The 57,671-nt window shown below is 46.1% G+C and carries 31 protein-coding genes and 1 pseudogene (1 of these 32 only partly in view); 16 read left to right on the top strand and 16 right to left on the bottom strand.

What is annotated here, in order from left to right; translation table 11 throughout:
• Positions 1-843: the 5' end (the start) of a DNA polymerase III subunit alpha gene (dnaE, locus tag ATY38_RS13405; RefSeq protein ID WP_062560221.1), read on the bottom strand. The gene continues 2,661 nt to the left of window position 1, outside the view; only the first 843 of its 3,504 coding nucleotides appear in the window; it begins with the start codon at positions 841-843; its stop codon lies off the left edge, out of view.
• A gap of 62 nt (positions 844-905) precedes the next feature.
• On the opposite strand from dnaE, the gene trhP reads away from it, so the two are divergent.
• A complete protein-coding gene (gene trhP, locus ATY38_RS13400) occupies positions 906-2,273 on the top strand; it encodes a prephenate-dependent tRNA uridine(34) hydroxylase TrhP (RefSeq protein WP_062559733.1) in 1,368 nt (455 codons plus the stop codon).
• Here trhP and ATY38_RS13395 read toward each other — a convergent pair.
• The 3 genes from ATY38_RS13395 to ATY38_RS13385 form a co-directional block, all read right to left on the bottom strand.
• A complete protein-coding gene (locus tag ATY38_RS13395) occupies positions 2,229-3,278 on the bottom strand; it encodes a YheT family hydrolase (RefSeq protein WP_062559732.1) in 1,050 nt (349 codons plus the stop codon). The genes trhP and ATY38_RS13395 overlap by 45 nt on opposite strands.
• Positions 3,279-3,582: 304 nt before the next feature.
• The gene (locus ATY38_RS13390) at positions 3,583-4,797 is read right to left on the bottom strand and encodes an ExeA family protein (RefSeq protein WP_062559731.1); all 1,215 of its coding nucleotides are present in this window, start codon (positions 4,795-4,797) and stop codon (positions 3,583-3,585) included.
• Positions 4,797-5,513, bottom strand: a complete 717-nt coding sequence (locus ATY38_RS13385; RefSeq protein ID WP_062559730.1) for an OmpA family protein — start codon at positions 5,511-5,513, stop codon at positions 4,797-4,799. The genes ATY38_RS13390 and ATY38_RS13385 overlap by 1 nt, the downstream gene beginning before the upstream one ends.
• A gap of 449 nt (positions 5,514-5,962) precedes the next feature.
• Here ATY38_RS13385 and ATY38_RS13380 point away from each other — a divergent pair, with 449 nt between their 5' ends.
• A complete protein-coding gene (locus ATY38_RS13380; RefSeq protein WP_062559729.1) occupies positions 5,963-7,237 on the top strand; it encodes a hypothetical protein in 1,275 nt (424 codons plus the stop codon).
• 263 nt (positions 7,238-7,500) lie between these two features.
• Here ATY38_RS13380 and ATY38_RS17105 read toward each other — a convergent pair.
• The 3 genes and pseudogenes from ATY38_RS17105 to ATY38_RS13360 form a co-directional block, all read right to left on the bottom strand.
• Positions 7,501-8,541, bottom strand: a pseudogene (locus tag ATY38_RS17105) (MFS transporter).
• Between the two features lie 383 nt (positions 8,542-8,924).
• On the bottom strand, positions 8,925-9,719 hold the full coding sequence (locus ATY38_RS13365; RefSeq protein ID WP_062559726.1) for a carbonic anhydrase: 795 nt from the start codon (positions 9,717-9,719) through the stop codon (positions 8,925-8,927).
• A 31-nt stretch (positions 9,720-9,750) separates the two neighbouring features.
• On the bottom strand, positions 9,751-10,005 hold the full coding sequence (locus ATY38_RS13360; protein WP_062559725.1) for a hypothetical protein: 255 nt from the start codon (positions 10,003-10,005) through the stop codon (positions 9,751-9,753).
• Between the two features lie 693 nt (positions 10,006-10,698).
• Between ATY38_RS13360 and ATY38_RS13355 the strand changes: the two genes are divergently transcribed.
• The 4 genes from ATY38_RS13355 to ATY38_RS13340 all read left to right on the top strand — a co-directional run bounded on the left by ATY38_RS13355 (position 10,699) and on the right by ATY38_RS13340 (position 16,089).
• Positions 10,699-13,221 carry an acyl-CoA dehydrogenase gene (locus tag ATY38_RS13355; RefSeq protein ID WP_062559724.1) on the top strand — a complete coding sequence of 841 codons (2,523 nt, stop codon included), beginning with the start codon at positions 10,699-10,701 and terminating at the stop codon, positions 13,219-13,221.
• A gap of 90 nt (positions 13,222-13,311) precedes the next feature.
• Positions 13,312-15,141, top strand: coding sequence for an AMP-dependent synthetase/ligase (locus tag ATY38_RS13350; RefSeq protein ID WP_062559723.1), 1,830 nt, complete (start codon positions 13,312-13,314; stop codon positions 15,139-15,141).
• A 48-nt stretch (positions 15,142-15,189) separates the two neighbouring features.
• Positions 15,190-15,549, top strand: coding sequence for a YajD family HNH nuclease (locus ATY38_RS13345; protein WP_062559722.1), 360 nt, complete (start codon positions 15,190-15,192; stop codon positions 15,547-15,549).
• 114 nt (positions 15,550-15,663) lie between these two features.
• Positions 15,664-16,089 carry a helix-hairpin-helix domain-containing protein gene (locus tag ATY38_RS13340; protein WP_062559721.1) on the top strand — a complete coding sequence of 142 codons (426 nt, stop codon included), beginning with the start codon at positions 15,664-15,666 and terminating at the stop codon, positions 16,087-16,089.
• Here the strand turns inward: ATY38_RS13340 and sixA are convergent.
• On the bottom strand, positions 16,084-16,665 hold the full coding sequence (gene sixA / locus ATY38_RS13335) for a phosphohistidine phosphatase SixA (protein WP_235590304.1): 582 nt from the start codon (positions 16,663-16,665) through the stop codon (positions 16,084-16,086). The two genes, ATY38_RS13340 and sixA, sit on opposite strands and share 6 nt — an antisense overlap.
• A 1-nt stretch (position 16,666) precedes the next feature.
• On the opposite strand from sixA, the gene ppx reads away from it, so the two are divergent.
• Positions 16,667-18,151, top strand: a complete 1,485-nt coding sequence (gene ppx, locus ATY38_RS13330; RefSeq protein ID WP_062559720.1) for an exopolyphosphatase — start codon at positions 16,667-16,669, stop codon at positions 18,149-18,151.
• A 23-nt stretch (positions 18,152-18,174) separates the two neighbouring features.
• On the opposite strand, the gene ppk1 is transcribed toward ppx, so the two are convergent.
• The 7 genes from ppk1 to ATY38_RS13295 form a co-directional block, all read right to left on the bottom strand.
• Positions 18,175-20,256 (bottom strand): polyphosphate kinase 1, encoded by a 2,082-nt coding sequence (gene ppk1 / locus ATY38_RS13325; RefSeq protein ID WP_201011900.1) that lies wholly within the window; start codon positions 20,254-20,256, stop codon positions 18,175-18,177.
• A gap of 101 nt (positions 20,257-20,357) precedes the next feature.
• Positions 20,358-21,443 (bottom strand): PQQ-dependent sugar dehydrogenase, encoded by a 1,086-nt coding sequence (locus tag ATY38_RS13320; protein ID WP_082633074.1) that lies wholly within the window; start codon positions 21,441-21,443, stop codon positions 20,358-20,360.
• A 124-nt stretch (positions 21,444-21,567) separates the two neighbouring features.
• Positions 21,568-22,695, bottom strand: coding sequence for a glycosyltransferase family protein (locus tag ATY38_RS13315; RefSeq protein WP_062559718.1), 1,128 nt, complete (start codon positions 22,693-22,695; stop codon positions 21,568-21,570).
• Positions 22,696-22,731: 36 nt separating this feature from the next.
• Positions 22,732-23,544, bottom strand: a complete 813-nt coding sequence (locus ATY38_RS13310; RefSeq protein WP_062559717.1) for an aldolase/citrate lyase family protein — start codon at positions 23,542-23,544, stop codon at positions 22,732-22,734.
• Positions 23,545-23,594: 50 nt separating this feature from the next.
• A complete protein-coding gene (locus ATY38_RS13305; RefSeq protein WP_062559716.1) occupies positions 23,595-24,107 on the bottom strand; it encodes a cupin domain-containing protein in 513 nt (170 codons plus the stop codon).
• 199 nt (positions 24,108-24,306) lie between these two features.
• Positions 24,307-26,394, bottom strand: coding sequence for a TonB-dependent receptor family protein (locus tag ATY38_RS13300; RefSeq protein ID WP_062559715.1), 2,088 nt, complete (start codon positions 26,392-26,394; stop codon positions 24,307-24,309).
• 280 nt (positions 26,395-26,674) lie between these two features.
• Positions 26,675-27,148, bottom strand: a complete 474-nt coding sequence (locus ATY38_RS13295) for a PepSY domain-containing protein (RefSeq protein WP_062559714.1) — start codon at positions 27,146-27,148, stop codon at positions 26,675-26,677.
• 346 nt (positions 27,149-27,494) lie between these two features.
• Here ATY38_RS13295 and ATY38_RS13290 point away from each other — a divergent pair, with 346 nt between their 5' ends.
• Positions 27,495-28,292 (top strand): SGNH/GDSL hydrolase family protein, encoded by a 798-nt coding sequence (locus ATY38_RS13290; RefSeq protein ID WP_062559713.1) that lies wholly within the window; start codon positions 27,495-27,497, stop codon positions 28,290-28,292.
• Positions 28,293-28,298: 6 nt separating this feature from the next.
• On the opposite strand, the gene ATY38_RS13285 is transcribed toward ATY38_RS13290, so the two are convergent.
• Positions 28,299-29,204, bottom strand: coding sequence for a hypothetical protein (locus ATY38_RS13285; protein ID WP_062559712.1), 906 nt, complete (start codon positions 29,202-29,204; stop codon positions 28,299-28,301).
• Between the two features lie 917 nt (positions 29,205-30,121).
• On the opposite strand from ATY38_RS13285, the gene ATY38_RS13275 reads away from it, so the two are divergent.
• The 8 genes from ATY38_RS13275 (at position 30,122) to ATY38_RS13240 (ending at position 57,660) form a co-directional block, all read left to right on the top strand.
• Positions 30,122-30,637 (top strand): sigma-70 family RNA polymerase sigma factor, encoded by a 516-nt coding sequence (locus tag ATY38_RS13275; protein ID WP_110381401.1) that lies wholly within the window; start codon positions 30,122-30,124, stop codon positions 30,635-30,637.
• 183 nt (positions 30,638-30,820) lie between these two features.
• Positions 30,821-31,036, top strand: coding sequence for an MbtH family protein (locus ATY38_RS13270; RefSeq protein ID WP_074701813.1), 216 nt, complete (start codon positions 30,821-30,823; stop codon positions 31,034-31,036).
• Between the two features lie 12 nt (positions 31,037-31,048).
• Positions 31,049-31,786 carry a thioesterase II family protein gene (locus ATY38_RS13265; protein ID WP_062559710.1) on the top strand — a complete coding sequence of 246 codons (738 nt, stop codon included), beginning with the start codon at positions 31,049-31,051 and terminating at the stop codon, positions 31,784-31,786.
• A complete protein-coding gene (locus tag ATY38_RS13260; RefSeq protein WP_062559709.1) occupies positions 31,764-32,438 on the top strand; it encodes a 4'-phosphopantetheinyl transferase family protein in 675 nt (224 codons plus the stop codon). Before ATY38_RS13265 ends, ATY38_RS13260 begins: the two co-directional genes overlap by 23 nt.
• 135 nt (positions 32,439-32,573) lie before the next feature.
• A complete protein-coding gene (locus ATY38_RS13255) occupies positions 32,574-37,865 on the top strand; it encodes a non-ribosomal peptide synthetase (protein WP_062559708.1) in 5,292 nt (1,763 codons plus the stop codon).
• Positions 37,865-42,433 carry a type I polyketide synthase gene (locus tag ATY38_RS13250; RefSeq protein WP_062559707.1) on the top strand — a complete coding sequence of 1,523 codons (4,569 nt, stop codon included), beginning with the start codon at positions 37,865-37,867 and terminating at the stop codon, positions 42,431-42,433. Before ATY38_RS13255 ends, ATY38_RS13250 begins: the two co-directional genes overlap by 1 nt.
• A 2-nt stretch (positions 42,434-42,435) precedes the next feature.
• On the top strand, positions 42,436-45,759 hold the full coding sequence (locus ATY38_RS13245) for a non-ribosomal peptide synthetase (protein WP_062559706.1): 3,324 nt from the start codon (positions 42,436-42,438) through the stop codon (positions 45,757-45,759).
• Complete coding sequence (locus ATY38_RS13240) at positions 45,760-57,660, top strand: amino acid adenylation domain-containing protein (RefSeq protein WP_062559705.1); 11,901 nt, start codon at positions 45,760-45,762, stop codon at positions 57,658-57,660.
• The last annotated feature ends 11 nt before the right edge of the window (positions 57,661-57,671 follow it).

The raw sequence follows: 57,671 nt of genomic DNA, 5'->3' as shown, positions 1-57,671 counted from the left end.
CCGATTCACACCCAATTCCAATACCAGATTACAGCGCTTGGCAATTTCAATTGTATTCGTCAACGCCGCAGGAATATCGGCGAACAGCTGTGTCATTTCAGCTTGGGTTTTGAAATATTGTTGTTCCGTAAAACTTTTTTGGCGACGTTTGTCTTCCAGAATGTACCCTTCAGCAATACAAACACGCGCTTCATGCGCCTGATAATCTTCCGCATTGAGAAATTGCACCGCTTGCGTCGCTACGATGGGCAAACTGAATTTCCTGGCCAGCGCGAGCGAATGCTGAACCAGCATTGTTTCATTGGCATGGCCATCACGCTGGATCTCAAGATAAAAACGATCGGGAAACAGATTTGCCCATTTTTGTATCTGAATTTCAGCTTGTAATATATTATTTTGTAACAGCGATAATCCAATGTCACCTACACGAGCGCCTGATAAAGCAATGAGCCCTTCCGTGCCCCAATCATCGGGTTGCAGCCACGATTCTTTGATCTCCGCTCTATTTTGAAATTGGTTTTCGCGGTAGGCACGCGACAGCAGGCGAGACAATAACAAATAACCTGCATGTGTCTGACATAGCACTAGTAATCGAATCGGCTTGCTTCGATCAGATTCATTTGCGATCCAGATATCACATCCGAGGATTGGTTTAATCCCGTTTTTGTATGTAGTTTGGTAAAATTTTACCAAACCGAAAAGATTGGCAAGGTCAGTCAATGCCAGGCCCGGCATTTGGTCGGCTACGGCTTTTTTAACGACATCATGAATACGTATGGTGCTATCCAGAATGGAATATTCGCTGTGCATCCGTAAATGAATAAAAGCTGGTTTGGTGGGCATGATGTTACAATTAATCTGTGATAACTTTGTCATTAATACAGTTTTGAGCGCTATTTTACATTATGTTGAAATCACCCGAACTTTTACTTCCTGCTGGCTCGTTGGACAAGATGCGCATTGCTTATGCGTTTGGTGCCGATGCCGTGTATGCAGGACAACCGCGTTATTCATTGCGCGCGCGTAACAATGATTTTGCTTTGGAACAGATTAAAACAGGTATTGCGGAAGCGCATGCTTTAGGAAAGAAGTTTTTGGTGGCCAGCAATGCGATGCCGCATAACGCTAAAATTAAAACTTACCTGGATGATATGGCGCCTATTATTGCGATGAAACCGGATGCGCTGATTATGGCCGACCCGGGGTTGATCATGATGGTACGCGAAAAATGGCCGGATGTACCGATTCATCTGTCGGTACAAGCCAATACGGTCAATTATATGGGGGTTAAGTTTTGGCAGAAAATAGGACTAACACGAGTAATTTTGTCGCGTGAATTATCATTGGATGAAGTGGCGCAAATTCGTGATTATTGTCCCGATATGGAACTTGAGGTTTTTGTTCATGGTGCACTCTGTATTGCGTATTCCGGACGTTGCCTGCTGTCAGGTTATTTTAATCACCGTGATCCGAATCAAGGTACCTGCACGAATTCTTGCCGTTGGGACTATAAAGTGAAATCCGCTGAGGAAAATTCAAGTGGGGATATTCAGGAAGTCGGGAAAATTGATTTTGATTTTGGCCAAGCGATGCAGCAATCCGAGCAATCAAGCATGACCAGCGGATGCGGTTCGATTACGCGGCATCCTGCTGCCGATCAAGTTTATCTGATCGAGGAAAAGGAACGGCCTGGTCAATTAATGCCGATTATGGAAGATGAGCATGGTACGTATATCATGAATTCCAAGGACTTACGTGCAGTCGAGCATGTCGAGCGCTTGGTTAAAATTGGAGTTGATTCATTGAAGATAGAAGGGCGTACCAAGTCCTTATATTATGTAGCACGCACGGCTCAAGTTTATCGCAAGGCAATTGATGATGCTGTGGCCAGAAAACCGTTTGATTTAACTTTGTTAGGTGAGCTGGAAGGATTGGCTAACCGCGGCTATACCAGCGGTTTTTATCAGCGGCATAACACGCATGAAACGCAAAACTATTTGCGCGGACATTCTGAGTCCAATCGCAGTCAGTATGTTGGCGATATCACTGGATTTGATACAGCGAGCGGTATGGCCGAAATACTGGTGAAAAACCGCTTTCAGGTGGGTGATCGCCTTGAGATTATTCACCCCGCAGGTAATCAGGTAGTGGAGTTGTCGCACATGCTGGATTCAGCCGGGCGTCCGGTACAAATTGCGCCTGGCAGCGGCCATCGGGTCAGAATACCGCTAGCCGGAAATGTAGAGAACGCTTTTGTCACTCGTTTCTTCTGAAAAACGGTGCTGGCACTGATAATGAAAAAAACTAAGTATTTTTTTAGGCAGCCAATCCAATTTTCCTGGGAACGGGCCTTGCATGAATCCGGCGTGGCCGCCTTCTTCGGGAAATTCCAATGTGACCGCTGAAGATACTTCATTTTGACCCGGTAATACTGATGCTGGCATGAAAGGATCATTCCGAGCGTTAATTACTATCGTAGGTACTTTGATATGGGGCAACCATTGTTTGCTGCTGGAATGCAGCCAATAATCGTCAGTATCACGAAAACCATGTAGCGGCGCTGTTACCAGATTATCAAAGTCATAAATCGAAGCACATTTCTTGAGTGCCGTGGCGTCAAATAAATCGGGAAATTGTTCTAATTTATCAAGCGCCTTGTTTTTTAGGGTGGTGAGAAAATGGCGCGTATAAATTTGATTAAACCCTTTATCCAGAGCTGAGCCTGCAGCTGCCAGATCCAGCGGTACAGAAACGGTTGCAGCTCCTGTCACGAGCTCGCATGCACGTTCACCTTGCTCACCCAGCCATTTCAGTAGTGCATTGCCACCCAGCGAAACACCCATCACATAAACCGGTCGTACACTGTTTATTACTTGTTTTTGATTGGTAATGCGTCGCAGCATCCAATCAATCTCAGTAGAATCGCCGGCATGATAGGCACGGGATAACCGGTTCGGCACACCGGAACAACCACGAAAATGAATGACGGCACTGCGCCATCCGTGGCTCTTTAACCTATTGATCATGCTTAATATATAATGACTTGAAGATCCCCCTTCCAAACCATGGAAAAATATTACCAAAGGTGAATCCACAGACCCTTCGGTCCAGTCGACATCAACAAAATCCCCATCTTCGAGCTCCCAGCGTTCACGCCGATACGTAAACAGCGGCACTGGCTTGTTAAAATAAGGATAAAGCGTTTGTATATTTCCACCGGGCAGCCAAGGCGGTGCTTTATAGCGATTTGTGTACAAAGGAATGGTTGTTCTAAACATTTTTATTATTATTTGTTGTGTTGCGATATTCAGGACATTTTATTATTGTAATCGATAAAACTATTGGCATTGTCGTCATGGTGTTGATTATGCGCAGAAGTACTTATTAGTAGGTTGCTATGCAAGGATAGTTACCTCAAAATATGGGAGCGTTATCCGACGGGGTCATTAGAGAAGAGTACTACCGATAAGGATGATACCCATCCGAGCATATCCGTATGCCAACCTATAGTGCTTACTAAGCGTGTTATGTTCATTAGAAGCATAGCGTGGAGATGTATAAGCACAAGGAGAAGATGAAACATCAAAAGCTGAGCAAATGTGTGAGGCACTCCAACAATCCATCCGAATCCGAGCGATGGCAAAAATAAAAAATGCTGATTAAGAATGTAGTGAGTGACACTAGGAGTAAAGCAACGGAAATTTGTAAATTCTTTTGCTCATATTTTGCTTTTATCGCATTTGCAATTTCATCATAGGATTTGTCGGATATATCTATTTTGGCTCTTGGAATGACAGGGATTTCATACATTATTGGATTAATTTTCTGCTCTGCTTTCTTTATGTTTGGTGAAGGCGGTTGTTCGGTACTGCTGGTAGTCTTAGGTACGACTGCTTCTTGGACTGATTGGTCAGCTATGTCTTGCGATTCCTGCTTCTTTCTTTCTTCGTTGTTGAGCATAATGATGTAATGAAATACATCGGTGATCAATCCCATCCGCTGTGTAGCCTCATAAACATCTTTTGCATCGATTACAGATTTATTGCGTTCGTATGCAACATTGAATGATCTGTCGCACAATGAATTAATGGTGCGCGGTGTTCCACCGGCACTGAATGCGATAGAGATGGCTTCCCATCCAGTGGCGGAAATTAAATTCGGATTGCCTCCTGCGACCTGGATACGATGTGTAATATATTTTAGTACGCCATCGGTTGTCATTTTTCCTAACGACTCAAGTGCGGCAATTCGTTGCTTGAATGGAATCATTTCTGGTTTGTTGATTTTTTCCATCAGTTCATCCTGACCAAGAAGCAATAACTGAATAAGTTTGATGGATCCTTCTTCGAGATTATTTAATAGACGAATGCCATTAAGAACATCTTCCGACATCAAATGGGATTCATCGATGATAACCAGACATTTTTTTCCTTCTGTATTGATTGTCATCAAAGCATTCCGAATGTCCCTCATGACAAAGGTTTTCTCAGATGATGTGGGTTGAAGGCCAAGTTCTTGAGCAAGAAATAAATAAAGATCAGTGCTGTTTGCAGGCGGCTCAGCCATCCAAATCAATTGAATGCTTTCCGGGAAGTCGGCTTTTATCATTTGACTCAATGTGGTTTTGCCAGAGCCAATAGGTCCCGTTACAACGATTAATCCACGACCGCTTTGTAAAGAGCCGGATATTTGCTTACGAATGCGTGCATGATCTCCATGATCATAGAAAAACAATGGATCCGGCACATTTTCGAATGGAAGTAATTTAAGGTTAAAGTGCTGGGCATACATATGCATTAGTTTGCTCCCTCTGGAGGCATAAGTTTTACTTCGACTCTACGGTTTTTTGCTCTACCTTCATCGGTAGCATTTGAAACTATTGGCCGTTTGTCGCCATAGCCAATAATAGATATTCGCGTAGCGGGTACTCCATGCAAAATCAGTATATTTGCGATGGCCCGAGCCCGACGCCTGGATAAATCCATATTGTCACTGCTAATCTTTCCGGTCGGTATATTGTCGGTATGACCTTCAATGAGAATACGACTGTTTGGAGATGCTGATATTTCTTTAATTAAATTATCGATTATCGAATGAGAAACATCATGGATAATATCTTGCCCGGATCGGAATGTTTTACCGTCAAATATGGTTAGGATTCGAGGTTTATCGATTACGTCAGGGGTAAGCACGGTATCCATTATTTCTTCTTCTGCCGCTGCAGGTGAGGTTTCATCCTGAGAAATTGTTTTTTCTACCTTTTCAGCAAGAATAGTATGCTCATCATCCTGAATCTCAGGTGAGTGAATTAAATCATTTATACTGCGTTCTGAAGTAGATGGGGATATCAATGAAGATGTAGGTGCAGAAGTGGATTCAGATATAGAAGGTGCTTGCGGCCAGTTACCTTGATAAATTGTGTCTTGGACTGGGGTCTCCAGTGCTTTAAACATCACCACAGCCGACAGGCTAAAAAATACAACAGATAGTCCAATAATAAAAAAACGTACCATGATAATGCGCTCGATTTAGTATGTTGATTAAGCAATTGTAACGGGCTTGTGCACAAACATTTTAACGTATTGGAAGGTGTTCTGCTTATAGGAATAGAACAAATTTGGCTTGATTATCGGTGTACAAAAACAACCTATCCCAGTTCAGCTCTTCAAAATCCGTGCAACAAGATGCAGATTAACATTGTCTCGTACAAGTTCACATTCAAACAGGCTAATAAAGGCAATAAATTGTATCTTTTTATGAGATTATCACACTATCATGTCATCAAGGCATCTGTTCCCAAAGGTTTAAATTTTCTTGCTAGCATTAGTGTGTGAGATTTATCACGCAAGTATTCACGGTTGGTGTTGTATATTTTATTGGATTGATGGGACATCAACTTTTTGTTCGCTTCATGAAATAGAAATCCGAGAGTATTTTCTTACCAGATAGAGGGGTTAATAACATGATGAAAACTACAGCACCTTTTCCACATTTATTCCAAACAGGCAGAGGAATACCAAGACTATTACTAGGGCTGATGGTGTTTATGACGATTCTGATCGCAGGTTGCAGCATCGGCGATAAAATCGATAAATTAACAGATAAAGCAAGTGATGTCGCGGGAGATACCGTGGCCACGTTAGATAACGCGATTGATGCCCTGGATCGGAACTCTGCTTCCTGGCAGTCCGTATTGCAAGATGCTACGACAAAATTGACCAGTGAAGCCCAATCCACGGTACGCAATGAAGTTTCGGATTTGCTCAACCGTAGCGTAGCTGCTACGGGAAACGAGTTGCGTTGCAACGTGGATTTTATCGGCACACGTGTGCGTCAGGCTTTGGCGCGAATTCGTGCACGACTACTGCATCAATCGATACCTCCCGTTGAACCAGCGTTATGCCATGTGGTGCCTGCTGCTGTCGATATGGCATTGGATTCAAGCCGCCGCAACAAGTTGGAGTTTTTTGGTTATGATTTCGATACGACACCTATTAAGGTAACGTTACACAATAAATCGGGCGTACTGGATGTTTCTTCAGAACTTGATCGATTGACTCATTATCACATGACGCTCAATCTTGGAGCAAATGGGGTTCCTGTATCCAGCGCCAGTGATCGACTAACCCTGGAATGGCAGAATCGTCCTATCTCCAGTATCGCCGTGATTCAACCGGCTACGCCAGTATGTCGGGAAAAAACAGAAACATACGAGCGTAATACTTATTTATCCTTTACTCCGCCTCATACGCGCGGTGATAAAGAATTCAGCGGGCATGGTCCTGAAGTGTGGGCAAATGCGCGTTGGAATAATGAAGGTACGCACGTTAATTTTCGGCTTTGGATGAAGGCGCAGGAAACACGTAGCGATTGGACCACTGCAGAAGGTGAACGCACTGATGTCTACTATACACCACCGCCAGGCTGGCGCATTGATAGTATAGCTAATAGCCCGGAAAGCACGGCTCATTTTATTGATACCGATCATAACGATGATCGTCAAGGTGGCGGTCCGAACGGGCCGGTCAAAGAGTTTAAATTCCGGGGTGATCGCAGTGGTGATGATGCGGGTAGTTATACTGGCGTAGATGTAACTTTTAATCCGCTTGTGGTGAAATTAGTGGAAGTAGCTAACTGTGCTCCGGCATCAGCAATCAAATCATTGCAGATAAAGGATCTGATTGCACCCTCTACAATCAAGCGTCTGCAACCCATGATGATGAAATTGAAACCATAGCGATAAGCTCTCTATGGTCAAACTTTAATCTGTGTGGATTCAATTTCTCGTTCCTTGGGACGAAAGCTGATTGAGAACCACCTGATTGTAAAGCGTAGTTAATACCCCGCTGCTTGCGGCGGGGTGCTTTATCGGTTTTGTTGCATTTTCTGAAAGCAATAAACTAATCCCTTTACAGAATCAATGGTCGGATTTTTATCTTTTTGTTCGTTCCGTGGTGGATTTAGGTGCTACTTAGTGAGTGACTACAGGTCCACTGCCGTTTATGAGTAGTGTACGAAGTTCTGTCTGCTACGATTTGCATGAGTCCCGCGTTCGTGTTGACGGAGATGCTGGAGCCAGGAGTTGACGTAAAAGGATTCTATAAAGTGATTCGGTTTTTCGGTATGCTCAAACACCCCCAGGTAAAGATACCATCGCGGCGGCGACGCTTACTGAGTTCGCGAATCATGGTTAAGAATGCGCTTGTTTTATCGCTTTGAACCGCATATTGAATCGTTACCAGAACCGGCCCACGATCATGCGTCACGCTATCATGTACCATGGATGCCGGCCCATGCATCAAGCGAGTGAGGTCGACTTTCTCGATACCACCGATGTGCCAACGCCAAGTAAGCAATGCAGTTGTCACTGCACCGATTGCTGCTGTCATTAATGCCTCTAAAATGCTTGTAATTTCTGCGACCTTGCCCCATAACAAACTGCCGGTTGTCATGGAACCCATGAAAATCGCCATAAAAATAGCAAGTCCACGTGACCGCACCCAATTAGGTAGCGTCATTTGTGCCGCAGCCTGGAGTGATGATAAGACAGCAATCCATGCAATACCACTCACACCCATCGCCAAACACAAAAAATTAGCTGCTCGATGTTTGCTAATACAAACATGGTAAATGCGTACGCGATTGCCGCTAATGCGACTAACATATCGCGTGAAATTTTTTCACGCAGCTTGGGTAGCAAGAAAGCACCAATGACAGCCCCAACACCGATGGAAGCTACCAGAATGCCAAATGTCTGCGGTCCACCATTTTCCAGGTTCTTGGCTAACAGCGGTAATAGAGCCCGGGACGCACTCGCGAATAGAAAAAACCGAATCCGCGAATGATGGCCGCCAGGAGGTCTGGTGCATGGCGTGCAAAACGGAAGCCAAAGCGTAATGCACTAAAGAATCGCTCGCTTGGTAATTCACTGATCGCCTCGCGCTGCCAGAGAAACAAAGTGAAATTGACAAGAAAATACGTGAGCGCATTCAAAACAAATACGGCACCGGTTCCGGCAAAGGATACAATTATTCCGGCCAATGCCGGACCAATTGTACGCGCTACATTGATACCCAGGCTGTTAATGCAATAGCGGATTGTAGTTCGTTCCTGGGCACAAGCTCCGGTGTTATCGCTGCTCAAACTGGCATCACATCATCATTGCTGATGTGGTACTGACCAAGCTGCTCAACTTTTTGCTTGTAATCTAAAAGACGCAGACAAGCTCATACAAATTTTGTTACTTCCGTGAAGAAATCTGATTAAATTCGCAAACCCGGAGCTTGTTGACATCAAACTGCGGCAAGAGCAGGAGAAATCACAAATTGACACTGCCGAAGAATAATAGCATCGCATGAGAAATATTCGGACGGCTTATTTCTGCAGCGTTAATTACTGGGTAGCAGTGTCAATACTACAGGCAATTATTGCGTTGAAAGCAAGGATCGTCCATTCAAACCTTGAGGGGCTCTCGCATTATTGGTATAAAACCCTTTAAGCTGTTCAAGTTGTGCAGCCGAGATTGTAATAACTTTGGGCAGTAGATACCATTGCACCCCCTCGCTGCATGGCGGAGTAGTTAATGAACCTGCAATTGTATAGTAATCCAAGTTTGCAGCATCCAGATCAGGAAGCAGCTGTGCTGGATTGATCTGAATGCCGGAACTTGAATTCTGCCCGCCTTCTTCATGCGGGGTGTTGTTGAGTATGGTTTCAAATATCGCATTTTCTTCACCGACATCAATAGCGACAGCTAAGACTATAATTCTCCCATCTTCATTAATATGTACATAATGTAGCTCCGCTGGAAAATTTTTGCCGCCTACGACATGTTCACTGGGTTCATGAAAATGAAACTGAATCAATGGAAAAGACTCTTCTCCAATCATTAATGCGCCCGTGTAATTTTCTGATGTATTAACCTGTACACCATGACCGCTATTAAAAAAAACTGGTGTGTCAGTATCGTATAAGGCGGCGAGTTTATTGAGAGGCTTTGAATCGTTGATGTTCACAGTAGCGAGATCAATTGGAGACTGATGCTTGCCCACGCCGCAATCCGCATAAGGATAGTTCAATGGTACGTTTTGCGTTGTATCCTGAATTGCCCACCAGGTAGCCTGCTCATCATGACTCCAATGGGGTGGAGCGGAAACAGCCAGGGTTGCGTAGCATGTAAAAATTGCAGAAGCCAGGTTTCTGATTATTTTCGTATTCATGAATTCACTCCGATCGCATGTAGTAATTGAATTAGCAAGTATGTTTTCTACAATACTCAATCATTGATGGTTGATTGTTTTGATTGGTATCCTGAGATGATTGAGGAGAGCCTGTATGCTCTGTTGATGAATTAGATTGGGTGGTTTTTTTTTGTTGATTGGTTTCAGTCGATGATCTTTTTTGTTGATCCGGTTCAATCAACAATTTTGATTTACTGCTATCCGATTCGGCAAAACATGACACACTCAACCCTAAAGACAAAGCTAAAAAAATTTTTATAAACATGATTTTCCTCATCAATTAAGAAAGCATTTATTTACAATTCACACAGTGTGGCTTGCACGTTATCATAAGAATGTAAAGAAAATGTTAATAAAATGGCATGACAATGTTAATAATATGTCAACAAAAACAAATGACAGGAACAATGTTATTAGAATTTAAATTAGATATGCCCTTGTCACAAATAAAAATTTAAGATAAGTAAGAAAGATCTTTCGGGCTGATTTTTCCTCATTTGTTTTTTTATTCCCGATCTTTTCGGTGCTAATAGTAATAGAGGCTCCCGTAAATTCGGTATTTGCTGAAATAACAATTAATCGCGATAAGATAAATGACTCTTCAGATTGGATTGTGGTTAAGATTATTTCCAATTTAAGCAATTTCGGAGCGTTAAAATTTTGCCATGAACTCTGTTTTGCAGAATTAGAAATATTTTATATATCATATTGATAAATAATATGAAAAGACGGATTGAATCAAAAAGCAAACGCAGTATTAAAAATTACGAGTGTATAAATTACACAACAACCCAATGGTAAAACTCCGGTGTTAAAGTAGGGATTTGAACGATTATCATGTAAATTTGAGGCTGTAAGCGTTTTAAGAAGATGCTGGATTTTGTACGTCTGGTTCAGGAGTTGTACAACTGTCATGTCATAGCTTGATCAGGCTTAACTCATTAAGGGGAAAATCACCATGCTCGCGTTTCTCTTCTACGTCATTCTGTTCGTCATTGTCATCGCTGGTCTGATTCTGGCGGTTCCTTTGCTGCGTCGTTATTTGGTCACCAATCAAATACTGAAAATTTTTCGCAAAATGTTGCCACAAATCTCGCAAACGGAGCAGGAGGCGCTAGATGCCGGTACAGTTTGGTGGGAAGGAGATTTATTCAGCGGTAAGCCGGATTGGAAAAAATTACTGGCTTATCCGAAACCGCAGTTAACAGCAGAAGAGCAAGCATTTCTCGAGGGTCCGGTTGAGCAATTGTGTGCGATGCTGGATGAATGGAAGATTACCCATGAATTAAAGGATTTACCGCCTGAGGTATGGCAATTCATCAAGGAAAATGGTTTCTTTGGTTTAATTATTCCCAAGCAATATGGTGGTTACGGGTTTTCAGCATTGGCTCATTCCGAGGTCGTAATGAAGATCGGCTCGCGCAGCGGTACGGCGGCAGTAACGGTGATGGTGCCGAACTCACTGGGGCCGGCTGAATTGCTGCTGCATTACGGCACCGAAATGCAAAAGGAACATTATTTGCCGCGTCTAGCAAAAGGTTTGGAAGTGCCTTGTTTTGCGCTCACTTCACCGGAAGCGGGTTCCGATGCGGGAGCAATGCCGGATTTTGGTATTGTGTGCCGCGGTGAGTATCAAGGTAAAACGGATGTGTTAGGTATGCGGGTAACTTGGGAGAAGCGTTATATTACGCTGGGACCGGTTGCAACTATTCTGGGACTGGCCTTCAAGCTATATGATCCGGATCGGTTGCTGGGTAAAGAGGAAGACCTGGGCATTACATTGGCACTTATCCCCACAAATACACCGGGTGTAAATATCGGTCGGCGCCACTATCCGTTGAATGGCGCATTCCAGAATGGCCCGAATTCGGGAAAAGAGGTATTTGTTCCAATGGATTGGATCATCGGCGGCCAAGAAGGAGTCGGGCAAGGATGGCGCATGCTGATGAATTGCCTCTCTGTAGGGCGCGCCATTTCACTCCCGGCTACCAGTGTGGGGGCAGCTAAACTGGCAACTCGCACCAGCGGTGCATATAGCCGGGTGCGTATACAATTCAAAACACCGATCGGTTATTTTGAAGGTGTCGAGGAAGCATTGGGGCGTATTGGCGGCAATACCTATATGATGGATGCCGCCCGTGTCATGACTGCCGCTGCAGTTGATCTTGGGGAAAAACCTTCGGTGGCCTCAGCGATTGTAAAATATCATTTGACCGAGCGAGGACGGCAAGCAATTAATGATGCCATGGATATTCACGGTGGAAAAGGAATTTGTATCGGCCCAAGAAATTATCTGGGACGTACTTATCAGCAGATTCCTGTCAGCATCACCGTTGAAGGTGCTAACATATTGACACGTAACATGATTATTTTCGGACAAGGTGCGTTGCGTTGCCATCCTTATCTGTTGAGAGAAGTCAATGCGGCGCATGATAAAAATCCGGACAGCGCATCGATGGCATTTGATGAAGCATTAATCGGGCATGCAAAGTTTACATTGCGAAATACTGCAAACAGTTTGGTGTATGCATTGTTTGGTAACCATATCAAGGATAATGCGCCGGAAAGCGCCACACCGGAAACCGCTACATATTATCGTCAACTGGCACGTTTTTCCGCCAGCTTTGCGTGTATTGCCGATATTGGACTGATGCGCTTGGGTGGATCGCTTAAACGTAAGGAAAGATTATCCGCCAGGTTAGGTGACATTCTGAGCATGCTGTATTTATGCTCGGCAACACTGAAGCGTTTTGAGGACGATGGCCGCCCTGATTCTGATTTGCCATTGCTGCATTGGTGCATGCAAGATGCCATTTATCGCATGCAGCAGGCATTTGATGAGTTCCTGGCCAATATTCCGGGGCATTTTACCTTTGTTGGGTTACTCAGAATCCTGGTTTTCCCACTCGGCAAGCGCTGCAAGCCACCGGTTGATGCGTTGACACACGAGGTTGCCAGGCTAATGATGGTACCGGGTGCCGTGCGTGATCGCTTGACTGCTGGTATTCATGTGCCGACTGCGGAACATGAACCGATGGCTGATCTGGAACAGGCCTTACGGTGTGTTATCGAATGCGGGGCGATCGAAGCCAAGTTGCGCGAAGCTGTCAAGCTGCACAAAATTACCGATCATGGTGACGGGCAGATCGCTCAAGCACTACAGCTCAATGTAATCACCGCGGAAGAAGCAAGTTTATTGGAAAAACTCAAGGATTTACGCAGCAAGGTAATTAAAGTGGATGATTTTAGACCTGATCTTGAGAGCGAAACCAAAGACCTGCGCAATGCTGCAACCGGAAATTCCAATACGGCGATGAGTGCCAAAGGCGCTATCAACGCGAATTACACGATCAGTAATGATGTTACGGATGAGGCGGATGGCGCAAATATCGTCAGCGCAGGGAACAGTACTAAAACCACAAGCAGAAAAAAAAGCAATCCTGTGACGGAAGAATCCAAGACTATTGAAACGATTAAATAAGTTGGAATACCGCAGCAGCGGGAAAAAGCACTGATGCAATATCGTTAGTACGCGGACACTCAGATAAAATCCGTGCTTACGGGGGAAATTATGCAAATTGAACAAAATGGAATGAGCAACATCATTTCTGTGGAGCAAGCAAAAACACTGGATGGTCTCTTCAAGGAACGTGTGCAGCGTTCGCCCCAGGCAGTCGCCTATCGTTATTTTGACCCGGTTAGTGATCAGTGGCGCAGTCATACTTGGGAACAGATGAATCAACATATAGCTCGATGGCAGGTAGCTTTGACAAAGGAATCATTGGTACCCGGTGACCGGGTCGCGGTAATGATGAGAAATTGCCCGGAATGGGTCATGTTCGAGCAGGCGGCAATGGGGTTGGGGCTCGTGGTTATTCCGTTATATGTTGATGATCGAGTCGAGAATGCAACGTACGTCATCAATGATGCAACTGTTAAATTACTATTGCTGGAAAATTCGCAACAATGGCGGCAATTTCTTACCTTGCCCAATGAAATAGAGGGATTGCAGCGAGTGGTCATACTCCGGCCTTTTGAACCGGATAGTGTTGATGCCTGTGATAACGTACGTGTCGTTTCTGCAATGGAATGGTTATCAGTGCACGTCAGCGAGGTTCGGCATATTGACAGTGACCCCGATTCTCTGGCTACGATCATCTATACCTCCGGCACATCGGGGCGTCCCAAAGGCGTGATGCTCAGCCATCACAATATCCTGAGCAATGCCTTCAGCTGCTTGCAAGTTATCCCGGTACTACCCGAGGATGTGCTGCTCTCTTTTTTGCCTTTGTCTCATACCTTTGAGCGAACGGCAGGCTATTATGTGCCTATGATGACGGGCGCCACAATTGCTTACGCGCGTTCGATTCCGCAATTGCAGGATGATCTTGTGATAATCCGGCCGACCATAATGATATCTGTGCCGCGAATTTATGAACGAGTGTATGCGGGCATACAGGCGAAACTGGCCGAAGGCCCGGGTTTTGCACGCTGGCTATTCAATTTTGCGGTTGCTGTGGGTTATAGCCGGTTTGAGTGTCAACAGGGAAGAGGGTATCGGCGACTGTCACATGTGTTGTGGCCACTATTGAAAAAATGGGTGGCTGATAAAGTGATGGGCAAACTGGGTGGTCGATTGCGCATGGTGATGAGCGGTGGTGCCGCATTATCGCCGCAGGTTTCGCGCGTGTTTATCGGGCTTGGTTTGCCGATTCTGCAAGGATATGGGATGACCGAGAGCAGTCCTGTGGTTTGCGCCAATCGGCTCGAGGATAATGTGCCGGCCAGTGTCGGCCTGCCTATTCCCGGCGTGGAAGTCAAGCTGGGAGAGAGTAACGCATTGCTGATCCGTGGTCCAAACGTGATGCTGGGTTACTGGAATAATCCGGAGGCAACCCAGGCAGTCATCTCATCGGATGGCTGGTTGAATTCCGGCGATATCGCATCGATTGATGACCAAGGTCATGTCACCATCACGGGGCGATTAAAAGAAATTATTGTTTTATCCACTGGTGAAAAAGTGCCGCCGACTGATATGGAAGCGGCGATTTTGCGCGATCCGCTATTTGAACAGGTCATGTTGATCGGGGAATCCCGTTCTTATTTGAGCGTGTTAGTCGTGTTAAATCCTGCCCGGCGGCAAGAATTCATGGCGCATTACGGTTTGGGCGATGATTTGACGAACGAGCAGCAACGGCAACAAGCTGAGGAAATTTTGTTGGAAAAAATCACCCGCCAAACGAGTGAATTTCCGGGCTATGCCAAGATACGCCGTGTCGCGGTCGCGCAGGAACCGTGGAGCGTTGAAAATGGTTTGCTGACACCGACCTTAAAGTTGAAGCGGGAAAAAGTGCTGGAGAAATATAATTCAGAAATTGAAAGATTGTATGCAGGCCACTGAAATCGATTATTTTTTATCCAAACTTATTAACTGTAGAAAGCAGATTAAATGGCAAAAGATCCCAGCAAATTAGACAAAGTAATTCTGGAAGCGCGTCGGAATGCGGAGAAACGTGCGCAAGGCTACCGTGAGCAGGCGCTCAAACTGTTTCCCTGGGTTTGCGGCCGTTGCGCGCGTACCTTTGATCACAAAAACCTGCAGTTACTGGAAGTGCATCATAAGAATAGTAATCATGATGACAATCCGCCGGACGGCAGTAACTGGGAACTGCTTTGCACCTACTGCCATGAACATGAACATTCCAAATTGAAAGATTCGATCGGCCGTGATGATGGCAGACAGGCAGAAGAAGTCGCTACACATAATCCTTTTGCCAATCTTAAGGATCTGCTGAAGAAAAAAACATAATGTAGAAATAAATACCGCGATTGTTTTTTATTAAAATCAGATCTGATCCAGAGCGCATTGTGTTTAACCAACAGACAGTTATAATGAGAATTTCGAGCCAACAGGAGCCTAGTCATGCTTAAGCTTACGGATGTAACTGGAATTGGTCCCATCACAGTCAAAATTTTATCTGAACATAAAATCAGAACAGTCGAAGCATTGGCCGCAATTAGTTTGACAGAGTTGCAAAAAATACCGGGGTTCAGCGGCGCGATAAGAGCACGAGCAGTAAAAAAATCGGCTGCTGATTGCTTACAAGCCAAACCGGTTAAACCGTTAGCGGCGGCTGGCGGAGGTACACAGGCAAAGGCTAAAAAAACTCCAGGCAAGATAACGGTGGCAAATCAGATTGTGAGTCAACCTGAACCAAGCCAGACTGATGATGAGAGCAAAAAGAAGAAAAGTAGTGACGATAAGCGGAAGGTAAAAGACAAGAAAAAAAAGGATAAAGATAAAAAGAAAGAGGGCAAGAAAAAAGGGAAGAATAAAAAGAAATCATAATTCCCTGGGCCTGATTAAGTATCGCAACTGCGCCTCATGAGCGTTAACTGAAATTACACTGCTTCCGTAATCCAATACAGCCAGAGCAGCGGTTGTCAGCAATTTAGCGCAATTGTTGGCGGGGGGTGGGTTTTGGGATAAATAACAGAGTAATTGATCAAGACCCGGGTTATGTCCAATGATGAGTAATGAATGCACTCCTTTGCTGTATCGCTCGATCAGAGCGATCAGATTGTCACAGGATGCACCGTAGATTCCTGGTTCAAAATTTACAATATTTTCAGGTATATTTAACGCGCTTACGACCAGATGGCAAGTTTGTTTTGCTCGTAATGCAGGAGAACAAATGATACGGTCTATGGGGTATTGCTCGTGTTTTAAAAATTGTTTTAACCATTTGCCCATTTGCCTGGCCGCTTTCATTCCGCGGCTGGTCAAAGGGCGATCGAAATCCGATCTATTGTCTTCAGACCAGTCTGATTTGGCATGTCGCATGATAATCAATTGATATTTAGGCATGGCTTTATTATGAGACCGATTAATTGGATTGCTATTTTTCGTTGCGGTATATTTCATTATGGATGAATCCTACGCTGCTGTTGATTTAGGTTCAAACAGTTTTCACATGATTGTGGCAAGCCAGGTGGATGGCCGTTTGCTGATTATCGATCGCATGAAGGAGATGGTTCGGCTGGCTTCGGGATTGAATGATAAGCAGGAACTGTCGAAAGAATCCATGCAACAGGCCCTGGAATGTTTGCAGCGATTTGGCCAACGCATCCAAGAAATTCCACTTTTGAATGTTCGCGCCGTGGGTACGAATACACTTCGTCTGGCTCGGAATGGCAACGTTTTTTTGTCGCAGGCACACAGTGCACTGGGTCACCCGGTAGAGATCATAGCGGGACGTGAAGAAGCAAGACTGATCTATTTGGGCGTTGCGCACAGTTTATACGATGAGGTTAACAAGCGTCTGGTGATTGATATCGGTGGTGGGAGTACGGAATTAGTCATTGGTCGGGGGTTTGATACCTATGTGACTGAAAGCCTGCATATGGGATGTGTCAATATGGGTCAGCGTTTTTTTGATGATGGCAAGATAAAAGCCAAAAAAATGCGCAAAGCCGTATTGTTTGCAATGCAGGAATTGGAATCCATCGAAATGGCTTATAAAAAAACAGGCTGGGACACTGCGTTGGGCTCTTCCGGTACTATCATGGCAGTACGGGATGTAGTACAAGCGCAAGGTTGGTGCGATTCAGGCATTACCGCATCTGCATTGACCAAATTATTGGAAACCTTAGTTGCGATTGGTGATAGTGCAGCGATTGATTTTGCAGGCATCCCGGAACGCAGAAAACCGGTTTTTGCCAGCGGTGTAGCGATTTTGTACGGTGTTTTTGAGGCGCTTAATTTGGAACAGATCAATGTATCCGAAGGTGCCTTGCGTGAGGGTTTGTTGTATGACCTGATCGGCAGGATGCATAATGAGGATATCAGAGATAAAACCATTGAAATCGTTATGCAGAGATACAGTATCGATACCGAGCAAGCAAATCGGGTCAAAGATACTGCAGAAAAACTTTTCCATCAGGTGAAAACTGATTGGGAATTAGACGAAAGAACAGATCTGAAATTGCTGGTGTGGGGAGCGCTGATCCACGAAATCGGCTTATCCGTTGCGCATAGCCAGTATCACCAGCATGGCGCCTATTTAACCACCCATTCTGATTTGGCAGGATTCTCCCGGCAGGAGCAAATCAAGCTGGCGATGCTGGTGCGGAGTCATCGGCGTAAATTTCCACTAGAAGAATTTGAATCATTAGCCCTTTCAGTAAAAACGTCAGTGATGAGGCTGTGTATTCTATTAAGGCTGGCTGTAGTGCTGCATCGTAGCCGCTCCAATAGTGGATTGCCGGAAATTCACATGGATCTGAACAAAAACCACATTACTTTGGATTTTCCGTCAGATTGGTTGGATCAACACCCTTTAACATTCGCTGACCTGAATACTGAGCAAGGATTTCTACAGGCAGCTGATATTAAATTGATATTCAACTGAAGGGTGTTCCTGGATATTGTGCATCAGAGATCACAATAATGCTCCAGAAGAAGTTGTTGCGCGGAGCGTGGTTTCGAAGTACCCGGTTTTGTGCGTTTATACGAGCCATCGCTTTGCAGTAGCCAGGCTTGTGTGTTGTCAGAGAGATAACTTAATAATCCATGTTCGATGACTGTATCGCTGGTGCGCTTTTCTTCAATCGGGAAACAAACTTCCACTCGGTGATGCAAATTGCGTGTCATCCAGTCAGCGCTGGAACAAAATACCAGCTCTTCGTCATCACCACCATTTTGGAAATAATAAACGCGTGTATGTTCCAGGAAGCGACCTACTATGGAACGCACACAGATATTCTCCGAAACATCTTTGATACCGGGACGCAGGCAGCATATGCCGCGAATGATGAGATCGATTTTGACACCGGCTTGAGAGGCTTTATATAACGCTACAATAATTTCCGGGTCAACCAAGGCGTTCATTTTAGCAATAATCCAGGCTTTTTTCCCCTCACTCGCAGCACTGATTTCCTTGTCGATATAGCTCAAAATTCCCTTATGCAGCGTGAAAGGTGACTGTAAAAGTTTTTTTAATTTACCCGCCCGTCCCAAACCGGTCAATTGATGGAATAACTTGTTAACATCTTCACCGATGGCCTTGTCACAGGTCAACAATCCGTAGTCGGTATACAAGCGCGCAGTTCGCGCATGATAGTTACCGGTCCCTAAATGCACATAACGTCGTAAAGTACGGCCTTCTCTTCTGACAACCAGAATCATCTTACTGTGGGTCTTATAATTGACCACGCCATATACCACATGCGCGCCAACCTGTTGTAATTCACTGGCTAACCCAATATTGGCTTCTTCATCGAATCTGGCTCGCAATTCAATAACTACCGTAACTTCTTTTCCTGCGCGCGCAGCGACCTTGAGCGCTTCAACAATTGCCGAATCGATTCCGGTGCGATAAAGTGTTTGCTTGATCGAAAGCACGCCGGGATCAACGGCTGCTTGTCGCAGAAAATCGATAACAGGCGTAAACGATTGAAATGGGTGATACAACAAAATATCACCGTTATGCAAGACATCGAAGATATTGGTATTTTTGACTAGGCGCTTGGGAATGTTAGGTGTGAAACCGGAAAATTTTAATTCCGGGCGATCCACCAAGTCACAGATTGCCAATAAGCGATTCAAGTTGACCGGCCCGGTTACTCGATATAGGTCATTTTGCTGTAATTCAAATTTTTGTAACAAAAAAGAGCTGAGAGGATCCGGGCAATTATCCGCAACTTCCAATCGTACTGCATCGCTAAATCTTCGTGAAGGCAACTCGCCTTCGAGAGCGCGCAACAAATCGTCAATTTCATCATCGTCGATCAGTAAATCGCTATTACGCGTAACTTTGAATTGATAACAACCGATGACATTCATGCCAGGAAAAAGGTCAGTCACATGTGCATGGATAATCGAAGAAAGCATCACAAAATCATGATTTTCTTCGCTATATTTGGCTGGGATTGCCACAACCCTCGGTAATGAACGTGGTGCTTGAACAATGGCCATGCCTGAGTCACGTCCGAAAGCATCTTTTCCTTCCAATGAAATGATGAAATATAGATTCTTGTTAAGAACCCTGGGAAAAGGATGAGCCGGATCCAGGCCGATCGGGCTTAGTACGGGCAATACTTCTTCTTTAAAATAACGATGTATCCAGCGGCTGGTTTGCAGTTTCCATTGTGCACGGCGCAGTAGTCTGATTTTATCCTTAGCCAGTGCAGGTATGATCATGCTATTCCATACACTATATTGCTCCAGCACGAGTTGGTGCGCGGTTTCACTGACACGCGACAGCACTTCTGTCGGAGACAGGTTATCCGGGCCCGTTTGCACCGAGCCATATTTAATCTGCTGCTTTAATCCAGCTACACGTATTTCAAAGAATTCGTCCAGATTGGTACTGGCAATGCATAGAAACCTTAATCTCTCCAATAATGGAAGGGTTTCATCTTTGGCTTGTTCGATCACACGGCGGTTGAATTCCAGCAGGCTCAGTTCGCGATTGATATAAAGCGCAGGGTCTTTGAGATCAACAGTATCTATCAATATGAATTGCTCGGGTTAATTATTGTAACTGGTCAATCGACCCCATTTAAGGAGAAAGATTAAACACTTAATTTTAGCTTAGTTTGTGCAGAACTGAATCGTTACTTCGGTGTTAGTTTTAGAAGCTTGCCGTTTTCTTCATCAGTCAGTAAATACAATGCGCCATCCGGCCCTTGCTCTACGTCGCGAAAACGCAAGGTATTGATTAATAATTTTTCTTTATTGGTGATTTTTTTATTGTCTGTCGTCAGCCGGACCAGATGCCGTCCTGCCAGTGTGCCGATAAACAAGTTGTCGCGCCATCCCGGAAACTGCTTTCCAGTATAGAACACCATGCCGGAAGGTGCGATTGATGGTGTCCAATAGTGAATCGGTTCTTCAAAGCCTTGCTCAGCATGTTCATTTTTGATTGGGATATCATTGTAATGGTTGCCATAGCTGGCTTTAGGCCAACCGTAATTTTTACCTGGTTGCGGGATATTGATTTCATCGCCGCCTTTCGGGCCATGCTCATGAATCCAAAGCTCGCCGCTTTTGGGGTGTATGGCGGCACCCTGAACACTGCGATGGCCATATGACCAAATTTCCGGTTTGGCTTTCGGGTTGTTAACAAATGGATTGTCAGAAGGGACTGTTCCGTCAGGGCGGATACGGATTATTTTGCCAATATGATTGCTCAACTGCTGCGCTTCTTCCGAATAATCTCCACGATCACCCAGTGTGATAAAAAGATTCCCATCCGATGCGAATATCAAGCGTGAACCAAAGTGTACACCGCCCTCAGTCTTGGGCCACTGACGGAAAATTACTTGCAAGTTTTCCAGGTTACCGTCTTTTAGTTCGGCTCTGGCTACTGCGGTACTGGCTCTCGATCCTTCCGGCTCTGAATACGATAAATAAATCAAACGGTTTTTAGAAAACTCCGGATCCAGTGCAATATCCAGCAAACCGCCTTGTTGTTGAACCAACACAGCAGGGATGCCTTTGATTGGTTCAGAAACACGGCCATCCGGAGTAATAATGCGCAATTGGCCAATTTTTTCTGTTACCAACAGATTGCCATTCGGCATAAATGCCATACCCCAGGGAAACTGCAAACCTTCGGCTACTAACAAGACATCAAACTCGGTTTGGATACGTTGAGCTTGTGTAACAGGTAGGAAGAGGAAACTGAAAATCAAAAGCATAACGCTTATATTAATTTTTAGTGTCATTTTATTTTTAGGTGATTTGGTTGCACAATGGTCTTCCAATGTACCATTCCCGCCAATTCATCTCAACTAATCTGTTTTTCTGGTTGAAATGTGAAGATCAAAATTGAAATTTCTGTAGTGCCTGGAGTATGTATTCTGCAGTAGGGCGCGGAGCCAGTTGATTATCGAACATGGCTGCATTCAAAGCACCTAATCTTCGCGCTTGTTCCGGATTCGTTGCGAGATGGACTGCATGCGCAACGATATCATCCGGATTTGAGTAAGAAAACTGTTCTTTTAAGTGTGGGTTAGCGATTAACAGGTCTGGGTTGTTTCCCAGAGGTTCACCGATAACAGCGACTCCTAGCGCCATAGCTAAGCCGAATTTGGAAGATAAGCAACCTGCAATGCCTTGTGTATAAATAACGACTTTTGCGCGCGCCAGAGTTTCCAGGTAATTCTCTTGATTTAATCGCGGATAAAAAACCTTGGCATATTCTTCCGGTAATGCTTTCTCGCTTGAGAAGCCTGTGGCCATGTTAAGGGAGGTTATGCTGGAAAGTTTCTTGATAACCTGGTAACGATGGTTCATAACCGCTGCATGACGGGCATTCTGACGGAAACTGGTTACAAAAAAAATGTCAATATCTTTTGCGGTCGTTCGGTGAGCTAGAATTTGTTCCAGTGACTGAAAATTTTTCAGGTCGCGCAAGCGAAACTTGGCATCCGTTAAATAATCCTTATAGGGTACATTATAATTAACACCGGGTCTAAATCCAAACAGTCTGGGAGTCAGTAGCAATCTGCGGCTAAGTGACAGGAACGACCCCGGTTTTATTGGAAAAAACTGTGAGACACTGAGAATTTTTTTACGAAAATCCTTAAGTATGGGTGTGTACTCGATTTGATCGGGGTTATGGTTAACCTTAAAGTAAACATCTACGCCCTGTAATAAGGGCAGATGATATCCGCCAGTATGATTCGCAACGTTGACTGAATTGACATCATGCGTATCAATGCAGAAGTACCATTCGTGATTTCCTTGCTGAAATTTGAAGAGTGCCATCGCAAACAGTAAATGTTCCCAATCAGTATCCTGTATGGCGGGTTTCAAGCGTTCCGGAAGTGAGTGTGCAACTCTGATTTGCAGTTTGCCGTTTCTTGATAATTCATCGAAGCCCTGCAGATAATAGCTTGCATAATAGGCGCGTGATGTGTCGTAGAAAGTAAGTTGCGCTTGGGTCATTTCAAATGGATAACTAGAAAACGAATGTAGACGGATTTAAACAGCCCACTCAGTAACTTTGGTGCGCAATAGTGTCAAAGCGGCAGTTTGCTGATCCGCTCCGGCTTGATGCCACTGATCCAGCTTGGCGCGCGCAGTATTGACTTCATGAGTAAGATTCAGTGCGCGGAAGTCAGGAGTATAAAATACACGTGCAACCAGTGCACGTGTTGCGCCAAGCCGCGGATATTGAGCATAGATTAAATCGCTGGGTATTGGCAAACGGCTATCGTTAAGTCGCCCAATACCTGCAAAACCATAAGGTACGCCAGCTTCCGATGCAATATCAGTCAGTCTATCCAGAAAGCCGGAGGTCAGTACCTCAAAATGATTGGATAGCTTCATATCCAAATACATATCGTTTAAGCCGAAATGGATCTCACCAATACCCGGAAGTTTGACAACTTCACGCAGACGAATGGCAGCTGCCGCCGTTTCAACCAGTAACGAAACAAATGCGCGACCATCTACGAGTTCAATGAAAGTGGCCGCTTCTTTAAGCGTACGAAACATCGGCAACATCAGCACGGTGACTCCCTGGTCAATCAAATAATTGATTTCATCGCGTGAGCCGGCATGAATCGGATTGATGCGTGTAAATAACGCCGATTCCGTCAATTGATCACGGATAGCCTCCAGTTCATGCATCTGATGATCAGAAATCCATGCTTTCTTGGCATCCTGACGATGCTCTTTACCCATTCTTTCCAGATCAAGGCCAATACGATTAATACCAGCCGCATTGCCAGCCCGTGCCAAATCCGGATCATTGGTAAATAATGTGAGAACAAAGTCGCTGCCATAGCTCATAGGATGTAGTCCTGGGGAAAAATTGAAAGGTCTCACGGTTGCTTTATAGATTACTTGAATTGATAAGGAATTTTATTGGTATCAGAGGGTAATCGCCATTCGTCCGGACCAGAATAAATATAGGGGTTATTAAAGTAGTTAATAAAGCTACTTTCGGAATAATCCAAATTTTGCAAACCGTGCCAGATACCAGGAGGGATAGTGATCAATGTGGGTCTCAAGCGACTCAAGTGAAAGACGTTGAGTTGTCCCTTTGTCGCTGAATCAGCACGATCATCATACAGAACCAATTTTATTGCTCCGTTGATCACGAAGATCGTATCTATCTGAAATTCATGCATATGCCACGCGCTGATGGCGCCGGGGCGTAGTATGGCATGAATCATATGCCGTATCTGTTCCGGACCAATATCCCATTCCGGGCGGTAAAGCTCAGTGGTGATGCCGTTGGACGTGATGATATTGGGTACTTCATGTTTTTTTACTCCTGCCAGTAGAGTATTTGTCGATTCACCCTCTGAAGTTACCGTCTGTTGATCTTTGATTGCGTCTTTTATTAGCATAGTTCAATCTCCTGCAGCTTTGTCAATAGCGGAATTGGTTTGCGATAATGGACGAGGCGGTATGCAGCGATATAATTATTATTTTTACATACTTAAATTATACTTGATTCTTAAGTATAAGGTGCTAAGTGTTAATGGAAGTATATCAAAGTGACGATGGTTACATCCCGGGAAAAGAGCCGGTAAAACATAACATTTACTAGAATACGACAATGCGCATCCGTATTCCGCCAAACAGGTTGAGCGGCGGCCCGGGTTCGTAATAACGACCCAGCGCTGCATTAACGCGTGTATTGGCATTATATTGTGCATCGAACAGGTTGTTGATACCGAGGAACACCGAACCTTCGATCCAATTCCGTCTCAATTCCCAGCCGAAGAGTAACTGTCCCAGACTATAGGCCGGATTGGTCGCGGTATTAATGTCATTGACATAAAACTCACCGACCCTATGCACATGCAGCTGTCCGAAGAAACCAAAAGGGTGTGAATAGCGTAGCAATCCTTCCCACCGGTGCGTAGGAATGCCGGGAAAAACATTGCCTTTCAGGCTCATGTCATTGACTATGTATTTTTCGAATGCAAAATCGGAGAATGTGTAACTGATTTCTCCTCGTAAGCCTTTCCATTCCGGTGTGGCGAGACGTGCCTCCACACCAATTCGCCGTGATTGCCCGGCATTCCGGAAGAATGCGCGGCCGGGCGAGGAAGTCAACTCAAATGGTGTGACTTCGTCCCAAGTACGGATAAAAAATACCGCTGTGTCGTACTGAAATCCCGCCGTGTTGCCGCGAAAACCAAGTTCGTTGCTGAGCGATGTTTGCGCATTCAGATTCGGATTGAATCCACCTCTTCCCGCAGGATTGTTAAGTAATTCGGTCGTGGTCGGCGCTTCAAAGACGGATGCGATATGCGCATAGAGTTGCTGTTGATCGGTGAGATGGTATACAAGACCCGCGGAACCGCTGCCTTGCGATACTGTGCGCGAGCCGGATTCATTTCCATCGCTTTTAAATCGATCTTTGACTTGATAATGCAACCAATCCCAGCGGCCGCCAAGTACCAGATCAAGCTTATCGGCAATGTTCCATTCATTGCGTACAAATGGCCCGACGCTTTGTACGCGCTCTATTTGGCTTAAATTTAATGTATCGCGCACACCAAAGTTGTTATTAAAGCGCTGCCGGTCATCATTTTGTATGCCGTAATCGACACCGATCAGAAAACGGTTAGGGCGGTTGAATAATTCATGATCGTTGACAAACTGCATCATCAACCCGCCCACCAGGCGATCAAATTGTACCTGTCCTCCATCGAAAAAAGGTTGACGACTTTGAAAATCCCGATGAAGCATGTGTGCTGTCACGGTAAATTCTTTTCCGGCCGACAGTCTGTGACGAAAACGCGCACCCATATCTTCTTGCCGGATTTCTTCTCCAGCATTGTATTGCACGTTCCGCGAGGAAGCTTGTCTGGGATTGTCGCGTACTTCGCTGCTGGTTAATGCGCCTGGATCCTTGGATAACGGTGAGTAAAATTCGCGAAATACCAGCATCAAATCCGAATTGCTACTGGTTTGGAAATTCAGTTTGGCCTGTGAAAAAATATTTTGCATTGCGCTATGATCGCGCCAACCATCTTGCTGCAAGTGAGAACCGAACAGGCTGTAGCCGAAATTTTCGCTGCGGCCTCCCATGAACAGTTCAGACTTTAGATAACCATATTGACCCAGCACCTGACGCGGCATAATGACGAATTTTTCCGGCGGTGCTTCGCGCGTGGTGATGTCGATCAATCCTCCGGATGCATTGCCATATAATGCTGCTGAAGGACCACGTACAATATCCATGCGCTCAATCAGCGATGGATCGATCGAATCCAGTTGTGTTTGCCCATCCGGCAAGGTTTGCGAAATGCCATCCACGCGCATCTGAATGCCGCGCACTCCAAACGGTGACCGTGCACCAAAGCCGCGAATAGCGATGCGCAAATCCTGCGTAGAATTAAATTGATTCTGAAAAAAAACCCCGGGTGTGGCGCGCGCAAATTCATCCAATGTCGCACCTGGCTGAAAATCCTGCTGTGGGTCACGTTTGATTTGCGTAATACTGTTGGGAATTAACGCAGGTGAACGCTCACTGCGGGTGGCTGTAATACTGATGGGATTCAGGATAACAGATTGGGTGATTTTCGCTTTTTGCGCCCAGCTGGCATTCGTTAGCAGTAATAAAACAAGTAGCGCGGCTTGAAAATCAAGTAAGTATCGCGCTCGCGAAAAATAGCCCATTGAAAAATATTAAGTGACAAATGCAGTGATAAAAAGCATACACGCAAGTGTATCACTCTACAGCTCAACATCACATTGCGGATAATAGCCTATTTAACGCGAGTGACAGTGCCATTAGCGACCCCCAAAGTGTACGCCATTGCTCGCTGATAACTGTATAACATGCTTCATACGAATGCCCGATCATCTTTTCGAGATAAGTGACGGGATATTTGATTAGATTTTTGTCGTGCTGCAAACATAATGAGTTATCGATTACTCATCCATGATTCGTCTGGATTCAATCTTGCTCGGTTTTTAGAATCTTTCCGTAGGTATCCAATTGAAGTTCAAATTTCTTTCCTTCAGACTTGATTTCTACTTCGTAACCGATGAGTGCTCCTTCCGGGTTCATTACTTTCTCAGCTTCTTCAAGAGTGGCTTTTGGGTATGCTTTGGCAATGGCCAGGGCTACAGGCACGGGCAGTGTTTCGACATCGATCGATTCTTCCTTCTGCAGAATCTCTCCATCGGCGTCATACAGAATTTCGTATTCTCGGCCATTTTCTTTGTATTCAATTTCATAAACGACTTTACCTTCGATCATTCCCTGCTCGAATTCTACTTCTTTGGCATTGGGATAAGTCTTTTCAAAGGCTTCGAGTACAGTTTTGGGTACTTGATCTTTGCTCACTTCTTTTTCGCTAGCATGCGCTGGACTCAGCGCAATCCATAGCATAGCCAGTATCATCGTAATCAGGAATTGTGTTTTCATTAGATCTCCTTTGGTTGAAACCAGATAGATACAGAATAAAATCTGTCGTTTTTTATTACATTTCTTCGATTTGATCGAAAAAAACTTAATGAAAAAATTCCATTATCTTCTCTCTACTCTTTAGCAAAATGATTGTCAATACTTCAAAGTATAAGAGGTGTAAATATTTTTGGTGACAATAAGTTTGGTAAAATTTGCGATCTGAATCACATTTCAGTAATTTCTGCGATTGATCCTCGGTGATTTGAGCATTATCATGCAGAATCAGAAAAGCAATAGAGATTTACAAACCTCAAATTAAAACACAATATTATTCAAATTTTGATAAATTTACCGATCTGCCATAGTGGATAGTTATCGCGAAACACCCAAAAACCGCTTGGTTTTGCTCGGGGCAAGCAATCTTACCTTATCGTTACGCTTAACTATTCATTTAATGCAACAGCGATTGGGTGGCCCCAGTGAGATTCTAGTGGCGCTTGGACATGGACGTGCGTATGGGACATTTACACAGATGCTGTGGCGAGGATTGCCGGGTATGACGAATTGTGATTTATGGCGGCAGCTGGATTCGATTGAAATACATCCAACATATGCTTTATTGACCGATATCGGCAATGATATTTTGTATGGATTGCCACCGCAACAGATTTTGCGGGCATTGGAATGGTGTATTAATCAGTTACAGAACCACTCGGCGCAGATTGTGGTGACTAATCTACCGATAACTTCGATTAAAAGTCTATCTGAGCGGCGGTATATTTTTTTTCGCAATATTTTTTATCCATCCTGCCAGTTATCTCGAGATGAAACTATTAATCGTGCTGAAGTAGTGCATCACGGCTTAGTGGACATGGCGGCGCAATGGCATTTCAAGCTGTATGAACAAGAACCGGATTGGTTTGGCCTGGATGGAATCCATGTGAATTATTGGCAGCGAAAAGCATATTATCAGGATATTTTGCGTCAATTTTCTGATCTTGGTCTTGGCAGGCAACAAGATGCGCTGGAGAACAAGCAGGAATTTCTGCTAACTTGGCAACGGCGACCTGAATTTGCTTATAAAACAGTATTGGGACGTATTTCTCACTGCCAGCAGCCCAGCGGGCAACTGGCAGACGGATCGCTTGTCTGCAAATGTTAAGTTCCATTAGTTATGGTTGGAATACATAATCACTGTAAAGCGAACAGCATGAACGTCATCTTCGGTACGATAAGTATCCAGATCAAAAGGGTAGGCGTTATTTGCGTCGAGTTTTTGGGCTAAGGTATCGCTATCCAAATTGTCATACCAATGCCAATCAGCGACATCAATGCGTTCTGCGACCGCTGTAAAGTAGCGTATACCACCTTCGGAAAAACCGCGCACACGTATTGGAGTAAGGTTGTTGTCGCGCAAGTGAACTTCAAGCTCTGCAGCGCTTACGCGAGCACGAACAATGGACGGTCCCGGACGCTCTTCAACAATTGCCGCGTATTTAGGGGTACCATCAACAATATAAACCGTAAAATCAGAAATGCGGTGCTGGGGGCTGATTAACTGATTGAGTCCTGCTTCGTTAAGGTCGGTGTATACGGTTGTTTTAGGCCCCGGGTCTTTATGCAGAGCCAATGAAAAACGTAACTGGTCTTTTATTTTATTGCCGGTAATCGATATCGGTCGCGCTCCAGTACGGGCAATGTTGTCATCAAGATCTGTTACCGCAATATCTTGTAAATAGATGCTTTTGATCTCTGATTCTTCCGCATAAGAAATCGATGCAAAGCGCCGTCTTTTGTCATTACCGTAGACCGAGAGGCGCACCAGATGCATACCGGGCATCATGACATCGTGAATATGGGCTGGATCAATATCGTGTGACCAGAACCAACTTGCTGGGGGTTTTCTGGAAAATTTCATGAATTTGCTTCTTTCTGACCCATCTGTCTCTATTTTTTTTATCACTTCGAGCGCTTCTTTTCTTGGTTTGATCTCCGCTGAGCATCCGGTAGTAATTATCCCGATTAAAACAGAAATCATCCATTTCAGGAAAATTTTTTGTGATATTTTTTTCATGATGTTTTTCCTTTTAGATAAGGATTCGTAGGCAATAACCAAAAAACAATTTTCACGCCGTCTTTGTAATACTCTTTAAGTTCTGCAAATTTGAGTCTATCTTGCTTTAATCCGGAATCAGCAAAGCGTTCAATTCTCTCAGATAAATATTTGTAAAAAATAAGCTCAGGGTGTAATTGCGGAATTCATCAAGATTTATTTTCCCGTGCAAAATGTTGGCACTATTCCCAAAATAGTCTTGAAGCTGGGAGCGTCGTTCCTCGGCCCTGTTTTTATCGAGTGGATTATTTTTGTTTGATGATACTTTCATATCTGAATTGGTGATAGATCATCCATAGAATTTGAAAATATGCTCTGCAGAGTACCGGTTCTTATATGGCTATGGCATAGCTCATTCGGATTCATTTCATAATGAAATAGATTTTCTATTTACATCGCAAATGATAATCATTATTATTATCATAATCAATTAGGCACCAGGTTGTGACATAAAACACAGTTACTCCAAAAGAAACAAGGCGCCTTACAAGCAGCCAAGATCTATCACTTGGCAACCAACTATCACCCGCTGATTAAGAAAAGGCTTTGTGTACGTGAGAAAAGGGTTAATAAAGGAAGAAAAATATTTCCTGCAATGGGTTTCTAGTCGATTTTGGCATTCATTCTATTTGTCAAGCACATTGTTGACGAGAAAATCCTTGCCAGCGATCAATGGTTATTGCCGCTATGTCCGGTGAATATCAATTTAGTGGTATTCGAACTTCGCCACAGGAACAGCAACAAGACCATATCAAAATCATTTTTCCGAAGGATCTTATAGCCCTAGTGATTGGAGTGAGCTTTGGATCAGCGTGAGATATTGTTGCGATATGGCAAGAAAATATTTTAAAAATAATTATCAATAAAATCTAAATATCATGATGATGCCTGTAGAAAACTGGACTCAGGAATTGAGTACATTGTTCATTATTAATCGCATGCAATTGCGTCGTGCCGCATACAAAATTTTGGGGGACTGGGATCTTTCGGATGATATCGTGCAAGATGCTTATATTAAAGTGACCGAAGTATCGGCAATTCAGAATGTCAAGCAGCCATTAGCCTATCTGTTTCAAATTGTACGTAACTTAGCGATTGATCGCTATCGACGCGGTATATTTGAAACAGAGTTGTTTAAGTCTGAGGAAGAAGGATTGTTCGTTCAGGCTTTGACCGGAATGCCGGAAACTAATGCAATCAACCGTCAGCACCTAACGTTGATGGCACAGGCTTTAGCCAAACTTCCTGAGCGTACAAAGCGGGTTTTTATGCTTTATCGTTTAGATGGATATACCCATCGAATGATTGCGGATGAACTGAATATCTCAACTTCATTGGCGAATATCCTTATTCATGAGGCAACAGAACATTGCAAGGGTGTTCTTTTAAAATAAGCTATAAATAGCATATTAATTAATAATTAATAATATCAATTATTTATACAATAATATAGATTCTTCGCAATTTTTTTTACTGTTTTTTTGCATTCTATACAAGTCAATTCGTCTAATCTAAATAAGAAGCATTCTTATTCAAAAAATTTAAAACTATTGATTTGGAAATTTGAGGTATCGATTATGACGAGTTGCTTTGATCGTGAAGATGGCGTGTTTCGTGTGTTGGTTAATCATGAAGAACAATATTCCATTTGGCCGGAATGGAAGGCTGTTCCAGGTGGTTGGAAAGATACTGGCGTATTAGGCGACAAAAAAACTTGTCTGGATCATATCGATAAAGTCTGGACGGATATGCGTCCATTGAGTCTAAGATTATTCATGGACAATCAAAATTAGTACGTTGCACCAATGCAAGATCCATTAACACTATTTTGTTTGCCATGCGCGGGCGCCAGTGCATCGATGTATCTTCGCTGGCGGCGCTTATTGCCTTCCTGGGTAAAATTGGTACCGATTGAATTACCAGGTCGTGGTAACCGGCTAGATGAGTTGCCCAAAGAAAGCTACAGTGATCTGGCACACAGCCTGTGCGATGAACTGGCACTTTCTTTACCTGAACAATATGTTCTTTTTGGTCACAGCATGGGCGCCTTGCTGGCTTATGGCATCGCTCAGGGTTTGTGTTCGGGAGGATCATTTCCACCCAAAGCGCTACTGGTATCGGGCTGTGCGGCACCGATTCGTCAAGATAGCCAGCGCTACAACAACATGCAGAGCGATGCCGCATTAATAGCGGATTTAGGCAAGCAGGGCGGTACGCCAGAAGAAGTGTTCGGAAATCAGGAGCTGCTGACAATGACGCTGGATTTGCTGAGAATGGATTACCGCGTTTGCGGCAGCTTTCAATATTCTCAATTACCGCCTTTACCTATCCCTATTCACAGCTTTGCCGGTCGTTCCGATGAAATTAGCGTTGCAAAGTTAAATGATTGGCGATTGGAAAGTACCCGGATATGTACGTTGGATTGGTTCGACGGCGGGCATTTCTTTCTTCGCCAATCTGAAGATTGGTTCCTGTTTGTATTAAAAAAACGCTTGATGGAAAGTCGAGCAGAGGTGCAATGTGAAACGACTGCATCTGCCTGAAGTAGTACCTGCGGCGACTGAGATTTGGTTGCTCGAATTTGATTTTGATTCGAAGCAACTTATCGATGATTGGTCTTTGTTGAGCGTGGATGAGCAAATTCATTCGCAATGTTTTCGGCAGCATGAAGACCGGGTGCGTGGCATTGTGACACGTGCGACACTGCGTCGTCTACTGGCAAAATACTTGATGTTGCCCCCTTATAAAATACCGATTGAGAAAAACGAGTTTGGCAAACCTCGTCTGCCGGCTTATTACGGCATAGAGTTTAATGTTTCGCATACAGGTGATTTTGCATTGATAGCATTATCAGCGAAGGGTGAGATCGGGGTTGATATCGAATATTGTCATAGAGATGTCAATAATCTTTGGGTGCATGTACTTTCTTCGGAAGAGCGTGCTCAAGGAATCTGGTCGAATAGAAATTTCATTGATCTCTGGGTAATCAAAGAATCCGTATTGAAAGCATTAGGATTCGGGATTTCCGAGCACCTGCCGGCTATTACCGTGCTGCCCAATAATGACGGAAGTTATCGTGTCATACATGATCGACGCGACTGGACGGAAATTAAGGCGTGGTCCATTGAAGCGCCCGCACATTATGCAGCGGCCTTTGCGCTGACAAACCAACATAACTACCTGACAGATAATTGATTTCTATTGTCTTATTTCGAGACGCCATAGAGTTCAAGTGAGAGTTGGATCACGAGAAAGGATCGGCGAGGAAGTATGGTGCTGAGTTATAAAAGTTTTTTGGTGTAAATACATGCAAATTGATTGGGTATAAAAATGAATACAAGATTGATTCCATCCCGCAGTTACCCCGACAATTTCGTTACGCATCTGCAAACACTGGCGCGTGAACGATCGGTTGATACTGCGTTGATTGTTATTAGTGCGGAAAACGAGATACTCGTGGACAAGAAATTTGATTATGCATCACTTGATTTGCAGGTCAGAGCATTGGCCGCGGTAATGCAAAATCATTTTTCACCTGGTGAACGAGCACTACTGCTACTGAACAACGATGAGCACTATGTGATTAGCTTTTTAGCATGCTTGTATACAGGAATCATTGCTGTACCTATTTTTCCCCCGGAGTCTCTGCGGGAAAGGCATTTGGCAAGATTGATCGCGATTGCCGATGATGCACAGGCTAGTTGTATTCTTACCGGTAGTAAGATTCTTCCGCTGATCACCAGTGTGACAACAGCACAGTTTTCCGAAGCAACCATACTTACCGTTGATACGATAGATCAGGCTAACGCACCGCTCTGGGAAGCTTATACCCCGAAGGGGGATGAGATTGCTTTCCTCCAATATACATCCGGATCGACTTCAACACCCAAAGGTGTCATGGTGAGTCATCACAATCTGATGATGAATGCAAAAGCATTTGAAGAAGGGATGTCGATCAATGAAAATGATATATTTGTCAGCTGGTTACCGCTTTACCATGATATGGGATTGATCGGTGGATTATTGCAGCCGATACATCGCGGTATTCCGGCAATATTAATGACCCCCAATTTCTTTATCGAAAAACCCGTGCGCTGGTTAGAGGTTATTTCGCGTTATCGTGCTACGGTCAGTGGCGCTCCCAATTTTGCTTTCCAGCTCTGTGTCGATCGTGTCAGAAGCTCGCAATTGCTGGATATCGATTTATCGACTTGGCGTGTTGCATTCTCAGGGGCGGAACCTGTACGTAGAGAGACCATGCAAGCGTTTATTGAATGTTTCGGCCCGGCTGGTTTTTCAGCGGGTACGATTTATCCCTGCTATGGTTTAGCTGAAGCTACGCTATTTGTAACCGGAGGAGTGCGCGGAGAAGGTATGCAGACGCACGAATTTTCTTCTGAAGCGCTTGCACTGGGACGCGCAGAGTTGGCAACGGAAGGAATGCCTATTGTAGCGTGTGGTTTTCCGGCATCCAATCATTCGATAAAAATCGTCGATCCGGAGAAGCTAATTCCTTTGACGGATGGTAATGTCGGCGAAATATGGGCGGATGGTCCAAGTCTGGCATGTGGTTATTGGAAACGTCCTCAGGAAACTGCGCAAGCCTTTGTGCATACTGAAGGAGCGCGCTGGTTGCGTACAGGTGATCTGGGTTTTATTCACGCTCGCCAGTTATACATTATGGGGCGATGTAAAGATCTCATCATTATTCGCGGGCAAAATATCTATCCACAGGATGTTGAGCTGATTGTCGAGGAAGAAGTGGAAGCCGTTCGGAAAGGACGAGTTGCTGCATTTTCCGTGCAAGCTGTTGAAGGAGAAGGAATCGGCGTCGCCGTTGAGGTATCCCGCAACATGCAGAAACTGATTTCGGCCGAGGCGCTGATTGAGGTGCTGAGTGAAGCAGTCAGTGCAAGCTGTAACGAATCCTTGTCGGTGGCGGTATTGTTAAACCCGGGTGCTTTGCCCAAGACTTCAAGCGGAAAATTACAGCGCACTGCCTGTCGCCAGGGATGGCTTGAGCGTACGCTGGATGCATATGCAATTTATGAATATGGTTATTTTATTCTTGATGGGAAGGAACAATTACCTCAGGCATTGACTGATGAAACAGAAATTGCGGTGGCAGCGGTTTGGGAATCGGTATTAAACCGCACCGTATTGACGCGCAAAGATCATTTTTTTGCAATTGGCGGCAATTCACTGACCGCCATTCAGGTTGCTGCACATATTTCAGAACACTGGTCTATTCAATTTACTCCGCGCAACTTGTTTCACAATCCGCGATTACATGAGTGTGCAGCGGAAATCAAAGATTTTTTATCTTCAAGCTCATCGCAGTCCGCATCGGAGAATCGCATCTTACCTGTGCGGAACAAAGTTAATGCACTGCCTTTATCTTTCGGGCAACAACGATTATGGTTTCTTTGGCAACTCGATTCATTCAGCAATGCCTATAACATTCAACATGCATTACGGTTGTCAGGTGCGCTGGATAAGCGCGCATTTTATGCAAGCATTGATGATTTGATTGAGCGGCATGAATCATTACATACGATTTTTCGTGTTGCAGAAGATGGTGCGGTGGAACAATTCATTCATCCGGAAATACCCAACGTGATTACTGAAATTGATTTACGCGATATCACGATAACAAAACGCGAAGCAGAGGTTGCGAAGGAAGTGCAGAAAATCATCTCGATTCCCTTCGATTTGACGCAGGGTCCATTACTGCGCATCGCCTTAATCCAGTTGACCGAGAACGAGAGCATTTTTGTAATCGTCATGCATCACATCGTTTCGGATGGAGTGTCCGTGCAAATCTTACTGAATGAGCTCGCTTCATTTTATCAGGCGCGTGTACAAGGGAAGTCAGCCGGTCTCGATAATTTACCAATCCAATATGTGGATTACGCAGTTTGGCAACAGGAATGGCTGGAGGCGGGTGAGAAAGATAGGCAGCTTGCTTACTGGCGTGATTACTTAGGTGACGAACATCCGATTCTATTGCTTCCCACCAATCGCGTCAGACAACCGGTCACAAGCTATCAAGCCGGACGTTATAGTTTCGATATGCCTCTTAATGTGCTGAATAAGTTAAGGCAATCGGCGTTACATCGTGGAGCAACCCTTTTTATAACGTTACTGACAGTTTTCCAAGCTTTATTGTTTCGATATACGGGACAACAAGACATCCGTGTGGGTGTTCCGGTAGCCGGCCGTAATCGGATTGAAACATTCCGCTTAATCGGATTTTTCGTTAACACTCAGGTGTTACGGAGTCAACTGGATGGCCGAATGTCACTTGATGAACTCCTGAATCAAACCCGGGAGGCTGCGATTAATGCGCAAAGCTACCAGGATCTTCCTTTTGAGCAATTGGTCGAGGCACTGCATCCTCAGCGTGATTTGCGCCATAGCCCTTTATTTCAGGTGACTTTCAATCACTTATTGAAGGATTATCGTTTTTTTCAGGAATTTTCGGGGCTTGCACTTACCGATTATTCACTTCCCGAACAGTCTGCACAACTCGAGTTGCGGCTTGAGACAATCGAATTACCGGATGGCAGCGTAAATGCCAGTTTTATTTATGCCTACGAGCTTTTCAATTCGTCATGGATTGAGCGATTGGGACAGCATTATCTGCGCATTCTGGAGGCATTGGCAGATTGTCCGACTATGATGATCAGCGATATCGATTTGTTAAGTGAAGAAGATAAGCAACAACTTGAAACTTGGGGAACCCATCGGTCTGATGTATCAGTTTTTCAGCCTGTTCATCAACTAATCGAACATCAGGCAGAGAGTAATCCTAACAGAGTGGCTGTAATCTCGAGTCACATCGAGTTGAGTTATGCGGAACTCAATTGCAGATCAAACCAACTGGCGCATCGACTGATCAGCCTCGGTGTCAGGCCGGAAATGGGGGTCGGTATCGCAATTGAACGTAATTCTATTGAATTGATTATAGGCCTTTTGGCCATCTTGAAGGCAGGTGGGGGCTATGTTCCGCTAGATCCGGAATACCCAACAGAGCGATTGGATTATATGCTTGCAGATAGCGATATTCAGTTTCTACTGACACAAGCGCATATTAAATCAAGGATTCCTCATAAAGAAGGCATAGAAATACTGGCGCTTGAAGCGCTTGATCTGAGCGCTGGGTTGAAAATCAATCCTGAGGTTGCTCTGCACGACCAAAGCTTAGCCTATGTTATTTACACTTCAGGTTCAACCGGTCGGCCCAAAGGGGTTTCGGTCGCGCATGGTCCTTTAGCCATACATTTGAGCGCTATTAAAGAAATTTACGATGTGCGGCCAGGCGATCGTGAATTGATGTTCTTCTCCATGAATTTTGATGCAGCTGCCGAGCAATGGATCACTCCGTTGACACAAGGTGCCGCCTTAGTACTTTCCTCAACCAGTGATTTGGCAGGCGATGGTTTCGTGGATCTGATAGAGAAACATCACATTACCACGCTGCATCTTCCTCCTGCTTATCTGAGAATGCTGTTGCCGTTGATGAATGGAAAAGCGCACTCGGTTCGTACTTGCATAGCGGGTGGGGAGGCATGGTATGTCAACGACGTAATGGCGGTTCGGGATGCGTTTAGGAATGCCCGGCTAGTCAATGCGTATGGTCCTACTGAAACCGTGATTACCCCGGCGGCATGGATTAGTCATGCAGATAAAGATGACCGAATTTGTGTAGAAAGTGAGTATGTTCCAATCGGAGTGCCGGTGGGTGCACGCAACCTATATGTTATGGATGCGCAACTCAATCTTGTGCCGCCAGGTGCGATAGGCGAATTGTATGTGGGTGGAGAAGGATTGGCCCGTGGTTATCTGGGTCGGCCGGCTTTAACCAGCGAGCGCTTTATACCGGATCCGTTTGACTCGCTGGGTGGTCGTCTCTATCGAACAGGTGATTGGGTACGCTGGCGTGAGGAAGGGAAACTGGAATATCTGGGTCGCGTCGACCAGCAAATCAAGATTCGGGGTTTCCGTGTAGAGTTGGGCGAAATTGAAGCGCAAATACTTGCCCAAACCGGCGTGCGCGAAGTGGCGGTGTTAGCGCAAGAGGGTCATGGCGGCTTACGTTTAGTTGCTTATTTGGCGCCGCATAACGGCGTGCAGCTGAGTTCAGCGTTGCTAAAAACTTCGCTAGCAGCGACTCTTCCCGAATATATGATTCCCAGTTTGTTTGTTTTTCTAGAAGTTTTGCCGCTCAATCCCAACGGAAAAATAGACCGGAAGGCACTGCCTTTACCGGAGCAATATGACAAAACCGATTACGAACCGCCTGTTAATGCACTGGAAACGGTTATAGCCGAGATCTGGTCGGATGTCCTGGGAATTCCTCAAGTGGGATTGCAAAACAATTTTTTTGATCTCGGAGGCCATTCGTTATTGTTGATCAAGGTCAAGCAAAAACTGGAAGAACGCTTAAATATTCACATAGCGATCATAGATCTTTTCAAATATACCACTGTAGCAAGCTTGGCAAAATTTGTTAATCAGGGAGATACCAGGAATGCATCTCTACAGCGTCACCGGGAGCGAGCGCAGCGGCAACGTAGCACTTTTATTCAACGAAAACAAAAAGCAGAGAGGATACATTGATGCATAGTGCTGAAGAATCGCAGGAAAACACAGAGCTTGATATTGCAATCATTGGTATGGCGTGTCGTTTTCCCGGCGCGGGCGATATCGAGTCTTTTTGGCATAATCTGCGCGAGGGGATTGAATCCATCAATTTCTTTACCGATGAGGAATTGCTTTCACGCGGCGTATCTTCCGAGGTTATTAATGACCCTCTGTACATAAAGGCAGGCGCTCAACTCAAGGATGTCGATCTCTTTGATGCTTCTTTTTTTGGCTATACCCCACGTGAAGCCGCAGAAACAGACCCACAGCATCGGATTTTTCTTGAAGTGGCATGGCAAGCCTTGGAAGACGCAGGCTACGATGCATCAAGGTACGCCAATCCGATTGGCGTATATGCGGGATGCGGCGTAAACACTTATCTGTTAATGAATCTAATGGCTGGCGGCAGTATGTCAGATATGCAGGATATTTCTGCATTACAAGGCCTTATGAATGGCAATAATAAGGATTCCATGACCACCACGGTTGCCTATAAGCTCAACTTGCGGGGACCGGGTATTACCGTTCAAACAGCGTGCTCCACTTCTCTCGCAGCAACGCATGTGGCTTGTCGAGGCTTACTCAATCATGAAGCCGATATGGCCCTTGCGGGTGGGGTATGGGTAAATTTATTGCACGGCGAAGGGGGCTATCATTACCAACCGGGCGCCATCCTTTCACCGGACGGTCATTGCCGCGCTTTTGATGCTAAGGCTGCGGGAACAGTGATAGGAAGCGGCGTGGGTGTGGTGGTACTGAAGCGATTGACGGATGCTTTGGCTGATGGCGATACCATCCATGCGGTGATTAAAGGCTCCGCGATCAATAACGATGGTTCCGCTAAAGCCGGCTATACCGCTCCCAGTATTGAAGGGCAGGCGGAAGTCATACTGGCCGCTCAGGCCAATGCAGGTATTTCTGCGGACACCATCAGCTATGTTGAAGCGCATGGCACCGGCACAACGATCGGTGATCCGATCGAGATTGCAGCATTGACGCAGGCTTTCCGGGAGAGCACCGACAAGCGGGGTTTCTGCGGTATCGGTTCAGTCAAGACGAATGTAGGTCATCTGGATGCAGCTGCAGGCGTTGCGGGTTTGATTAAAACAGCGCTTGCTCTGAAATATCGGACCCTACTCCCCAGTTTGAATTTCGAGCAGCCCAATTCACAAATAGACTTTTCTTCGAGTCCGTTTTATGTCAATACCGAGAATAAGGTCTGGCCGGATGGTTCAACTCCCCGTCGCGCAGGCGTCAGTTCGTTTGGTATCGGCGGAACCAATGTACACATGGTGGTTGAAGAAGCGCCAGCGAGCAATCCATCGGGAGCTTCGCGCGACTGGCAAACGCTGATGGTTTCGGCTAGAAGCCCAAGCGCACTGGAGACAGCGATGACTCGCTTGCAAAGTCACCTGACTATTCATCCGGAACAAGCGTTAGCTGACGTTGCCTATACGTTTCAAGTCGGGAGAAAGCATTTTTCTTATCGGGCGATTGCATTATGCCGGAGTCGTGAAGAGGCACTAAACCTGATGCAGAACCGGAATGAAGATTGCTTCATGACACAACAAGTAGCATTTGAGAACCGCCCGGTCACATTTCTTTTTCCCGGACAGGGAGCACAATATGTCGATATGGCTCGCGATCTCTATCGAAATGAGTTGGTTTTTCGCCAGGAACTTGATCGTTGCATTGATCTGCTTAAACCATATCTTGATTTTGATCTATTCACAATACTGTTTCCTGATAGCAATGAAGAAGATCGCGTTTTGGCTTCAGTGCGGCTTGAGCAAACTGAAGTTACGCAACCTGCATTGTTTGTAATTGAATACGCTTTGGCCAAACTATGGATGTCATGGGGCATTCAACCCACATCGATGATAGGTCATAGTGTGGGTGAATATGTCGCAGCTTGCCTGGCCAATGTGTTTTCCTTGGAAGATGCGGTGCAATTAGTGGCGATGCGTGGACGCTTGTTGCAGCAAGTGGACAAGGGCGCAATGCTGGCTGTCATGCTGCCCGAAGACAAACTCATGACAATGATCACTGAAGATTGCGATCTGGCAGCAGTCAATGGACCGGAGCTTTGTGTTCTATCTGGTTCTATTGCGGCTATTGATGCGATTGAAAAAAATCTGATCCAGCAAGAGATCGTGTGCCGGCGATTACATGTTTCGCATGCTTTTCATTCCAGAATGGTGGAGCCCATAATTCCGGCTTTTGTTGATCTGATGGCCAAAGTTGAGTTGCGTCGCCCCACGATTCCATTTTTCTCAAACCTAAGCGGAAATTGGATTACTGCTCAAGAAGCTACGGATCCCGATTACTGGGGGCGGCATTTGCGTGGAACGGTGCGTTTTAATAATGGCCTGCAACAGTTGCTGAGTAATCAGGAGCAAGTTTTTCTCGAAGTGGGCCCAGGAGAAACATTGATTACATTAGCTCAGCGCCATCCTTCAGCAAAGCCTGAGCAATTGATGGTTTCCTCGTTACCCCATCCGAACAAAAATCATGATGCCCAGAAACACTTGTATCTCAGTCTTGGCAAGCTTTGGTTAAACGGACTATCCATCGATTGGGAGAGTTACTATGCCCATGAACGTCGCCGCCGTGTTTCACTGCCGACCTATCCATTTGAACGGCAATCCTATTGGATTAAACCGGAAAAACAGGGAGAGCAAGTCTCGCATACTGTAAAAGCGCATATACGCTCAATCAATGATTGGTTTTATGTGCCTTCATGGCGGCGTGCTGAGAAACTTGAGTTTGGAAATCCTTTCCCTGGGACTGCGGGGTATTGTTTGATTTTCAAGAATGAGAATATGCTTGGCGCTGCTTTAGTGGAGCAACTATTGATTTATGGCGTTAAGCTTATCACGGTTTCTGCTGGCTCTGAATTCCATCGCGAAAATGAACATGGCTACATCATACGCCCTGATGATAAAAATGATTTTGATCGGCTGCTGCAGGATATTCGTGATGAGAGAAAGTCAATTCAGCACATTTTCTATTGCTGGAGCTTAAGCTCGAACGCTGAAGTTTTGACTCAGGCAGAAAGCTTGGCAAGATATTTTTACAGTCTGCTTTATCTTGTCAAAGCATTAGAAAATAACCAATCCAATGTTCTTTCGGGTGAGCGAACGGAAATTACTATCGTAACCAATCAGTTTTCGGATGTCACGGGTAATGAAACATTATGCCCGGAGAAAGCATTGTTAACAGGACCCTGTAAGGTCATTCCGCAAGAGCATTCTTATCTGGATTGCCGTCTGATTGATGTTGAATTACCGGTGCCGGGCAGTGTTGCCGAATCACGGCTGGTTGAGCAGATTCTCGCCGAATCACAAGCGAATAATGATAATTCAATGATCGCTTATCGAGGTCCGCACCGCTGGGTTCAATTTTTTGAATCCGCTCAATATTCCACATCTGCACTCAACCGATTTAAACCTGGCGGAGTTTATTTTATTACGGGCGGATTAGGAGGCATCGGTTTGACACTGGCGGAATATTTAGCGCGGAAATTCCAGGCTAAATTGGTGTTACTGGGACGTTCTCCGGTTCCACCTCGCGAGAGCTGGTCAGAAGTTTTGTCTGCAACCCATAAAGACAGTGCTGTGTATCACAAAATAGAAAGCATCAGGAAACTTGAGGAACTGGGTGCCAAAGTGCTGGTGGTCAATGCGGATGTTGCAAATTTAACGGAATTGAAAGCAGCTGTAGCGCAGGCAAGGCATGACTTTGGCGTCATCAATGGCGTTATTCATACTGCAGGTGAAGTGAGCAATGGGTTAATGTCTTTAAAAACGGAAGAGACGATTGCGCGGGTACTGGGACCAAAGGTGCAAGGGATGCAGGCGTTGCAAGCGATATTCAAGGACGATTCGCTGGATTTCATGCTGTTATGCTCTTCACTGGCAACGATGGCGGGCGGCCTTAATAAAGTTGATTATTGTGCGGCCAACGCTTATTTGGATGCGGTTGCTCATTCTGCCTACCGTGAACATGCATATCCTGTCATTTCGATTAATTGGGACAGTTGGCGCGAAGTCGGCATGGCTGCAAATATGGAGATGCCTGATGGTATAGGAATTGCGCCGAAAGAAGGCGCAGAGATATTTGAGCGTATTGTGAATGGTCCGAATATTCCTCAAGTTATCGTTTCGACGCTCGATTTGCAGGCTCGATTGAGCCAAACCCAGCAGGATCTTCTTGCTCAGCCTTTTGCCTTTACACCCCCTACGCATAAAGTCGGAAGATTCTCAAGACCTATGCTACAGACTACTTTTAAATCACCCGAAAGTGAACTGGAAATAAGCATCGCTGAAATTTGGCAGAGTTTGCTGGGAATAGAAGCCATTGGCGTTGATGATAATTTATTCGAACTGGGGGGCGATTCGTTGCTGGGAATACAGTTGCTGTCCAGAGTAAGAGCAGGTTTTTCTGTGGATTTGCATCCGGCCGATTTTTTCAGATCGCCCACCATTACTGCTCTGGCGGCACTGGTCGAAACTAAACTGCTTGATGAAATCGAATATTCTTGATAATGAAAAACAATAAAGACCTTACCCAGAGACGAGCTCGTCTGACGCCAGAGCAGCAACAGCGACTGAAACAGCGGCTTCAAATAAATAGTGACCGGGCGCACCAGAAATCCACCCTTGCACGCCGCCATGCCAGCGAATCTGCACTTGTTTCCTATGCCCAGCATCGGCATTGGTTTTTATGGCAACTGGATCCGCAAAGCACGGCATACCACCTAAGCGGCGTGCTGCGCCTGCTGGGGAAGCTGAATGCTGAAGCATTGCAAGTCAGTTTTCAGGCACTGGTAGCGCGGCATGAATCGTTGCGCACGGTTTTTCGAGCTAATGCAGAAGGACTGCCGGAGCAGATCATAGAATCGGAAGGTAAATTTGAACTGACAATGATCAGTTTGTGCGATTTACCGGCAGAGCAGCGCGCCCAACGCGCGCGTGACGAAGCGATGCGGATCAACGCAACACCGTTTGATTTGACGCAAGGCCCTTTATTGCGCGTTGCCTTGATTCAGATTGCGGCAGAAGAACATCATCTGGTGGTTGTGATGCATCACATTATTTCCGATGCCTGGTCCAATCGCATTATCATCGACGAATTTGCCGCGTGCTATCGTGCACACATTGAAGGGGAGCCGTTACTGCTGCCAGAACTTCCGATTCAATATGCCGACTATGCGCAATGGCAGCGCAACTGGCTGGAAGCAGGAGAGAAAGATCGTCAATTAATATACTGGCGCAATCAGTTAGGTGCAGAGCATCCGGTATTGCAGTTGCCGACGGACTATGCGCGTTCGTCGAACAGCAGTTACCGGGCGGCACAGCATGATTTCACTTTGCCCGATTCATTGGCAACCCGCTTGCAATGCCAGGCGCAGGATCGGGGAGCAACGCTGTTCATGATGTTGCTCGCCGGTTTTCAGGCATTGTTGCACCGCTACACCGGTCAAGGCGACATTCGCGTCGGAGTGCCGATTGCCAATCGTCACCGGGCGGAAATAGAAAATGTTGTGGGCTTGTTTGTGAATACTCAGGTATTGCGCAACATCATCGATAGCCGCATGCCGCTGAGCATGATACTTGAGCAATCCCGTAAGGCCGCTTTGGGTGCGCAGGCATATCAGGACTTACCGTTTGAGGAGCTGGTTGAAGCGCTGCAACCGGAACGCAGCCTGAATCAGAATCCACTGTTCCAGGTCATGTTCAATTACTTGCGCGAGGACTATCGCGCGCTGCAGCAACTGCCCGGTTTGACGGTTGAAGAATATCAACCCGGGGAGCGGGGGGCACAATTCGAATTGACGCTGGATATCGTGGAAAGGCCGGAAGGTCGGATTGATGCGCGCTTTACTTACGCCGCCGAACTGTTTGAAGCGGAGACAATCAAGCGATTAAGCGAACATTACTTAAAAGTTTTGGAACAACTGGCTGAATGTCCGCAACGATGTGTAGGTGACATCACGTTATTAAGTGTGAATGAATGGGAGCAGCTGAAGAACTGGGGAGTGAACGAACGGCGTTATGCCAATACTGAGCCCGTGCATCGACTGATCGAACATCAGGTGGCAGTTCATCCTGATTCGATTGCACTTATTTTTGCTGATACCGAGCTCAGCTATGCAGAGCTGAACTGTCGCGCGAACCGGCTGGCGCACCGACTTATCGCGCTGGGCGTTAAGCCGGAAATCCGTGTGGGGATTGCGGTTGAGCGTTCAATCGAGATGATCGTGGGTCTGCTCGCAACACTCAAGGCGGGCGGTGCGTATGTGCCACTGGATCCGGATTACCCGCAGGATCGTTTGAATTACATGGCGATGGATAGCGGTATTGAGCTACTGCTGACACAAAGCCATATCAGACAGAAAATTCCACTGCTTGCAGAGTGTGAAATACTGGAACTGGATAGGCTTGACCTGGCAAAAGAACCGGAACACAACCCCAAAATCAATTTGCACGGCGAACACCTCGCCTACATCATTTATACCTCGGGCTCCACCGGTAAACCAAAGGGCGTGGCCGTGCGCCATCATGCATTGGGTCACTTCATAATGAGTATGCTTGAGTCGCCTGGTATGGAAGCTGGTAATACGTTGATATCGGTTACTGCATTTTCATTTGATATCGCCGGATTGGAAATTTATCTGCCTTTAAGTACAGGCGCCCGATTAGTGCTGGCATCCCGGACAATAACCCAGGATGGACCCAAGCTCGTGCGCTTACTCAAAACTTACCTGCCAAATGTATTTCAATCGACACCGGCTGGGTGGCGCGTACTACTGGCAGCAGGGTGGAAAGGTTTGCAGGAAGGAAACCACTTATCTCTGAAATGCTTATGCGGTGGAGAAGCGTTATCAATCGACCTGGTTGATCAGTTGCGGGCATTGAATGTTGAATTGTGGAACATGTACGGGCCCACTGAAACAACTATTTGGTCAATCATTGGAAAAATCAATCAAAGAGTGACAACGCTTGGTGCGCCCATTGCCGCTACCCGGTTGTTCATTCTCGACACTCAACTGAATCCGGTTTGTTGCGGTATGCCAGGAGAATTATATCTCGGCGGTGAAGGACTTGCGCGGGGTTATTACAATAACCCGGGTTTAACTGCGCAACGATTTATAGCTGATCCATTCAATGAGAAAGGGGAGCGGCTTTACCGTACGGGAGATCTGGCGAGATGGCGATCAGATGGGCAGATAGAATATCTGGGGCGCCTGGATCATCAGATTAAGATCAGAGGTTTTCGTATCGAGTTGGGTGAAATTGAAGCGCAACTGCTGCTACAACCGCAAATCCGGGAAGCGGTGGCGGTAACAAAAGAGAGGCTGGGTAGCATAAGGCTGGTTGCCTACATTTCTTGTCGAGAAGGAAGCACGATAAATACGGCTGAACTGCGCGATGCACTGGCAAAATCCCTACCGGATTATATGATTCCGTCAGCAATAGTTATATTGGAAAACCTACCACTGAATGCGAACGGCAAGGTGGAGCGCAAACTTTTACCCGATCCGGAATTGATCGACATGAACCTGTATGAAGAACCGCAGGGCGAAGTGGAAGAAGCATTGGCGGCAATCTGGAAAGAAGTATTAGGTCTTCATCTAGTGGGACGCAATGACCATTTCTTTGAGCTGGGAGGACATTCTTTGTCGATTTTGCAAGTTCAGCAGAAGTTACAGGCCATGAGGCGGATTACATTACCATTGCGAGCCTATTTTGAGCATCCTCTTTTGAGAGAAATTGCTGCGATGGTACAAGCGCAGAGTGCTCCAATTGCCGAAGAACGCAACACATTGGATGAAATGGCAGAAATAATTGATTTATTGGAGAATTGATTGGAATTGAATAAACAAGATATTGCTAAACGGTTCTGTGCGCTTTCAGTTGAGAAACAAAAAGCCTTTCTCAATACCTTGAAGGAACGGGGAATTGATTTCTCCTTGCTTCCTATCGTCCGGCAATCCCTGGAAAATTCTCCTATTCTTTCCTATGCCCAGCATCGGCATTGGTTTTTATGGCAACTGGATCCGCAAAGCACGGCATATCACCTAAGCGGCGTGCTGCGCCTGCTGGGGAAGCTGAATGCTGAAGCATTGCAAGTCAGTTTTCAGGCACTGGTAGCGCGGCATGAATCGTTGCGCACGGTTTTTCGAGCTAATGCAGAAGGACTGCCGGAGCAGATCATAGAATCGGAAGGTAAATTTGAACTGACAATGATCAGTTTGTGCGATTTACCGGCAGAGCAGCGCGCCCAACGCGCGCGTGACGAAGCGATGCGGATCAACGCAACACCGTTTGATTTGACGCAAGGCCCTTTATTGCGCGTTGCCTTGATTCAGATTGCGACGGAAGAACATCATCTGGTGGTTGTGATGCACCATATTATTTCCGATGCCTGGTCCAATCGCATTATCATCGACGAATTTGCCGCGTGCTATCGTGCACACATTGAAGGGGAGCCGTTACTGCTGCCAGAACTTCCGATTCAATATGCCGACTATGCGCAATGGCAGCGCAACTGGCTGGAAGCAGGAGAGAAAGATCGTCAATTAATATACTGGCGCAATCAGTTAGGTGCAGAGCATCCGGTATTGCAGTTGCCGACGGACTATGCGCGTTCGTCGAACAGCAGTTACCGGGCGGCACAGCATGATTTCACTTTGCCCGATTCATTGGCAACCCGCTTGCAATGCCAGGCGCAGGATCGGGGAGCAACGCTGTTCATGATGTTGCTCGCCGGTTTTCAGGCATTGTTGCACCGCTACACCGGTCAAGGCGACATTCGCGTCGGAGTGCCGATTGCCAATCGTCACCGGGCGGAAATAGAAAATGTTGTGGGCTTGTTTGTGAATACTCAGGTATTGCGCAACACCATCGATAGCCGCATGCCGCTGAGCATGATACTTGAGCAATCCCGTGAGGCCGCTTTGGGTGCGCAGGCATATCAGGACTTACCGTTTGAGGAGCTGGTTGAAGCGCTGCAACCGGAACGCAGCCTGAATCAGAATCCACTGTTCCAGGTCATGTTCAATTACTTGCGCGAGGACTATCGCGCGCTGCAGCAACTGCCCGGTTTGACGGTTGAAGAATATCAACCCGGGGAGCGGGGGGCGCAATTCGAATTGACGCTGGATATCGTGGAAAGGCCGGAAGGCCGGATTGACGCACGCTTTACTTACGCCGCCGAACTGTTTGAAGCGGAGACAATCAAGCGATTAAGCGAACATTACTTAAAAGTTCTGGAACAACTGGCTGAATGTCCGCAGCGATGTGTAGGTGACATCACGTTATTAAGTGTGAATGAATGGGAGCAGTTGAAGAACTGGGGAGTGAACGAACGGCGTTATGCCAATACTGAGCCCGTGCATCGACTGATCGAACATCAGGTGGCAGTTCATCCTGATTCGATTGCACTTATTTTTGCTGATACCGAGCTCAGCTATGCAGAGCTGAACTGTCGCGCGAACCGGCTGGCGCACCGACTTATTGCGCTGGGCGTTAAGCTGGAAACCCGTGTGGGGATTGCGGTTGAGCGTTCAATCGAGATGATCGTGGGTCTGCTCGCAACGCTCAAGGCGGGCGGTGCGTATGTGCCACTGGATCCGGATTACCCGCAGGATCGTTTGAATTACATGGCGATGGATAGCGGTATTGAGCTACTGCTGACACAAAGTCATATCAGACAGAAAATTCCACTGCTTGCAGAGTGTGAAATACTGGAACTGGATAGGCTTGACCTGGCAAAAGAACCGGAACACAACCCCAAAATCAATTTGCACGGCGAACACCTCGCCTACATCATTTATACCTCGGGCTCCACCGGTAAACCAAAAGGCGTAGCCGTGGAACATGGAGCATTGGCAATGCATGTGCAAGCCATCGGCGAGCTTTATGAGATGACAACGGAAGATCGTGAATTGCAATTTGCCTCGATAAATTTTGATGGTGCGCATGAACGCTGGCTGGTACCGCTGGCCTTTGGTTCAGCACTAATGCCGCGCGATAATGATTTCTGGTCTGTTGAACGTACTATTTCTGAGATTGCCAAGCATCGAATTACTGTCGCTTGCTTTACACCGGGCTACTTGCAGCAACTGGCAGAGTTTTCCGGCAATGCGGGGCAAAATTTGCCAATTCGTTCCTATACTGTTGGTGGCGAGGCAATGAGCCGTACCAGTTTTAACTTTATACAGGAAACACTCCGCCCTCCACGCATCATCAACGGTTATGGTCCTACCGAAACAGTTATCACGCCCTTAATTTTTAAGGCGTATCCAGGAACCCAGTTCGATTCAAGCTATATGCCGATTGGTTCACGTGTCGGTGATCGTACGGCCTATATTCTAGATGCAGAATTTAATCTGGTGCCACAGCAAGTGAGTGGAGAATTGTATCTTGGCGGGACAGGGCTTGCGCGCGGTTACCTGAATAAAGCCGGCTTAACAGCCGAGCGTTTTATAGCGAACCCTTTTGATGCGGAGGGAAGCCGTTTATACCGAACGGGTGATTTGGCACGCTGGCGAAAGGATGGACAGATTGAATATCTGGGGCGCGTGGATCATCAGGTGAAGGTGAGAGGTTTTCGCATTGAATTGGGGGAAGTTGAAGCGCAGTTGCAGTTACAGCCTGATGTCAGGGAAGCGATAGTAGTGGCGAAGGAAGGGCCCGGCGGCGTGCGTCTGGTCGCCTATGTTTCGCTACACGCCGGGTATGCGAGCGATGCTGCCACGGTGCGTGAATCCCTTGGGAATACATTGCCGGATTACATGATTCCATCGGCGATCATTGTGCTGGAAAGTTTGCCGCTGAATGCGAACGGCAAGGTGGATCGCAAGTTGTTGCCGGAGCCTGAATTTCTCAGTACGGATCAATATGAAGCGCCTCACGGGGAAATAGAAGAGACATTGGCGGCAATCTGGCAGGAAATTCTGCGTATCGACCGCATAGGGCGCAACGATAATTTTTTCGAGCTAGGGGGCGATTCGATTCTCAGTTTGCAGATTGTCACCAAAGTGCGCCGTGCAGGCTGGAAAATCACGCCGCGGCAACTATTCGAGCGGCAAACGATAGCTGCTCTGGCGGTATTGACCAAACCGGTGGATACGGTTGCCGGGGTTATTCATGAGCAGGCTGTTTCTACGGGTGAGCCCATTCCCATGCTGCCCATACAGCTTGAGTTTTTTACACAGCAAATACCTTCGCGGCATCATTGGAATCAGGCCATGCCGTTGAGAATCCGGCAATCTCTCAATGCGCTGTCACTGGAGCAAGCACTAAAGGCGATTGTTCAACATCATCGAGCGCTACGTTTTTGTTATGAGGAACAGGTTGATGGTCGGTGGATGCAAATTCCCACGGAATCAATATCGCAAGACCTGCTGTGGAAGCGGCATGCCACTCATACGGAACAATTAATCGCGCTCTACAACGAAGCGCAGCGTAGCCTGAATTTGCAGCAAGGCCCGTTGATTCGGGGCATGCTCGTTGATATGGCTGATCATACCCAGCGGTTGTTGCTGGTTATTCATCATTTGGTGATTGACGGTGTTTCCTGGCGCATTCTGATGGAGGATCTGGAAACTGCTTACACTCAGGCGTTGCGCGGTGAAACGATTATCCTGCCTGAGAATACCAGTGACTATTCCATCTGGACTCAGCGGCTGCAACAGTATGCGCTTAATCATGCAGCTGAATATGCTTATTGGCAGAATCTGGCAAATATCTCCACTGATCTGCCTTGTGATTTTCCGCAAGGCTCAAAGCGCATGCAATGCTATCAGAAAATCACGATAAACTTGAATCAGGAACAGACTCAAGCTTTACTCAAAGATGCGCCGACTGCTTATCGCACACAAGTCAACGACCTGCTCCTTGCCGCACTGGGTAATGCGTTATGTCACTGGAGCGGTTATAAGGAAATTCTGGTTGATCTCGAAGGTCATGGGCGAGAGGATCTCTACCCTGAAATTGATCTTTCGCGCACGATCGGATGGTTTACATCCATTTTTCCAGTAATACTGAGCGCATCGGGAGATCTGGCTCAGAGAATCAAGCAGACGAAAGAATATTTGCGGTGCATACCGAATAAAGGGTTAGGTTATGGTCTGTTTAAATACTATGGCACCGAGGAGCAACGGCAAATTCTAGCCGAACTGCCAAGGGCGCAAGTAGTATTTAATTATCTGGGTCAATTTGACGCCAATTTCGCGGAAGATACACTCTGGACGCTGGCCGATGAATCCGTCGGTGAATCGATGGATGCCGGCGTTCTAAAGCAGCATGATCTATTGATTAACAGTCATATATACGATGGCAAGTTTTGTTTGGAAGTAAGTTACAGCGAAGCGCGATATCTTAAAAAGACGATAGAAGCATTTGTAAATTCGTTTATGGCTGAGCTCGAAGACGTGATTGCGCATTGCGGAGGAGATGTTAGGGGTGTCACGCCGTCTGATTTTCCCTTGATTCAAATAACTCAGGACGAATTGGACATTTTACCGATACCTGTTGCGCAGCTCGATGATCTTTATCCGTTATCGCCGATGCAAACCGGGATGTTGTTCCATAGCGTATTTGATGCGGATGAGGATGTTTATCTGAATCAATTGCGGGCGGATGTGGAGCATTTGGATGTGGAACGCTTCAAAGCTGCCTGGCAGGCTGCGATAGATCGGCACGAGATATTGCGTACCGGTTTTGTTCAGGAAGGAAAGACCCCCTTGCAATGGGTGGCCAAAATCGCCGAGCTGCCATTCGTGGTGCATGACTGGCGCGATCTGAATACTCACTCTCAAGCGACCTGGCAGCAGGATCTTGATGCATTGGCACGATCAGAACACATACTGGGTATTGATTTAACTAAACCGCCGCTTGTTCGTATTGTCATCTTGCGCCTCGCTGATAATCGCTATCACGTCATCATGACGATTCATCATCTTTTATTGGATGGCTGGAGTACTTCTCAGCTGATGGGGGAGGTACTGCGGCAGTATAGTGGTGAAACATTATCATCGCCTCGCGCCCGGTATCGGGATTTTATCGAATGGTTAAATGGCCGCGATCAGAATAAATCAGAAATATATTGGCAGAAGCGGTTGCATGATATTACCGAGCCGACAAGATTGGCCAATGTGATTTCCATGCCTGTAAGAAATATAGGTTATCAAGAGTATGTGCACCCACTTGACCGAGCTATTGGTAACAAACTGATTCATTTTGCAAAACGTGAGCGTATCACGGTAAATACTTTGCTACAGGCTGGCTGGGCTTTGTTGCTGGGACACTATACAGGTCAGCAAATAGTTACCTTTGGAGTGACGGTAGCCGGTAGGCCATCGGATTTGCTCGCAGCGGATCAGATTCTCGGGCTCTTTATCAACACCTTGCCGGTGAGTGTCGAACTTCGGCCTGAACTGACCGTGGGTAGCTGGTTACGTGATTTACAAGCGCAAAACCTGGCTTCACGCGAACACGAGCATACGCCTTTATATGAAATTCAACGCTGGGGAGGGCAAAGCGGGCAAGGGTTGTTTGATAGTATTTTAGTCTTTGAGAACTATCCGATCGATGAGACATTCAAGCAATATACACCTGGAGGACTTATTTTCTCTGATGTCAGGGGACTAGAGGCTACCAATTATCCAATGACAGTTTCGGTCATAGAAAGCGAGGGATTAAGTTTGCACTATGGATATGATCGGCAGTTCTTTTCAGAAATAACCGTCACTCGCATCGCGACCCAGATCGAACAATTGCTTGAAAAGATTACTCATGGCGAAAACAAATGCTTGCATGACATTACGCTTTTAGGTGAAGCGGAATGGAAACAGCTAAAAGATTGGGGAATCAACGACCAGCGTTATAACTGTAATGAGCCCGTGCATTGTTTGTTTGAGCAACAAGTAAATAAGCAACCTGAAACAATAGCACTCATTCTTGATGACGTACAACTCAGCTACGCGCAATTGAACGAGTGTGCAAATCGATTGGCACACCGGCTGATTGCGCTGGGAGTCAAGCCGGAAAGTCGGGTAGGAATTGCCGTTGAACGTTCGACCGACATGGTAATCGGATTATTGGCGACGCTCAAGACAGGTAGCGCGTATGTGCCGCTTGATCCGGATTATCCGCAGGAGCGGTTAAATCATATGATTATAGACAGTGCAATTGAATTGCTGTTAACTCAAAGCCCGCTGCGGAACCGGATTCCTCATTCTGTAGAGTGTAATATCCTGGAGTTGGATAGGCTGGATCTGATCGACTATCCGGATACCAATCCCTATGTGAGGCTGCATGATGAACATCTGGCTTATATCATTTATACCTCCGGTTCTACCGGAAAACCTAAAGGCGTCGGCGTTGCTCATCATGCATTGGCTGAACATACATATGTTGCCATTGATTTCTTCAAACTGTGCAGCACAGACCGGATGCTGCAATTCTCCACGATCAATTTTGATGGTTTCATCGAGCAACTTTTCCCTCCTTTATGCGCCGGCGCAGCCATTGTGTTACGGGGCTCCCAGTTATGGGATAGTGATATGTTTTACCGTGAATTGATGGATAAACAGATCACCGTTGCCGATCTCACTACAGCTTACTGGTTTTTGCTCGTGCAAGATTTTGCCAAGCGAGGACTGCGCGATTACGGCTCGTTGCGGCAAGTGCACGCGGGTGGCGAGGCCATGTCTCCGGAAGGAATCAAAGCTTGGCGGCAAGCCGGTATGGCTGGAATCACCTTGTTGAACACCTATGGACCTACAGAAGCGGTTGTTACCGCGACGGTTGCTGATTGTGGTGAGAATAAATCCGTCGATAATTTCGACTCAACTCAAGTGACAATCGGGAAACCTTTACCAGCACGACGCATTTATTTACTCGATGCTAATTTGGCACCCGTTATATGCGGTGTTCCCGGTGAATTGTGTATCGGTGGCGAGCTGCTCGCACGGGGTTATCTCAATCAACCTGCATTAACTGCGGAGCGGTTTATCGCAGATCCTTTTGATAGCAAAGGAGGGCGGCTTTACTGTACCGGTGATCTGGCCAGATGGCGAGCGGACGGACAAATTGAATATCTGGGACGTTTGGATCATCAGGTTAAAATCAGAGGATTTCGCATTGAATTAGGTGAAGTTGAATCCCAGTTGCTGTTACAGCCGGGAATCAGAGAGGCCATTGTGGTGGTGAAGGAAGGATCGAACGGAGCAAAGCTTGCCGCGTATGTATCCCCGCATGCAGGGATAACGATCGATACAACCGAGCTAAAAGAAACGCTGATGCAATCTTTGCCGGACTATATGATTCCTGCGGTATTTGTCGTGTTAGCGGGTTTGCCATTGAACGCGAATGGTAAGGTTGCCCGAAACTTGCTACCCGAACCTGAATTTGTCGGCACAAGTCAATATGAAGCGCCGCAGGGAGAAGTGGAAGAGGCGCTGACGGCCATTTGGATGGAGGTATTGGGTATCAGACGAATCGGGCGGAATGATAACTTCTTCGAGTTGGGTGGAGATTCTATCCTGAGCTTGCAGATTGTTACGCAAGCACGCCGAATAGGATGGAAGTTTTCACCGCGGCAATTGTTTGAACAACAGACGATTGCCGCATTGGCGCAGGTGACAGAAGCAGTGTCAGAACCTATGGCTGATGAATCGCAATCTGATCGCGGTTATCTGAAAGATTATCTCGATGAAAAAATCATAGCAGCACTGCCATTCGGTAATAACGAAATAGAAGATATTTATCCGTTGTCGCCGATACAGGAAGGGATGTTATTTCATACCTTGGAAGCGCCTGGTACCGGTCTTTATGTAACTCAAGCCAGCGTTGAGGTGGAAGGGCTTGATGCTGCGCGCTTGGAACAGGCTTGGCAGGCAATGATTGCCCGGCATCCGATATTGCGCACCGCTTTTTTATGGCGAGCAGGGCTTGCCCGCCCATTGCAGATTGTTCTCAAGCAGGCAGCAATGTCAGCTCATCACTTGGATTGGCGCGAAAAGGAACTTAAGGAGGAACAAATTACCGCTTATGCTGATCAGGAGTTGAAACGTGAATTTGATTTTCTCAATCCACCGCTGGCGCGATTAAGCCTGATCAGAATCGACGAAAATCGACACCAACTGATATGGACTAAACACCATATATTGTTGGATGGTTGGAGTGATTCCATACTAATCAGTGATTGGTTGCGTTGTTACAATGGTGAAAAGCTTGCACCGGTTGGTCCCGATTACGGTGCTTATGTGCACTGGCTGGAAAAACAGGATAAGCAGGCTTCACAACATTTCTGGCAAGCTGAACTCAGTGGCATTGAAGGATCGACCTTCTTGTCGCAATCCGTTACCAAGGCGGTTAATAAAGAGGATCGCCCGGAATTTGCTCAGATTTATACGCGACTGAGTGTCGAGGAAACACGTTCATTGCAAATTTTTGCGCAACAAACACATATCACATTGAATACTTTTGTCCAGGCCGCATGGGCATTATTGTTGCAGCGATATACGGGGAAACAGACGGTTGTTTTTGGGGCCACGGTGTCAGGTCGGCCACTGGGGTTATCTAAAGCGGATGAAATAGTTGGATTATTTATCAACACGATTCCTATCCCAGTAGAGCGGCATAGCAATCTAACGGTCAGTGAATATTTAAACGTATTGCAGAAAACCAATGCGCGCTTGCGCGATTACGAGCACACGTCGCTGGCAGATATTCAGCGCTGGGCGGGATTCTCCGGCCAGCCGTTGTTCGACAGCATTGTCGTATTCGAAAATTACCCGATTAACGCAGCCTTACGTGATACTGAATCATATGGATTGCGCTTTGGCGCAATGCAAGGCAAGGGATTGACAGGATATACGATGGATTTGCAGGTGATTGTCGAGGATACGTTGGAAATAGAATACTCATACGCTTGCAATGATCTCACCGATCAATTTGTACTAGCTCTGCGTAATCATATGGAACTGTTGATGCGGGAAATGATGAGCGATCCGCTGCGAATTGTTGGAGAACTGGGGTGGCTGGAAAAACATGAGTTTGATCGATTATTTCTTCTTCGTGGCAACTCAGGTTCACGCCAAGTATCGCGGGCTTATCAGCCGGTTCATCACCTGATCGAACGCAATGCAGCATTGCAACCGGATGCCATTGCGTTGCTGATGGGGGACCAGGAAATATCCTATGTTGAACTGAATACGCAAGCGAACAAGCTGGCTCATCGGCTCATGCAACTAGGAATCAAACCGGAAATGCGTGTGGGTGTTGCAATGGAGCGTTCCCTGGATATTATTGTCACGCTACTGGCCATACTTAAATCCGGCGCGGCTTATGTTCCCCTCGATCTGGATTATCCGAGTGATCGGCTTGCATTCATGATAAAGGACAGCGCGTTATCGTTATTAATCGCGCAAAGTAAAGTATTGTCGAAGTTCGAGTTCGATACCGTTGTACCTAAACTGGCCATGGATGCTATAGAGCTTAAGACTGAATCAGCACGTAATCCGACGATACCGGTTCATGAGCATAATCTTGCTTATGTCATTTACACATCAGGATCCACAGGTTTGCCGAAAGGTGTGGCGGTGACGCATGGTCCGCTTGCCATGCATTGCCAGGCGACTGCCCGGATTTATGATATGCATCCCGGTTCCTGCGAATTGCTTTTCATGTCATTTTCGTTTGATGGTGCACATGAACGTTGGCTGACCGCGCTGACCGTCGGTGCCGGTTTGGCGGTACGGGATCAGGAATTGTGGACTGCCGAACAAACTTATGACGCTTTGCGTCATTATAGTATTACTAACGCCGCATTCCCGCCAGCCTATCTGGGGCAAATTGCCGAGTGGGCGATGCCTCGCAATGACCCACCGCCGGTAGAACTCTATGTTTTTGGTGGGGAAGCCATGCCCAAAACTTCATATGACTTGATTCGCCGAACTTTGCGACCGCGCACGTTGATTAATGGCTATGGTCCCACTGAAACCGTAGTGACTCCGTTGATCTGGAAAACGCAGGCAAGCGGCAGTTTTGACTGCGCTTATGCACCGATTGGGCGCCCTGTGGGAGAACGCGTTGTGTATATATTGGATATCGATATGCAACTGGTGCCAATCGGTATTATGGGCGAGCTGTATATTGGTGGATATGGTCTGGCGCGGGGATATTTAGAACGATCCGGCCTGACTGCCGAGCGCTTCATTGCAGACCCGTTTGATGAAAGCGGTGGTCGTCTTTATCGTACAGGCGATCTGGTCAGATGGATGGATGACGGTAATATCGAATATGTCGGTCGCACGGATCATCAGGTAAAAATACGGGGATTTCGTATCGAATTAGGTGAAGTTGAGGCTCGTATGCGCGAGATCAATGGCGTAGCGGATGCTGCTGTTGTTGTGCATCAGAGTGCGGCAGGAACACAATTGGCGGCCTATGTCGTTCCTGCCGTGGAACAATCAGCGCAAAGCTTGATAACTCATTTGAAGCAAACGCTTGGTCAGCGATTGCCAGAATACATGTTGCCTGCATACTTTGTATCATTGAATGCATTACCCCGCCTGCCCAGTGGTAAACTTGACCGGAACGCATTACCAGAACCCGAAGTTTCTTCGAGTGATGCATATCAGGAGCCATCGACTCCTGAAGCCAAGATACTTGCAAGCATTTGGCAAGCAGTATTGGGTGTGGAACGTGTCGGTGAAACCGATAATTTTTTTGCATTAGGGGGCGATTCATTATCGAGCCTGAAAGTCATGGCGCGTATCCGCAGCCAGACCGACGTTAAATTGGATTTCAAGCTAAGGGATTTGATACAACGGCCCACTATTGCCAGCCTGCTTGGGTTGGATAAACGGACTTCGGTGGATGCAAACGGCTTGCTGGCGCTCAATCAGTTTAGTGGAGATGAAAACGTTAAGCCCCTCTTTTGTATTCATGCCGGATTGGGGACTGTATTTGATTATCAACCGCTGGCGCGGCAGTTGCAAGGTATTCGGACTGTTTATGGATTGCCTTGTCGTATGCTCGCAGACATTTCGCATCGCGATGTATCTTTGGTGCAGATGGCAGAAGATTATTGTGAAATGATTCAGGCTGTCCAGCCGGAAGGACCCTACCATTTGGTGGGTTGGTCGCTGGGAGGAACTCTGGCCGCTTTGATGGCTGCAATATTGGAAGCGAATAATCAGATAGTAACATTCCTTGGATTGATTGATCCTTATGTTCCCGGAGTGGAATTGCTTCAATCAGATGATTGGCGGCAAGATTTTTTTGATTTTGTTTCCGTGGCGATTCCTGGTACAGCACCCGATGATGACTTGAAGGATGTCCTGGCCAGTCAATCTATGGTTGTGGAATCAAAGCAAGCGGTCGTTGATTTACTGGAGAAAGTATTATCCATCAGGCAAGCCAGAATCCAAACAGGCAAGCACACGGAAATTCAGGATTATGCTGATCTGGGCGTAGAAGAATTAGCACATGTTTTTCTGGTAGCGCGCCATTTAAAAATGCTTTCCTTGCAGACCAATGCTCTGAATCCTTTGCATACTGATGCTATTTGCTGGTGGGCGGCGACACGAGAAGCAAATGACCGACATGCACTGGAGTCGCAACTTAAGCCAACCAAGATTCATTCGATGGAAATCAATACAGATCATTTTGATATTGTGCGTGCTGAAGCATTACTGTCAAAAGTTAAATCACTTCTGATGACGGATATGTTCAACCTTCTGTTTCAGTAGAAGAACTTTAG

It is taken from the genome of Nitrosomonas ureae, assembly GCF_001455205.1.
Taxonomy (GTDB): Bacteria; Pseudomonadota; Gammaproteobacteria; order Burkholderiales; family Nitrosomonadaceae; genus Nitrosomonas; species Nitrosomonas ureae.
Note: the sequence above shows the minus strand (reverse complement) of the source record. Positions and strands in the feature narration are given on the sequence as shown.

Bases quoted from the DNA above. Each gene is read 5' to 3' on its own strand.
- trhP (WP_062559733.1), top strand. From the start codon at position 906: ATGTTGAAATCACCCGAACTTTTACTTCCTGCTGGCTCGTTGGACAAG.
- ATY38_RS13395 (WP_062559732.1), bottom strand. From the start codon at position 3,278: ATGTTTAGAACAACCATTCCTTTGTACACAAATCGCTATAAAGCACCG.
- ATY38_RS13390 (WP_062559731.1), bottom strand. From the start codon at position 4,797: ATGCATATGTATGCCCAGCACTTTAACCTTAAATTACTTCCATTCGAA.
- ATY38_RS13385 (WP_062559730.1), bottom strand. From the start codon at position 5,513: ATGGTACGTTTTTTTATTATTGGACTATCTGTTGTATTTTTTAGCCTG.
- ATY38_RS13380 (WP_062559729.1), top strand. From the start codon at position 5,963: ATGATGAAAACTACAGCACCTTTTCCACATTTATTCCAAACAGGCAGA.
- ATY38_RS13365 (WP_062559726.1), bottom strand. From the start codon at position 9,719: ATGAATACGAAAATAATCAGAAACCTGGCTTCTGCAATTTTTACATGC.
- ATY38_RS13360 (WP_062559725.1), bottom strand. From the start codon at position 10,005: ATGTTTATAAAAATTTTTTTAGCTTTGTCTTTAGGGTTGAGTGTGTCA.
- ATY38_RS13355 (WP_062559724.1), top strand. From the start codon at position 10,699: ATGCTCGCGTTTCTCTTCTACGTCATTCTGTTCGTCATTGTCATCGCT.
- ATY38_RS13350 (WP_062559723.1), top strand. From the start codon at position 13,312: ATGCAAATTGAACAAAATGGAATGAGCAACATCATTTCTGTGGAGCAA.
- ATY38_RS13345 (WP_062559722.1), top strand. From the start codon at position 15,190: ATGGCAAAAGATCCCAGCAAATTAGACAAAGTAATTCTGGAAGCGCGT.
- ATY38_RS13340 (WP_062559721.1), top strand. From the start codon at position 15,664: ATGCTTAAGCTTACGGATGTAACTGGAATTGGTCCCATCACAGTCAAA.
- sixA (WP_235590304.1), bottom strand. From the start codon at position 16,665: ATGAAATATACCGCAACGAAAAATAGCAATCCAATTAATCGGTCTCAT.
- ppx (WP_062559720.1), top strand. From the start codon at position 16,667: ATGGATGAATCCTACGCTGCTGTTGATTTAGGTTCAAACAGTTTTCAC.
- ATY38_RS13320 (WP_082633074.1), bottom strand. From the start codon at position 21,443: ATGCTTTTGATTTTCAGTTTCCTCTTCCTACCTGTTACACAAGCTCAA.
- ATY38_RS13315 (WP_062559718.1), bottom strand. From the start codon at position 22,695: ATGACCCAAGCGCAACTTACTTTCTACGACACATCACGCGCCTATTAT.
- ATY38_RS13310 (WP_062559717.1), bottom strand. From the start codon at position 23,544: ATGAGCTATGGCAGCGACTTTGTTCTCACATTATTTACCAATGATCCG.
- ATY38_RS13305 (WP_062559716.1), bottom strand. From the start codon at position 24,107: ATGCTAATAAAAGACGCAATCAAAGATCAACAGACGGTAACTTCAGAG.
- ATY38_RS13300 (WP_062559715.1), bottom strand. From the start codon at position 26,394: ATGGGCTATTTTTCGCGAGCGCGATACTTACTTGATTTTCAAGCCGCG.
- ATY38_RS13295 (WP_062559714.1), bottom strand. From the start codon at position 27,148: ATGAAAACACAATTCCTGATTACGATGATACTGGCTATGCTATGGATT.
- ATY38_RS13285 (WP_062559712.1), bottom strand. From the start codon at position 29,204: ATGAAAAAAATATCACAAAAAATTTTCCTGAAATGGATGATTTCTGTT.
- ATY38_RS13275 (WP_110381401.1), top strand. From the start codon at position 30,122: ATGATGATGCCTGTAGAAAACTGGACTCAGGAATTGAGTACATTGTTC.
- ATY38_RS13270 (WP_074701813.1), top strand. From the start codon at position 30,821: ATGACGAGTTGCTTTGATCGTGAAGATGGCGTGTTTCGTGTGTTGGTT.
- ATY38_RS13265 (WP_062559710.1), top strand. From the start codon at position 31,049: ATGCAAGATCCATTAACACTATTTTGTTTGCCATGCGCGGGCGCCAGT.
- ATY38_RS13255 (WP_062559708.1), top strand. From the start codon at position 32,574: ATGAATACAAGATTGATTCCATCCCGCAGTTACCCCGACAATTTCGTT.
- ATY38_RS13250 (WP_062559707.1), top strand. From the start codon at position 37,865: ATGCATAGTGCTGAAGAATCGCAGGAAAACACAGAGCTTGATATTGCA.
- ATY38_RS13245 (WP_062559706.1), top strand. From the start codon at position 42,436: ATGAAAAACAATAAAGACCTTACCCAGAGACGAGCTCGTCTGACGCCA.